The organism is Thermococcus sp., assembly GCF_026988555.1.
Taxonomy (GTDB): domain Archaea; phylum Methanobacteriota_B; class Thermococci; order Thermococcales; family Thermococcaceae; genus Thermococcus.
The window spans coordinates 1-43,431 of the sequence record NZ_JALSLB010000051.1; the positions used below are offsets into that span (position 1 = coordinate 1).

Here is a 43,431-nt window from a genome sequence, read left to right on the forward strand (position 1 = left end):
TCAGGTAGTTGTAGAGTTCTCGCGTTATCTCGGCCTTGTCTTTTATTCCGAGGGTGACGAGGACGGCGTAGAGTTCTTCCCAGTCCTCCTCCTTGAGGCCGTATTTGCTCAGGAGGTCGATTATTCCTTCAATGTGGGTCTCGCTCATTCTTCACACCTCCGTCTCGCGGTTGAAAGAAAAGAAAGGGTCACCCTCACCGCCTCCCGACGAGGTGGGTGAGGTCTTCAACGTGGAGTTTGGTGCTGACGATTGCATCAACCAGTTCGGTCGTGTCTTGGGGTGCTCTGGCGTGTATGACTGCCACGGGTTTGCCTTCTTCGTTGACTATTTCGACGCCGAGGAGGTCGCCGAGCTCGTAGATGGCACTGAAGTCGTAAATCTCGACCTCTAACACCCTTGCCACCTGGAACTTCATCACCATAGGCTTCACCTTTTTATGCAAATCCTGCAAATCATGCAGATATTGCAATTCCTGATATTTAAGGTTTTCCTCTATCAGCAGAAAAGGCTTATATATCACAATGTGCAATATGTGTCGGTGGTGGGAATGTCGAAGTTCGAGAAGATTACTGAAGATATCGAGTTCATTGCCAAGGTCGATAAGCAGGGGAGAATCCTGATCCCTCTGGACATTAGGCGAATGCTGGACATTACTGGTGGGGACACCTACGTAAAGGTGAAACTCGTCGGAATGATGAAGAAGGAGGACTGAGTTCTCATGCCAAAGTTTCGTAAGTTTGAGGAGGCTGATTGGATTGCTCGGATTGACGTTAAGGGGAGGATTATTGTACCGAGTGAGCTTAGAGACCTGTTTAAGCTCAAGCCGGGCGACTATGTGAAAGTCCGCCTCGTTGGGGTCATTGAACCCGATGAGGAATGAGGTCATTTTCTCACCTCTTCTTCGTCTCCTCCCTGAGGAGCAGGCCGATTGGCAGGCTCAGGATTGCTCCGAACAGGAAGCCGAGGAGGAACAGGACGGGATCCATCTCCGCTCACCGCCTCCCCAGCAATTCTTTCCTGATGAAGTGCTCGACCATGCCGTATGATGAGAACCGTTGAGCCTTCTCCAGTGGAAGGAGAACCACCTTCCGGCCGTCGGTGAGCTCTCGCCTCACGGCGAGGCCTTTCTCGACCCGCCAGACGAGCCATTTTACTTTAGTCTTGACTATGTAGTAGGCCGGCACGCCGAGGTAGAAGGCGAGGTCTTCGAGGAACGTGTACTGCGGCTCATCAAAGATGGCGTAGCCGTCGTCCTCGCCGAGCTGGTACCTGCTTTTAACCTCAAGGAGAGCTAAGGGAATGCCGTTCTTGAAGTCCCAGAGGATCAGGTCGATGTCGAAGAGGCCTATCCTTGTTACCCCGTGCTTCCTCTTGACCTCCTCGAGGAGGTCGGAGAATTCTTCATGAGCGTCAAAGCCGTGGAGCTGGTTGATGATGGCCGAGAGGGTTCTCCTCCTCACGCGCCGGAGCTCCTGGCTGGTTGTGATGAGGTTCCTGCGGTCGCCTTCGGTCATGATGAATCACCTTGAGAGTCGAAGATTTCTTCGTCAGGGACCTCGTCGAAATAATTTTCACTCCCTGGAGCCGAAAGTTCCTTCGACTCCTGGCTGAGCCATTTCAGAAACTCAATGATGGCGTCTCCCTTCGCTTTGCTAATTTCGAATGTCCTGTTTTCGCTCCCATAGTTCAGGTGAACTTCATATCTGTGGGTTTTTGAGTTGTAGTAAAATGAGATCCTCTCAATGTTTTTCGGATCGATTTCAAATCCGTGCCAGCCAGCAGAAACGTAAATCATCGTGCCACCTCCTTTAACTGAGCACGATTCCCTCCGGGAAGGCTCTCCTGACCAGAGCCAGGGAGCTGGCCGGCACGTGGAGGACGAGTTTTATCGTCTTGTCCTCGAGCTGGATGTTAGCGACCTCGACCGGGATCAGGGTCCTGAGCTCTTCCACTTTTTCCAGAGCCAGGCTGAGATCCTTGAGCTTCTCCAGTTTGAAGTATGAGATTAGAAGCGGCATTGGTTTCACCCCTTTATCACCGCGTCGAGGGTTTTCTGTGTCGATGGCTTCTTCATGTAAGCTCTCAGTTCGTTTCTGAGGTCTTCACCGCGGAGGACGGGGAAAAGGCTCACTTCAGCGTTTTCTATGAGTCCCTGATGGTAGGCAAAGCTTAGTTCAATGACTTTTATCCTTGTTCCGGGCTGGAGTTCGCCTTTTTCCACCCTTGTGGTGTTCCAGAGGAAGAAGGTGACGACGGCTTCCTCAAAGTTTCTGTCGAGGAGGAGGTATTCTTCATCACCGACAACAGCGTAGAATTTTTTCATTTTCCCAGCCTCCCGTAGTACCTGCGGACTGAAAAACGGGAAAAAGGAAAACTCCGCCTGACCATTAGCCTTACCCGCTCCTCGGCCTTCTCCCGCGTCTTCTCGAAGATGATGAATTCGAGGGGTTCCTCGCCGGGTGGGATTATGGTCACGCGCCAAGGTTTCATGATGGGAGGACGGCCTCGCTTGGTCATTCTCCACCCTCCTCGCTCAGGAGTTTCAGCCTGCCTTTCCAGGATCGAACCTTGCCGTCCCTGATGTAGATCCAGCCGAGGTCCTTTGCAATGGGAAGGGTGTTTATCAGCTTCTCGAACTCCTCAAGGCCGTCGATTCCCTCCTCCCACGGCTGGTTTGGGTCGTCCACCGTCCAGATTTTGATGAGGTCCTCACCGAGTTCTGTGTCAAGGTGGATGGCGGAAACGTTGTTGAGGTTGTAGAGGTTGACGGTCCCGCTCTTCGAGTCCTCAATAACGAGCCAGCTCATGCATCATCCCTCCTTTGAGATGGGGTTTGAACGAATGAAAAGTTCGATGTGGCTCTCACTCCAGTCTCTAAGCCGTCTCGCAATTTCTGGTGGATAACCAAGTTCTCTTAGCTTCCTGTAGATTTCTCTCCCCTCTTCTTTGCTCCTCATTTCCTTGTACCAGATCGTGGCCATCATCTCACCACCCTTGTTCTGTGTTTGTTCCTTATAGGGACTGAACCAGAAATCTGGAGAATTCGGGAGAATTCTTCAGGTGGCACAAGCATTGCTCCCTCGTCCAGCACCCAGTCGGCTTCTCTGAGCTTTTTCAAAGCCTCCCGCAGGGGGAGTTTGCGGAGGTCGTAGATGGACACTACCTTCATGGCGGATCACCGTACTAAGATACCATAGTGGTACTTAAATACCTATCTTCAAGAAAAAGGTAGTATTATTGTCAAAATCTATGCTTATTCAACGGTTTGGTATCAAAATGGCAAAAGGCATAAATAGAATGTTGAATCACAAAATATGGTGGTGGCTATGGCGGAAGACATTACGCGTATTGAGTTAGAACACCCTATCCCTCTCGTGGTCAAGGTTATAAGTAATGGCCGTATCAGCATACCGAGAGATATAAGGGAGTTGCTTGAGGTTGAAGAAGGCGATTATTTGGTATTGGAAATAAGAGGAGTCGTCAAGACGGTAAATCATGATGTCAAGAAAATCGTGGCGGATACGGCTAAGTCGTGATTTTCTTTTTTAGTCGGGTTTGGTTTGTTTTTTGCGTTGTTCTTCCTGCAATAATTTTTCAAATTAGGAACATTTTTAATGTCCTCTTGCGAGGTGTTTATGATGGTAGGGGTGACTATCTCCAAAAGAACAACTTCAATCGCGGTACTGAATTTTATGGAGATAATCAGGAAATTAATTGGTGCTCTTCCAGCTACTGAGTTAATTGAAGATCTAGAGGTCCTCAGGATAGATGTTGACTCTGTTAGATCTCTCTTGAGCCAGATTCAGCAGAAACTTGAGAGGATTCCTCCTGAAGAGTTATTGAACAAGTTCTTAAGTGTGGTTCCTGATACTGCGAGTGAGGAAAGTTATAATGAGACCATTGAAAAGCTTGAGAGAGTGTACAAAGAACTGTTTCCGGTGGAGATTTCAATGATGGAGAGGTTTAGGGAATCCTCCACACCAGAGGTTAAGAAGCAGGTTTGGAACGAAGTTTACAGACCTATTGCTGTTAATCTTGCAGAGAGTTTTGCCGAGGAGAGTGCCAAGCTCTGGGATTATGCGTTTGATAATGAAGGCCTATCTGATGAAGAGATTGAGAAACTTGATTTAGTTAATAGCTGGCTGTTTCTACTTACCAAGGTTTTTGCGATTTCATCTCGGATGGAAGACAGTGAGAAAGCTGTTGAGTTGTCGAGATTTGGTGTTATTCTGTATCTTAGAGGAGTTAAAATTTTCAGGGAGCCTAATTTGAATGTGAATGAAGCTAAGGAAATGCTGAAACAGGATTTTAAGCTTATAGTCAGGAAAATTACGGCAGGCGTCGAGTTGAAGCCGTTCAATAGGAAAGGCTTTTAGCCTAAAAATTTATAAAGTTCATTGGGGGTTTTCGTCATGGTAAAATCGGGTGGAGTGTCCGGACACTCCAATGTGAAGGCGGAGGAGCAGGTCGGAGCGCGGCGGCGGAAGGCCAGGAAGCGCCTTTCCCCGCGTCTGCACATCACGCTACCGCCAGAGGTCTACAGGAAGGCCAAGGAGCGCTGGGATAACGTGAGCCGAGTGGTGGCTAGCCTGCTTGAAGTGGCTTTGTCTGAGGATTTGACGGTCGAGGAGGTCGTGACGGCGGTAACGCTCCTTAGGAGCGGCGCTTTGGTGGTAAATCCTCCTGCATATGCGGGGGTTGCCGAGCCTGGTCAAAGGCGGTGGACTCAAGATCCACTCCCGCAGGGGTTCCGGGGTTCAAATCCCCGCCCCCGCACCAGAGCCCTTTGCTGGAAAGCAAAGTCGAAACTTTTTAAACCCTTCCAGCAGGGGGTAAGCCAGCCTGAGTTGTACTTGGACTCCGGCTACGACTCCTCGTCGATGATCCGTCTCATCCACGTCCCCCGGAGGAACCATGCCAGGGCCACCAGTGCTGCTATGAAGTTGCTCATACCCATTCCGAAGAAAACTCCTCTGCTCGTGAATCCGAAGAGTCTCGCAAGGGGCACTGTGATACCGAGTACCGTCACCGCCCCAACGTAGCCGAAGAGGTAGCTCAGGGGTATTCTGAGTCCCCAGAGACGCAGCATACTTAGGAACATGCTCTTCTTTGTGTGTCCGGCCGAGCTGAAGGTTCTGGTGACAACCACGAACATTCCATTGAAGAAAGGCACGGATATTAAGAAGTACTTGAGGACGTACCAGCTCTGCGCTATCACGGCAGGATCGTTTAGAAAGACCTTGAATATAGGGACGCGCAGGAGCCCGATGATCATTATCGCGGAAGATGCAATGAGAAAGTTCACCACCATGGTTCGTTCGGCTATCCTTCTGGCCCTGTCGTAGTTTTCTGCCCCGACGTTCTGGGCTATCATGGTCCCCATTGCCATGCTGACCCCCCTGGAGATGCTGGTTATGAAGTTGACTAAGCGGGTGGTTATGGTGTAGGCGGCGTAGACCACGTCTCCGTAGCCGTAGATTATCCTCGTTAATACAACGAATCCGAAGCTGTTGGCGGACTGACCAACGGCGGATGGCAGCCCAACACGGAATATCCTACCGTAAAACTCGAAGTCCGGTTTCATGGTTTCCCTGGTTAGATGTAGGCCGCCTTTTCCGCTGGTAAGTATCCTTGCCCCGATGAGGGCTCCCGTTCCATTGGAAAGCACCGTTGCTATCGCGGCACCTTCGACGCCCAGACCAAGTATGAATATGAATATCGGATCGAGGATTATGTTCATGGCCACTGTGAGCATACTTATCTTAACCGGGGTTTTTGTGTCCCCTGACGCCCTCATGAGGGCGGAGAAGGCCATGAATGCAAAGGAGAGAGGAACCCCCGCGAACACAACCCGAGCGTAGGCCCTAGCGTAAGGGTAGACGTTGGGAGTGACCCTCATAAAGTGAAGGGCCTGAGGGAGTATGGCCAGGCTTATTATAGCGGTAATGGTTGAGAAGAGGAGCATGAGAGAGTAAAGGGCACCGGCTGAACGGTTGGCCTTTTCGTACTTTCCGGCCCCGATGTACTGCCCTACAAAGGCGAAGCCAGCCGTTGCGAACCCCATCCCGAGGGCCATGAGAGTTCCAATTATTGGCCAGCTGGTGCCTGGGGCGGCCAGCGCTTCTCTGCCGAGTTTCCCAAGCCAGAACGTGTCCGTTATATTGTAAAGAACCTGGACGAGGTTGCTTACTATCAGCGGGTATGCTAAGCGGAGGAGGGTCCTCTCTATCGGTCCGTTGAGTATCTCCTCCCTCACCTGCTGAAGTTTTCCACGTTCCATGGTCACCACGGTGAGACAACTGTCGAAACGCCCTTATAAAAACTTACCCATTGTCCTCTATGATGCGGCTCATCCAGCTTCCTGTTAAGAACCACGTGAGTGCCACTATGGCTCCTATGATGTTACTGAGTCCCATTCCCAGCCACAGACCAGCGGTGTCCTTTACCAAGATTCCAAGGCCGTAGCTCAGGGGGAGCCGTATTCCCCAGAGCCTTGCTATGCTTAGGAACATGCTCTTCTTCGTGTGCCCGGAGCTCTGGAAAACGTTGTTAACTGCCGAAAATATCCCAAAGAAAGGTAAGGATGCCGCGAAGTACTTCACTACCTTGGCGCTCTCAGCCGTTATCGCGGGGTCGTTGATGAAGAAATTGAATATTGGAACGCGGAAAAGGATGAAAAATAGGGTACCCACACCAAGTATCGTGAAATTTATGAGCATCGTCCTCTCCGCTATTGCCTTGGCTCTCCCGTAGAGCTTCGCCCCCACAGTCTGGCCGACCATCGTGCCCATGGCCATGCTTATCCCGTCCGAGAAGGCGAACATAAAGTTCGTGAGCCTGTTAGTTATACTGTAGGTTGCGAAGGCGACGTCGGCGTTACCGAACTGGCCGCCAAGGGTGAAGATGATCCTGGTTAAGATTACAAATCCCAGAGCGGTTGTGGAGGAGCCAACACTGGCAGGTATCCCCACGCGGAAGATGCGCTTGTAAAACCTCAGGTCGGGTTTAAGGCTCTCCGCAGTTAGATGTATGCCCACCTTCCCTCTGAAGAGTAGGTACCCGCCCACTACCGAGCCGAGGCTGTTGGAGAGCATCGTAGCGACCGCCGCACCGGTGACACCCAGCTCCGGGAATCCGGCCCATCCGAAGATGAAGAACGGGTCGAGAACGAGGTTCAAAAGAACCGTTGCTATGTTTATCTTTACGGGCGTTTTCGTGTCGCCTATGGCCCTGAGCAGGAAGTTAAAGGCGAAGAGAGTGAATGAGAAGGGTATCCCCGCGAATATAACCCTTGTGTAGTCAAGGGCGTAGGGGTACACGTTTCCGCTCACGTTCATGAAGTTGAGAAGGTAGGGAGCCGAAACCACACCAAAGAGACCGACCCCTATGGCAAAGAGCATCATGAGGGAATAGAGCGCTCCGGCGGCTCTGTTGGCCTTTTCGTACTCCTTTGCCCCGACGTACTGGCTCACGAAGGCGAAGCCAGCCGTTGCGAACCCCATCCCGAGGGACATGAAAAACCACACCAGCGGCCAGGCCGTCCCCGGAGCAGCCAGCTGCTCCCTGCCGAGTTTCCCAAGCCAGAACGTGTCAGTGAGGTTGTAGAGCACCTGAACGAGCCTGTTGATGATCAGCGGGTAGGCTAGCACGATGAGCGTTTTCACTATAGGCCCACTGATGATCTGGTCGCGCATTTTCTCTAGCTTCATTGAGATGGCTGTCGAAACGTTGGTATAAAAGGTTTATTGTGGATAAATGAACCAACTATTCATACAATCATCTAAGGATTTGGAAGGAATTGGGGGTTAAAAACGAAGTAGAGAAAAGAAGCCGAAAGGCTTCACTCTCTGAGGGCTTTTCTGGCGGCTTCGAGCATCATTCTCTGCTCCTCGCGGTAGACGGTCTTCCTGATGAGTTCAACGGCGTCCGGGTTGGCGCTGAGGCTGTCGATACCCATCCTGACGAGCTTCCTTGCCATCTTCGGATCACTTCCGGCCTGGCCGCAGATGCTGGTCTCGACACCGTACTTCTTGCAGACTTTGATGACGTTCTCGATGAGTTTGAGAACGGCCGGGTGCTTCTCGTCGTAGAGCTTGAAGACGCGCTCGTTGTCCCTGTCTATGGCGAGGGTGTACTGGGTGAGGTCATTGGTTCCGAAGCTGATGAAGTCGAGACCCTCTTTGATGAGGTCCTCTATGATGAGGGCGCTCGCCGGGGTCTCCACCATGACGCCCCACTCAACGTCCTTGTGTGGAACGAGGCCGACCTCAAGGGCGATCTCCTTGGCCCTCCTGACCTGCTCCGGGTGGCTAACGAGCGGGAGCATGACGCCGATGTTGTCGTAGCCCTCGTCGACGAGCCTCTTGATGGCCTTGAACTCGGCCTTGAGGAGCTCCGGCTGGTCAAGACCGCGCCTGATGCCCCTCCATCCGAGCATCGGGTTCCTCTCGACCGGCTCGTCCTCTCCACCTGGAAGCTCGCGGAACTCGTTGGTTGGGGCATCGAGTGTCCTGTACCAGACGCGCCTCGGGTAGAAGGCCTCGACGACTTTTCTAATGCCCTCGACGAGCTTGTTAACGAGCTCATCCTCCCTGCCCTCCTTGATGAACTTGATTGGATGGGCACCGATTCCGAGTATCATGTGCTCGGCCCTGAGGAGTCCAACTCCGTCGGCGCCGGTGGCTGCAGCGCGCTCAGCGACCTCGGGCATCGAAACGTTGACCTTGACCTCGGTAGCCGTGATGAGCGGGGCTCCAGCGACAACGACCTGGGCCTCGGCAGCCTTCTCCTTCTCCTCCTTGACGAGGCTCTTGACGACGCCCTTGTAGACGACGCCCCTGGTACCGTCAACGGTGACGAGCATGCCGTCCTCAAGCTTCTTGGTTGCTTCTTTGGTTCCAACGACGGTCGGGATACCGAGCTCCCTGCCGACGATGGCCGCGTGGCAGGTTCTCCCACCCTCGTCGGTGATGATGGCAGAAGCCCTCTTCATGGCCGGAACCATGTCCGGGTTGGTCATGGTCGTGACGAGGATGTCACCCTCCTTGACCTTGTCGATGTCGTTAACGTCGAGGATTATAACGACCTTGCCGGCGCCAACACCAGGCGAGGCTCCGAGACCCTTGAGGATGACCTCCATCTCCTCGGTTACCTCTTCGGCCTCTTCGGTCTTGGTCTCTTTGAGGGTGGTGATTGGCCTGCTCTGGACGATGTAGAGCTTGCCGTCATCGGCGTCGTAGGCCCACTCAATGTCCTGCGGGTACTGGTAGTGTTCTTCTATCCTAGCGCCTATCTTGGCGACCTCGATGATCTGCTCGTCGGTGAGAACCTGCTTCTTAACCCACTCCGGACCGAGGAAGTCAGCAACCTTGACGAGAACGGTGCCCTTGCCGGTCTCAGGGTTGCGGACGTACATAACCTCCTTCTCCGCTATGTACTTCTCCTTTATCTTCCAGGTGCCCTTCTCGACGATGTACTCGTCGGGAGAGACGGCTCCGCTGACGACAGCCTCACCGAGGCCCCAAGCACCGTTGATCATGATCTCGTTCCTGTCGTTGGTGACTGGGTTGGCGGTGAACATGACACCGCTGGTCTTGCTGTTGACCATCTTCTGGACGACGGCGCTGAGGTAGACCTTCCTGTGGTCGAAGCCCTGTTTGGCCCTGTAGAATGTGGCCCTGGCGGTCCAGAGTGAGGCCCAGCACTTCCTGACGTTCTCAAGAAGGTCCTCGTCACCGTAGACGTCGAGGTATGTCTCCTGCTGGCCGGCGAAGGACGCCTCCGGGAGGTCCTCGGCGGTAGCTGAGGAGCGGACGGCGACGTAAACGGCGTCCTTGTTGAACCTCTGGCTGAGCCTGTGGTAAGCGTCAAGAACCTCGGTCTGTATCTCTTCCGGCATCGGCATGCTGTCGATGAGCTCCCTTATGAGGGCGGTGTTGTCAAGAAGCTCCCTGCTGTCATCGACATTGGTTCTGCTGACTATGTCCATAATCCAGTCCTGGAGCGGCTTGGGCTCCTCAGAGGCGTTTGTTAGAACCTCAGCGAGAACGCCGCTCTTGGCCTTCTCACCCATGATCTCTTCGATATCCTTCTTGCTGACCTTTACATTGTTGACAAAATACTTGTAGGCTTCCGCGGTTACACAGAATCCTGGCGGAACCGGAATCCCGGCGTTGGTGAGCTCACCAAGGTTGGCTCCCTTTCCACCAACGAGTGCCACGTCGGTCTTCTTGAGCTCTTCAAACCACCTTATAAATCTGTATTCACCCATGTGACTCCCTCCAAATGGTTACTGCGGGTGATATATTGGAGGCATGTATTTAAAATTAACTATCCAAGGCTGTTCCTTGGCGTACAAGATTGAAAAAACGTGATATAATGGACATTCGAAGATGGAGGCTCAGCTTCGTCTTTAGGACAGTCTTGTGAATATCTGAACGGTACCGTGTCCGAACTCTTTAACCTCGCGATATCTTCCGCTCTCAAGGACTCCGACGTTGGGGTCACTTTTCAGCCTTACGATGAGGTCGTACCTCCCGTTTTTTACGCGTTCTCTTACCTGCTGCCTTGGAATTATGATCTGAATTGTAGAGTGGGGGTAGTAAAGGCCTGCAATGGTGTATACCTTTTGAGATACCAGGATCCAGCTTGCTGGATAGTTCATCCGAGCATAGTCAAAAGCGGTTACGTAGGTACTTCCACGCTCGTCCCACATGTTCACCATTGCAATAGCCGAGTGAACGGTTGGAATCAACACGAGTACCAGGAGCACCATGAAAACAGCGGGCGTTAGAGTCCTTCTTTCTTTCCAGTTCACAAGGGCTCTTGTCCATTCTCCCAGTCTCCACAGGGCATGGGTTGAGAGTATTGCCATTACAGGGCTCAAAAACGTCACAAAACGGTTCTCTTTGTGGGTTACCGTTAGGATGCCTGTGAATCCAATCAGAAACCAGCTGATCAACAGCCACCCTTCCTCATTCTGCTTGAGCAGGACAATGCCAAGCAGGGTGAGAAGAAGTATAATTCCAAGGACCGAGGTGAGGGAGCTGATGTAGTCAAAGGCCGAGACTGGGGGGGCGTGGGTGACGTACTTGGTTGCCGTACTGAACGGCATTAGAGCCCCGCCGTAGTGTAGCCGGCCAAGGTAGAGCCACGGTGTCAGAACGAGGAGCGTTAAAATGGCTCCTACTCCATATTCCTTCTTCTTGGTCCATCCCCAGTACTCCGTCAGGTACAGGTAGGTGAAGATAACTGCCAGTATTGAAAGTCCGGTGTACCGGGTCAGTATCGAAACACCGGCCACCACAAAGGAGGCATATATGAGGCGTCTGTCACCTAGCCTGCGCCCCGTGTAGAGCAGATAGAGGGACAGTGTGTAAAAGAATGTAAATTCGCTGTGTACGAGTCCCCTCGTGGCCATTGAAAACGCCAGGGGATTGGCCATATAGAGGACGCTGGCACCAACGGCTTTAATCCTATCCCCCCACACGGCAAGTGCGAAGTAGTAGACCAGACCTGCGGTGAGGCCATAGAACAAGGCCGATACAAGCTTGGCGGTTGTTAGCAGGCTTGAGGGAGATAGGGGGGTAAGATGAAATACAAGATACAGTGTATAGACGTAGCCGGGAGGACGGTACATCATGTAGTAGCCTTGGTATGTGTAGTTCGTTATCCCATGGAGGAGGTTCCGGGCGATGTCAATGTAGAGGGCCCCGTCATAGGTTACATTCTTGGCGTTTATACTAACCCCGGCGGCTATGAATGCAACCACCACGAGCAAGGATGAAACAAGGATATCTGTTTTTATTCTCGCCATACTCATTCCCGTTAGTACGTCAGGATGTTTTAAACTTTTGGTATGCGGTTACATCATGAAAAATTAAGAAAACTTGAGAAGTGGATGTTCCTCCAAGAGCTTGTTTAGAATCCCAATTGCACTGTCCGGGCCATAGGCGTACGAGAGGTACTTGTACATCATCAGGACGGCCTCCAGAGGATGAACCTCTTTGTTGGGGTCAAAGGTACCTTCGATGAACTTCAGGGTGGTTTCGGCTGCTTCTGTTAAACCGGCTATTTTGTAAACGTACACCATCTCTGCGTACGTTGCCCTTGAGTATGGGTAGGCAGCCTTCTCAATCTTAAGCTTGCCGTTTTCATCCTGCTGCTCTGTGAGCCATTTGGCAGCTTTTTTAACGGCGGTGAATACCGTTTCGTTTCCGGTCAATTGATAGTACCTTGCTAGAGATGAACTTATGGCGAGGGTCGTTCCAACGTTCTCGTTCCAGCTTCCGTCTCCTCTCTGCTGCTTCAGGATATCCCCGAGAACACTGTCCCTCGTGGTTGAGTTGAGTATCCCCAGCTCATCGTATATTGGAAGGAAGAGTGCGTTGACAACGAAGATACCGTGCCTGTCCTTGGACGTCGTCATGAAGTAGTTGGCCTTCTCCCTCTCCCTAAGGAGCTCAATGGCGCGGGGTTTGCCGGCGAAGGAAATGTTGCTGAGGGGCTCCAAGGTGTACGCCGTGTAGAGGGTGTAATCGTTGGGTGGAACTCCCCATGGAAACGCCCCGTTGTTCATCTCCTTGTAGGAAAGCCACTTAAGTAACCATTCAGCCCGTTCTTTGAATTTGTCGTTGCCAGTTTCTTTGTACATTTCCTCGTAGAGGTTGACCATCCAGGCGTTGAGGTTGAAATACGCTTTGTACCTATCGTCAAAGTCGGCGTAGTTGTAGCCGGTCCAGAACTTCTCTAGGAACCCCACGAGGGGACTGTATTTCCCACTGTAGTTCACTGGCATTAGGTCGGTGGGAAGGATTGGTGGGGAGGGGATAAACTTGTAGATCTGGGCGTTCCCGTTGCAGAACTCAAGCTTGAAGTGTGTGTCGTAGGGGGCGTACTCCATGAGGCCGTACTTGATCAGTCCGTAGCTGAGTCTCCTCCTGTCGACGAACACGTAGCTCACGTTGTATTTTTTCATGAGGTAGTAGACGTACTCGCGTTGGGGAGAGCTGAACATTATCACCTGGTCGGTATACGCCCTCTGAGCTTCCCTGGCGGTAGGGGCTTTACCAAAGAATCCCTGGTAGACCTTTTTCCATATGACCACATCTTTCCGGTGGGTGTTCCCTATTAGAAGGTATCCCATGTCCCACCATACTAAGATCGTAGCGTTTTCTGGCGTGTTCTGGCTTATCCATTCGTAGGCCTCTTTGTCGCTGATCGTTGGGGCATTGACGTATTTATATGCCCCGTAAACTCCCTGAGCAAAGGGGGTGAGGAGTATAATCGCCGTTATAAGGAGCACCGCAGCCCTTCCGCCTGAAATCCTTCTTACCCACTCCGCTCCAACCCCCCTGACGTCACTGAAAGCCCTTCTGAGAAGGGTTCCCGTTGAGGGGAAGACCACATCCACCAAGTACTCCGCCGCCATCACAGCTAGGGGTATCGTGGAGTATGGATCACGGAAACGGAAGGAGATTCCCCCGGCGAGAAGGAACGCCCAGGCCCATAGGGCGAACCCTCGACGTATGGGATCCTTTTTAAGATAATACGGGGTTGCAAGCGCTCCAAACACCAGTTGTACCACGCCTATCCACTTGAAGTACCCCAAAAAACTGACTTCCGTCTTTTGTATTCTCACAAAGAAGTTCCCGACGAGGGAGTGTACGAACGGTACCTTCAGATACGCGAGGTATGTCAGCACTAGGAGGACTATTATGTAGTGCAGGTTCCTCTTCGCCCACGACCAGCTGTAGGAGGCCACTATCAGGAAGGCCGCCATCATAAAGAACACCCATCCCCTGTGGGTAAATGTGTAAACGGAAAAGACGGCGGCTAGCACTATGAAATCAATGGGGCGCTTTGACCTGAGGAAGCGTATGAGGAACAGCATGGAGAACGAGAAGAGAACGAGGCCCAGGTTCTCAGGGATGTAGAGGCTGGTTCTGTAGATGAAGTTGGGTGCGAAGGCCAGAAAAATCGTGGCGATAATGGTGCTGCTTCTCCTCCCGGTGAGTTCCCTGAAGACCAAGTAGAATCCAAAGACCGCAATGGTGCCGTAAACCGCCGGCAGTACAAAGAACACGTAGTTTGATGGGAACAACCGGTAGACCATTGCCCCGATGATATGGAACAGGGGCGGATAACTGTACGCTTTGAGCCCCAGCAGTGAGGGGAGGTCCCGTGAGATACTGCCTATCCCGTTGTGGACCAGTCTGAGGGTTATGTCTCTGTGCAGGTACTCATCGTACGTGGCGAGTAAGAGGGTTCTGTGCGGCACCAGTCTGATTAGGAACGAAACGATGAGAATCAGGGGAAGACAGATCCTGTACACGGTTTCTCTCATTCCAGGCACCCCTCAAATTTTTAAGCCTCTTTCTTAACTCTATCTGGTGGTGAAGTGAAGGGGTTAAAAATCTTTAGCCTGGCGTTCTTCTCTTACCTGTTCTTATCGGTTTACTCCAACTACTTTGACGGTGGTCTACGGGATGTTATCTATTCCCGTGGTTTTTATCCCTCAATGGTGGTTCTGGGGGTTGTCTATGCCCTTATCTTCTTCGGGTTCTTTGCCGTTGGGTACCGGGTGGGGTTGAGTCCTCCGGGATGGTTTTATGCGGCTCTGCTGTTTGTGGTCTCCTTCTCGGAGTATCCCTTCGGGCCCATCGTTGTTGTTATGGTCATTGTCGCCGTGTATTGCCTTAAGGAGCACTTCACCCGTGTTCTTGCCATTTATTCTATCTTAACTGGACTCCTAGTTCCTCTGATATTCTATACTGTTTTTGGTGTTCCCTTCTTTCACAGGGGCCTTCGCTACGAGCTTGTTGGACCATTGGTGGCATCGGCGTTTCTTGGGGCGGCAGGGTTAGTGTACACGGGGGCGTCCCTCAAGCTTAAGACGGTCGTCCTTGCTCTCCTCTCCATCATATTCATTCTTGGAACCTTCAGGTCTTTGTTGTTGCTGATATACCTCGCTTACTTTCTGGATCTCTACCTGAGGGGAGCGTTTAGAGGGGACCTCCGGGCGCCGTTGGCCGGTGGAATCTTCTTGGGGGTCCTCATACTCTGGATGAGCGGAGGTGTGGATGCCCTGCTGGTCCGTGTGGGTTTTACATTCCTCGTGTTTCATAACATCGTCCGCCTTTCCCTTCCATGGGGTATCTACCACGGGCACCTGCTCCTCAGCGGAGATCCCCGGGGAACGGTGGGGGCACTGTTCGGAACGAGTGTCCATTACACCTACTTCTTCTTTGGGCAAGCGGTGGCTGATTTTGGGGTTGTGGGTGTATTGGAGGCCTTTTTACTTGGTCTTTTCCTTAGAGATAGTGAGGATGACCCCAAAACGTTTGCGTTCGTTCTCGCCATGTTCATCTACGCCATGGACCCTGGTATAGATAACCTCATACTCTCCTTCGTATTGGGAGCCCTGTTGATTAAGAAACTGTCCTAGTGGTACAAACCGGGACTTGGTGCCCCTAGTTTGTCATGAAAGGTATCACCTGGCGTGAAGAACCCTTTGTATCTCAGTGGAGACGAAATCTTTATATCCATGGGGATGTGAGAGTATAGGTGACCATTACGCTTAGGAGGTGTTTGAATGAGTAGGAAGGCATTGAGCCTTTTGGTCGCGGTAGTAATGTTGCTTTCAGTAGTTCCAGCAGCCCTGCCTTACACTGCGGCTTCGCCGACTAATACTTCCGCGGTGGCTTCGGCTCCGACTTCAATAAACAATCATGAGGCACCAACCCTTCAGGAATTGAATCCCAACGTGGCAAAGTACATTGACATGCTTCATGGCACACTTCTCTCCTCCGGGAGGAAGGACGTTCGGCTTATCATAGCCCCTCAGACCGGATATGGTGATCAGGTTCTTAAGGCACTGAAGGCGCTGGGGGCCAAGATTGACCCGATAAGCAAACCCAAGTACGATTTCATCGTTGCTACTTTACCCACCGACAAGCTCCCGGCTCTGAAGTCCATGAGGGGACTTGCTTATGTCTGGGAGGACAAAACAGTCAAACTTCCAAAGCCGGTTAAACCGGAGAGGAACCTCAAGGCACCGATAAGCAAGATAACTACAAGCGGAGCCGGAGGATACGACCCGTTTGCCTGGGACATGTACGCCATTGATGCTCCTCAGGCTAGGGAGGAGTACAACATCTCAGGATCACACGCCCTGATTGCGATTGTTGATACCGGCGCCGACGTTGCCCAGCCGTACCTCCAGCAGACCCCGGACGGGAGGAGGAAGATCATCTACTGGATGGACGAGACCGGTGAAGGTAACGCGGACGTCAGCTACACCTTCAACTCAACCCAGGTTGTTGGGGGAACGGTGAGCCTCTCCCTAACGAACGTCACGCTTGACTGGGGACCGTACGCCACGTTGGTTATGAGGCCGTCGGAGTACACGACCATACCACAGCTCAACATCACCCTTGACTTCGGTGGTGTTAACGTCACCAACGGCACATACCACTTCGGATTCCTCCCCGAGAGGTACTTCGATATAAACTTTGACCACAACTACGACGAGATCTATTTCGTCCTCGTTACCCCAGACAGCGAGGTCTACTTCTATCCGGTTCCTCTCCAGCTCAACACTACCGACGCAAATACCCTCCACGCCATCGTTAACGGCACCTTGAACACCACCATCCTCAAGGCTATGATGACGATTCCAAGCGGTGTCAACTACACCTACGACGTCAACTTGAGCAACGCCTATCAGATAACCCCGTTCGATTCGACCGGCGACTACATCCTCCTTGGACCGGGTTCGGTTAGTAATACAACCTACGTGCAGTTCTCGGAAGGACAGGCCTCGGTCATCCAAGTGGCCAACGGCACCGTTTACAACAGCATTGTGCTCTCCAAGGTCTCGACTGATACCGTGGTCTTTGGATGGGACGGCGGTCAGCACGGCACACACGTTTCTGGAACCGCCGCAGGTTACGGTCTTCCTGGAAGCTACTTCCAGGGCCTTGAGGGAGTCGCCCCCGGTGCCCAGCTACTTGAGTTTAAGTCGCTCTCAAGCATCGGGTACGGTGCCACTTCATGGATCATTAACGGGATGATCGACGCCGCCCTTAGCGGTGCGGACGTTATAAGCATGAGTCTTGGCGGCCTCTGGAACGGATACAACGACGGTATAGAGGATCCGGAAAACTTCTACGCCAACCTTCTGACCGAGATGTTTGGAGTTGTCTTCTCCATAGCCGCGGGCAACGACGGACCAAGCACAACCACTGTGGGTGCCCCGGGGGACGCTGACCTCGTGATAACAGTCGGTGCCTTCAGAGACGGAGCCAGCTGGAGCTTCTTCCACGGTCTCAACGACGTCTACAGCGGCCCGGCGAGCTTCTCCAGCAGGGGACCGCGCCTCGATGGTATGGTCAAACCCGATGTCATGGCCCCAGGTGAGTTCGTGTTCTCGAGCCTCCCGATATGGTCCGTCGGCTACTATGGAACATGGGCATCGGACTTCTGGGACGGCACCAGTATGGCCACCCCACACGTTACCGGTGCCGTTGCACTGCTCGTGGACTACGCCAGGATCCACAACCTGACCTACGACCCGTTCATGATAAAGAGGGCCCTTGAGCTCTCGGCTGAACCAGTCAGCGGGGCAAGTCCCATAGACCAGGGATATGGACTTATAAAGATCGACAGGGCCATACAGGAGCTCATCAAGCTCAGCAAGGAGAAGAGCACCTACATCTACGCGGGCACCACATTTGGCCCGTATCAGAACCCGCTTGGAGAGAAGCAGCTCCCGCTGTTTGCGAACATACTCTTCAACGGCTGGTTCCAGCTTAACCACCACTTCCCGTACCTCTATAGGGGCATCTACCTCAGAAACGAGAGGCCGGGGACGGTTCCAATATACATCTATGGAATGGTCTACAACCGGGCCGGTGCCCTGGTTCCTGTGAACGGGACCTACGACATATCCACCAGCGTCCCCTGGCTGAAGGTCAACACCAACGAGATCACAGCCCACCTCAACAAGGCCAACTTCAGTCTCGCCGGCTTCAGATACTCCGACTTCTACAACACCACCGGGCTCGTCTACGTCACCGTTGATTACTCCCAGCTTCAGAAGCCCGGAACCTACGTCGGCTACGTATATATAGACGATCCGAGCACGGACTACATCGACGGTGCCGTTCCAGTCGTTGTGACCGTCCCGATAAACAAGAACGGGGCTGCAACCGGACACCTGAGCGACGTTGAGATGTCCGGTCAGGCCAAGCACTACTACGTTGACGTTCCAACCGGAACCAGTGAGCTCAAAGTTACCGTCAGCGTTCCGGTTGATAAGAACGGTGTGCCAATGGGCAGGGTCAGGCCGGTGATAACCACCCCACGCGGTATCGTGATGGCCTCCATCGTTCCTAACTACTACTTCGTTGGGGCTGGAAGCCCGTACATGACCTACACCTGGACGTTCTACGACCCACAGCCTGGAACCTGGGAGGTAACCGCGTACTCCAGCGTCAGCAGCTACGCCAGAACCGGATACGAGCTCTCACACTACAACATTGACGTTCAGCTCCTTGGTGTCACCGCAACACCGAGCAGGGTATACCAAGACTTCAGTGAACCTGGCAACTACACGCTCGGTGTGACCTACAGGAACACGATGGGAGACGTCGATGTGTCCTCTTTCGGATACGGTCTCGGCAACCTTGAGAACGCGAACGCTTACCAGCTCCAGATCAACCAGGATCAGTGGCAGATCGTGGACATCATAAACGCCACACCGGCACAGAAGCTCTACTACTTCAAAATCGGTATAACCGCACCTGAGAACAAGAGCGCTGACCTCGATCTCTACGTATTCTACTACACCTCATGGGATGCGCTCATGGCGGACCTGAACAGCGGAATTCTAGGGCAGAATGCCACCAAGATCTACACCGATCAGATAGGTCCGACCGCCTACGAGAGCCTTGACCTTTTCATGCCCGCTCCAGGATACTATATGGCCGTTGTTAATGGCTATAGCGTCCCGATAGCCAACATGAGCTACATATACTACAGGCAGGTTCTCAAGGACAACGGGCAGGTGATCACCGATGAGACCCCATTCACCCTGACCAACGGTGCCTCTGCCCAGGTTGGTTACACTGTAGAACTCACCGCACCGGGAACATACCTGGGTGTCGTGGGTCTCAAGGACGTTGAGAGCGGCATGGCACTTACCTACGCCCCAATGATACTGCAGGTGGGCAAACCTCAGATGTACGTTGCCCTAATGGGCACGCCGACCCTCGGAAAGCCATCGCTGATGACCCTCAAACTGCTTGACAAGGCCACCATGATGCCAATCGAGGGTGAGGCAACCGTCTACATCAACGGTCAGCAGTACATAGCGGAGAACGGCGAGGTGCAGTTCTACATCACTCCGCTCCAGAGGACTTACACATTCAACATCGATGTCGTGACGCCGAACTACCAGGACTACACCGGAACGTTCACCCTGAACGTTCAGGAACCAGCACAGAGCAGGGTTCTCTCCCCGCTTCAGACGGCCCCGTATGTTGCAGAGGGCGCCGGTTCGGTCACCACCTACGGCGCAACCGACACCATGCTGAACTTTACAGTTGATGGTCCAAGTGGCGAGACCGGCTACGTCTTCGTAACCCTGCCGACGGACACTCAGATGATAACCGTTCAGCCCAACAGCCACATACTCAACTACTACACTTTGGAATACAAGAACGCAATATACCTGATCATAGAGGTCAAGTACGCCTCGCCCGTCACCATTAACGTCGAGTATAAGACTTCCCGCTGGATAGTCAGCACCTGGAACTTCGTCTGGTATATGCTGTACTGGAGGTACGACCAGAAGTTCAACGACCTGTATCAGAAGGCCGTTAAACTCGGCGTCGATAACGAAACCCTCCAGGAGGCCCTGAAGTACAAGCAGACTGCGGACAACTACTTTGAGCAGGCCAAGAAATACATGGTGAACCCATCGAGGCAGCAGCTTAGCATCATGGCGTTGCCCTATGTCAGGAGGGCCTATCTCAACATACTTAAGGCATACAACCTCCTTGAGACTGCTGTTGAGGCGGCCCAGCAGACCGAGGGCTGATGCCCTCTACCCTTTTTCTCATTTACCTAACCCTTTTAAACCGCCCATCGTTTCCACCTCTGGTGGCGTTCATGATATACATCAAGGTTTACCGGGTTCAGGGTGAGGTTCTCCTTGCGGCATGTGACGAGGGACTCCTTGGAAAGACTCTTAGGGACGGAGAGCTCAAGCTGGAGGTTAAAGAAAGATTTTACGGCGGGAAACTAGTTGAGGTGGACGCTCTGGAGACGCTTCTGGGGGAAGCAACGATAGCCAACCTCGTCGGGGAGCAATGTGTGAAGAAGGCCATCGAACTCGGCTACGTGGACTCTGAGAGGGTGCTGTTGATTGAGGGGATCCCCCACGCCCAGATGGCGAAGATGTTTCTCTGAGGTGGGATCATGACTGAGAGGTTCTGTTACAGATGCGGGATAAGTGAGGAGGAAGGAGGGCCGTTGATAGAGGGACTCTGTCAGGTATGTTTCAGAAAGGAAAACCCCCTGCTGCTTCTTGAAGAGGAGGTAAACACTGAACTGTGTCAGAACTGTGGGAGTTACCGAAAGCACGGGACATGGGTCGATCCGGAGACCTATGAATTGGAGGCGCTCATATTCGAGGTGGCCGGCAACGCACTCATCGAGGCGATTGAGAGGTTGCTGAGGGAGAAGGTCAGGCACTACAAGATCCTGTCCATGGATGAGCTTGGGGTTATAACGGAGCTCCCCGTTGGCGAGGCCGTGGTGGCGTTTGAGCCTCTTGAGTGGCACATAGAGTACTTCCCGGCCATAGTGACTTATAAGGTTCGCCTCAAGGCCCGGATACACGAGCTCCAGAGGGAGCTTCACGACGAGGAGAAGCACGTTACCGTCTACGTTCGTCAGACGATATGTCCCCGCTGCAGCAGGTTTCTTGGGGGCTACTTTGAGGCCATTCTGCAGGTTCGTGCCGAGGGCAGGCCGCTGACGAAGGCGGAGAGAAAGGAAGTCGAGGATATTGTTGGCCAAAAGATCGACGAGATAATGCGCAAGGACAGAATGGGCTTCATACAGGACACCATCGAGAAGGAGGAGGGATTGGACTTCTACATGGGGTCAAAGGGCTCCGCCAGGAAACTCGCCCAGGCCATACGGGATCGTTTTGGGGGGACCATAAACGAAGCCTACGAGCTGGTCGGAATTGACAGACAGACCAGTAAGGAGGTCTACCGCACGAGTGTAAGAGTCAGGATTCCAAAGTTCCAGAGGGGGGACGTCGTGAGTGACAGACATGGAAAAGTTTACCTCGTGGAGTACGTGGACGGGAGGGGCATTGAGCTGAGGGACCTTGAGACCCAGGAACGCGGGAGAATGGACTGGAAGACCGCAAGGCGGGATGGCCTCCGAGAGATAGAGTACGAGACTGAGGAGGCAATGGTGACGAGCATCGGAAGGGACGAGGTACAGTTCATGGACATGAGGACCTACGAGACGTTTGAGATGGGGAAGCCCAACGTCGAGATTGAAGAGGGTGAGGTGTACGTTTTAATCCGGACCGGTTCCAGAAGGTACGTGGAAGGGAAAAAGGATGTAGAATGACACTCTAATTGCTTTTTATGCTACATCCGCCAACCTTTTAACCCCCGTTTTGGAATCATCTTGGGTGATGGATATGGCGGGGAAAACTGTGGTTATCATAGGCGGTGGGGCCGCCGGCATGAGCGCGGCTTCGCGCGTTAAGAAACTGAGACCGGAATGGGACGTCAAGGTCTTCGAGGCAACGGAATGGGTCAGCCACGCCCCCTGCGGTGTGCCTTATGTCGTCGAGGGAATCTCACCCCAGGAAAAGCTCATGCACTACCCACCGGAGGTCTTCATCAAGAAGCGCGGTATAGACCTCCACATGAAGGCTGAAGTCGTGGAGGTCGAGCAGGGAAGAGTACGCGTCATGGAAGGGGATGGGGAGCGTACCTACGAATGGGACTACCTCTTATTTGCAAACGGGGCCTCGCCTCAGGTTCCTGCCCTCGAAGGTATCGATCTCCCAGGCGTCTTCACAGCCGACCTGCCCCCGGACGCGGTTGCCATCCGAGGGTACCTGGAGAAGAACGATGTCAGGAACGTTGTCGTTATCGGAACCGGGTACATAGCCCTTGAAATGGCCGAGGCCTTCGTGGCCCAGGGTAAGAACGTCACCCTCATCGGTAGAAGTGAGCGTGTTCTGAGGAAGACGTTTGACGCCGAGGTAACCGGGATAGTCGAGTCCAAGTTGAGGAACCACCTGAACCTCCGCCTTGAGGAGCTCACCATGCACCTGGAGGGCAGGGGGCGGGTTGAGAAGGTGGTAACGGACGCCGGGGAGTACCCTGCGGATATGGTGATAGTGGCAACGGGTATAAAGCCGAACACGGAACCAGCCAGAGAGCTGGGCGTGAGGATAGGCGAGACCGGAGCGATATGGACAAACGAACGGATGGAAACGAGCGTGGAGAATGTCTACGCCGCCGGTGACGTTGCGGAAACGAGACACCTGATAACCGGCAGACGGGTATGGGTTCCATTGGCCCCTCCCGGCAACAAAATGGGCTATGTAGCTGGGTCGAACATCGCCGGAAGGATCATTCACTTCCGGGGGGTCCTGGGAACGAGTGTAACAAAGTTTCTGGATCTTGAGATTGGGAAGACCGGGCTCACCGAGGTGGAGGCCATCAGGGAGGGATACGATGTAAGGACCGCTTTCATCAAGGCAAAGACGAGGCCACACTACTACCCTGGGGCGGGGGATATTCACCTCAAGGGCGTTGTGGACAACGAGACTAACAGACTACTTGGGGTTCAGGCGGTCGGCGCCGAGGTTCTCCCGCGGATAGACACGGCCGCCGCAATGATAGGCGCGAACTTCACCACGGAGGATGTCTTCTTCACGGATCTGGCCTACGCACCCCCCTTTGCCCCTGTGTGGGACCCCCTCATAGTCCTAGCCAGGGTGCTGAAGTTCTGACTCTCCTCTTCCCTTTTGGACAAGCGCAAGCTTTAAACCGTCTTCCCACACTCCCCGGTTGGGGATGAAAATGGGAAGAGAACGGAAGGTGATAGCTGGACTGATAATCAACCCAATCGCCGGAATGGGGGGCAGGGTGGCGCTGAAAGGTACTGATGGCGTTGTTGAGGAAGCGGTAAAGAGGGGAGCGAGGCCCATCGCGGAGGACCTGACAAGGCTATTCCTTCACGAGCTCAGCCACTACGGAGAATCCCAGGGGATACGGTTCATGACGGGTCCGGATGGTTTGGGTGAGAGCGTACTGAAAGATTTTGACTTCCGTTACGATGTCATACGGCACAGGGAAGTTGGCTACCGTGAGGTCATGGGTGTTAAACTGCCGGATACGAGGGCCGAGGATACCGAGGAGCTGGCGAGAAGAATGAAGGGGGACGTGGATATCCTAGTCTTCGCGGGCGGTGATGGTACCGCGAGGGACGTTTTTAAAGCCGTTGGGGGAGAGCTTCCAATCCTGGGTATTCCGACTGGGGTGAAGATGTTCTCTGGAATCTTTGCCGCCTCACCCGAAAACGCCGCCAGGCTTCTCGTTGAGTTTCTCTTGGGAAATGCGCGGCTGGTCGAACGGGATGTCATGGACTTGGATGAGAACGCGTTCAGACACGATGAGGTGCGGCCCAGACACTACGGGAAGGTTCTTACCCCCTACACTGAACTCCTCCTCCAGGGGGCAAAGGAACCCACAAAAACGGACGAGGCGGAGGATATTGAAGCGACAATAGAGGCACTCGCGGATGAACTTGAGGACGGCGTCTACTTTCTGGGGGCCGGCTCCACAATAAAACGGCTTAAGGACATGCTTGGAATAGACGGTACACTCCTGGGTGTTGATATCGTTGAGGTGCGGAATGGAAAAGCCCGGCTCCTCGTCAGGGACGCCGCTGAGGGCGATCTCCTTCGCTTCGTGAACAAACGGCCAAAGGTGATTGTCACGGTAATCGGTGGACTGAACTTCCTATTTGGCAGGGGCAACCAGCAGTTCTCCGCTGAGGTACTCAGGAACATCCCGAAGGAGAATATTATAGTGGTCGCGGCCCCCTCCAAGGTGAGGGACGGTTTCATCAGGGTTTACACAGGGGATAGTGAGGTGGATGAGAAACTCAGGGGTTACATAAAGGTCAGGGTCAGTCCTTGGATGGAGAGGATGGTTAAGGTCGTTTAAGGGTTGAACCAGAAGCCGTTTATACTTCCTTCTCGTAGTTTAAGCGGGTGAGCCTTGTGAAGTACAGTCGTATTGCAGTCAAGCTGTTTGAACGGGAAGTAGAGGACGTTTTTTATGACCCAGTTTATTATGGACGAACTCTGAAGGTCTTTGGAATGGATGAGTGGCCCGGGAAGGCTTTGAAGTACTTTGCCGACGAGTACCGGAAGCTTGATTACGGGGTCGTCATCTTTGACACTGAAGGCGACTTCCCGGAGGAGGGTTTCGACACCGTAATTCGGGTGAGGGATGGGGGGAAGACGGGCCTTGATCCCTTAGTACTCGCGTCTCAGGGCCGTCTGGATGGCTACACCGCGGCCACCATAATCCAGACCATCTACGGTCTTGACAGAACCCTGACCGAGCGGCTCTATGCTGATTTTCTCGCAGGGAGAGTGAAGAGCGTCCCCGAAGCGGCAGAGGCGAAGGCAAAGTACTCGGAGGTCATCCAGGAGAGTTACACCCCCTTGGACAAGGCCTTTTATTCGGGAAAACCACCGGAATTTGGAAAGAAACTCCTGGTGAACCTCGGTGAAACCTACAGCGTAACGGTGGCGGGAATGGCATTTCTCATCGTGAGCGCCCTAGTCAGAAAGAGGCGCAACACCGTCATAGGCGTAAACGACGCTGCTGTTCTCGCCTACAGTAATATTGGGGGAGCCGCCATCCCTCTGATAACGAGACCGATGAGAAGACGGGTCACGGTACTCGCCACGCAGTACGCCATCGATTCAATTATGAACCTCGCCGGCCCAACACTGCTCCTCTACCACGACCCGGATACGCAGAGTGTCCTGTATGAAGCCAACGGTGTCCCCCCTGGTCCGATGAGAAAGCACGTTCACAAAGGACAGGCGGCCTTTATCTACCGCACTCCAGAGACCATAGATGTTGCGTGGGGTGAGCTGCTCCTTTAGCCCCTCACCCCTTTTACTAGCTCCTCCATGACCCCAAGGAACCTCTCGACCTCTTCAAGGCTGTTGTAAACGTGGAAGGATGCCCTGACGGTCCCGTTTATCCCAAGCTTCTTCATTACCGGCAGGGCGCAGTGGTGTCCGCTCCTCACCATAATTCCATGCTCGTCAAGTACTGCCGCAACGTCGTGGGGATGTAGCGGCGGCACGTTGAAGCTCACCACACCCGCATGCTTCTTAAGGTTCTTTGGCCCATACCATGGGACTTCAAGTTCATCGAGTCCTTCGGTTATCCTCTTTACGAGCTTGTGCTCCTGTCTTTCAATCTCCCCGAGTCCAATTCTCTCAATGTACCTTATCCCTGCGGCGAGGCCGATGGCCCCTCCTATGTTCGGTGTTCCCGCTTCGAACCTCTCCGGGGGTTCCGTCAATGTGTAACAGCAGAGTTCAACGTCATCGATGGTCCCCCCGCCTATGAGCGGTGGTTCAAAAGTATCAAAAAACTCTGCGTTGACGTAGAGCACCCCTATCCCGGTTGGTCCCATCGGCCCCTTGTGGCCGGAGAAACCCAGGAAGTCCGCGTGGAGCTTCTTCACATCAACTTCCATGTGACCGACGCTCTGGGCCGCGTCGACGACGAATATCGCCCCGGCTTCCTTCGCCATCTTGCCCAGCTCTTCCACCTCGTGGATGACCCCGAGTGCGTTGGAAACGTGCTGAACCGCGACCAGCTTCGCGCCCTTGATCTTCCCCTCGGCGTCGCTCAGATCGAGGTTGCCCTCGTCGTCCCCCGTTATGAAATCCAGTTTGAGGCCCCTCTTTTTGGCGAGTCTCTGCCAGGGGAGCAGGTCGGAGTGGTGCTCGTACGGGGTGGTGACTATTCTGTCGCCCGGTTTGAAGAGCCCCTCTAAGCCGAGGGCGACCAAGTTGAGGCTCTCACTCGTGTTCTTCGTGAAGATTATCTCCTCAAACCCGGCGTTGATGAAATCGGCCACCACCTTCCTGCTCTCCTCGTACTTGGCAGTGGCCATCTGAGAGAGCCGGTGAACCCCGCGGTGGACGTTGGCGCGGTATTTGAGGTAGTACTCGTCCATGGCTTCGATGACTGGCTTCGGCGTAAGTGAGGTTGCCGTGTTGTCGAAGTAGATGACCTCGCCCGTCAGGGGTATATCCCTCCTAACATCCTCCGGAATCTTCATAGAACCACCTCCAGCACTCCGGCACAGTAGTACACGATGCGCGCGATTTCCTGTCCCTTCTCTACCTCATCGAGGAGCTTTATTATGATCTTTCCACTGGGATAGACGCTTAACTCCCATCCCTCAACCTTGGCTATCAGCAGCATCCCGGGGATGAGCCGCTCTATGGAGTATCCCCTCTCCTTCAGGCATTCCGCGGTTTGAGTGAGGTCGATCTCTACAGGTTTCTCCCAGGAGTACGCCCCTATAACGAGGCCTTTCATCGTTGTACACGGCTTTGCGATTATCACTCCTATCACCCGGTGGAATTTGGGCAGGAAGCGTTTATATGTTTCTCAAACCGATGGTTGGAAAGTTGAGTTTAAACACGTACTGTTCTGGACAGAACTGCCCAGCACCATCCTCTGCTGCGTGGGGGGAGCGTACCAACACCTATAAAGGGAGTGAATGAAATCCTATATCAACTGGAAGATGCGGAGGTCTGAGGAATGATTGGAGACGAGAGATGGGATGGTGTTTACTCCTTTGAGGATTCCCCGTTTATCATGGAGATACTCACGGAGCTGAGGAACAGGGAGACGGGCAGCATACCCTTCCGGAAGGGTCTTGTAAAGCTTGGACGGTACATGGGATACGAATTGACGAAGCTCATGGACGTTGAGAGGGTTCGGATCGAGACCCCCCTTGAGGCCACGGAAGGCATCCTGGTTAAGGACCGGCGCAATGTCGTCATAATAACGGTTCTTCGTGCCGCAATACCTCTGATGGAGGGGTTGATAAAGGTCTTTGAGCATGCTCGGGTGGGGATAGTCTCGGCGTCGCGTGGAAAGGCTCCGGAGTTCGAGATAGAGATGAACTACATCAAGATCCCGAGGATAACACCGCAGGACACCGTCATAGTCGCTGACCCAATGATCGCCACCGGCTCAACGCTGGTCAGGGCCCTCCGGGAGCTTTCAAAGTATGGAAAACCGAAGCGTCTGATGGTCCTTGGTGTCCTTGCCGCCCCTGAGGGAATAGAGCGCCTCAAGCGCGAGTTCCCGGAGCTCAATGTGGTAGTTGCCAAAGTGGACAGGGAACTCAACGAGCACGGCTACATCCTTCCGGGTCTGGGCGATGCTGGTGACAGGGCCTTCGGGGCACCCATAAAGGCTCCGATGCCCCCAGGAACGCGTGGGGTCTGAGGTCAGCGAACCGACCTTCTCCAATTTCCCTTTTGGGATATCTTGTAACTTTTTCGGGACAGATGCCCCAGCCCCTTCCTTTGATTACCCATTTATGTCCAATTCGCTCCGGAAAAGTATAAAAGCAGAAGGGAACTAGCATTTATGCTGGGTGTACTGCATGGAAGGAGAAGCTCATACATTCAAAGTTGGCGGGGCCACCCTATCGATCCCACAGAAGGCTGACATGCGCTACCTATACATTGAGATAACCAACCGCTGCAACCTTCACTGTGAGATGTGCTTTAAGCAGTACTGGGAGGATAGGGAGGGGGACATGGAGTGGGAGCTGTTCCTTAAGATCCTTGACGACGCAGAAGAGTTTCCGGACCTGGAGATGATCTACCTTGGGGGCATAGGGGAGCCTACGGTTCATCCCAGGTTCTTAGACATGGTGACCGAGGTAAAGAAGCGTGGATTTGCACTTGGAATGAGTACGAACGGTTTTCTACTGACGAAAGAGCGGATTCGGCGGCTCGTTGAGCTTGAGACCGATTTGATCTACATCTCCCTGGACACCATACCGACCCAGACGACCCGTTTGGGTCACATAATGCCCAGTGTCGCGGTTGACAGGATAAAACTCATCCAGGAGACCAAGAGGGAGATGGGAAAGTACTTCCCCCACGTTGGGGTTGAGGTAGTTGCCAGTAAGGAGAACTACGAGCACCTCCCGGATATAGCGCGGTTCCTGGGCGAGGTAGGTATAGATAGCCTGCTGATATCCAACATCGTCCCGATTCGACGGGAACACAGCGGGACAATAGTCTACGACGGGAGCGTCGATATGGATTCCGTGGTCAAGGAACTTCAGTCGATTTACGGCGGTTTTGTACTGAGGTTGCCTGAGTTCAAGCTGAGGACGGAGAGACACTGTGATTTTGTGGAGAACAAGACGACCGTTATCCGGTGGGATGGGGAGGTCTCCCCCTGCTACAGGCTGCTTCATACATATCCTGAGGTCGTTTTCGGGCGGGAGAAAAAAGTCCTGGCCCACTCTTTTGGCAACGTGAAGGATAAAAGCCTGAAGGACATATGGACGAGCAGAGATTACGGCTGGTTCCGTTTTGTTGTTGAAAATGCGCTTTATCCCAGCTGCACCGATTGTCCTCTCAACACGTCGTGCTCCTTTGTCCACGATACTGAAGCTGACTGCTGGGGCAACACCCCAAGTTGCGCCGACTGTTTGTGGGCCCGCCGCATAGTCCTGTGTCCCGTCCCGATGAAGGGCATCAAGGGTTACTGGTAAGCGTTTTGGATTAATTTATACCTTGATGTTCATACTTTCTGCTTTCGTCAATCTTATTAGCATCAATGTACATTAATAACACGATGAATGTATGTAGGCACGAGACATGTTTGGATACTGGGGAAAGATTCTGAGGGTAAACCTCTCCACAGGAAAGATTAGCGAAGAAACCTTCGATGAAAAGTTCGCTCAGAGATGGCTCGGGACCAGGGGATTCGAGATCCACTACCTGTTTAAGGAGATCGATCCAAAGGTTGACCCGTTGAGCCCCGACAACAAGCTACTGTACACCACTGGTCCCCTGACCGGAACCACTGCCCCGACGGGCGGGAGGTACATGGTCATAACCAAGAGCCCCCTGACCGGTTATATAGCAATGGCCAACTCCGGCGGCTTCTTCGGGGCCGAGCTCAAGTTTGCGGGCTGGGACGCCGTTATAGTGGAAGGAAATGCTGACCATCCGGTTTACCTGTACATCAACGATGATCAGGTTGAGCTCAGGGACGCATCGCACCTCTGGGGCAAGCGCGTGGGAGAGACCGAGGAGACCCTGACGAAGGAGATTGGGGACAAGCACGTTCAGATAGCGTCCATCGGCCCAGCCGGTGAAAACCTCGTAAAGATCGCCGCGGTTATGAACAACGGTCACCGCGCCGCTGGAAGGGGTGGTGTAGGTGCCGTCATGGGCAGTAAAAAGCTCAAGGCCATAGTCGTGAGGGGTCATAAGCGCGTTGAGGTTGCTGACAGGAGCAAGTTCACGAGTGTTGTTAAGGAGAAGATAGAGAAGCTGAAGAAGGATCCGGTCGCGGGAGGCGGTCCTCCGAACTACGGTACCGCGGTTCTGGTCAATATCATAAACTCAAACGGTCTCTACCCGACCAGGAACTTCAAGACTGGCGTCTTTGAATACGCTGAGGAGCAGAGCGGCGAGGCGATGACCGCAAAGTACCTCGTCAGGAACAAACCGTGCTGCGCCTGTCCGATCGGCTGTGGAAGGGTCAACAGGGTAGGAACAGTTGGAGTTACAGAGGGTCCGGAGTACGAGAGCACCTGGGCGCTTGGAGCCCACCTCGGCATAAACGACCTCGCGAGCATCATCGAGGCCAACCACCTCATAGACGACCTGGGAATGGACACCATCTCCACTGGTGGAACCCTCGCCACCGCCATGGAGCTCTACGAGAAGGGCCTGCTCAAGCAGGAAGACCTCGGTGAGGATGCTCCCCCGTTCAGGTGGGGCAACACTGAGGTTCTCCACTACTACATCGAGAGGATAGCCTACAGAAAGGACTTCGGGGACAAACTGGCCGAGGGAGGTTACCGACTGGCCGAGATGTACAACGGAACCGAGTACTTCATGGGTGTCAAAAAGCAGGAACTCCCGGCCTACGACCCGAGGGGTGCCGAGGGACATGGTTTGGGCTACGCCACCGATAACCGCGGTGGAGACCATATCAAGGCCTACATGATAAGCCCGGAGATCCTTGGCTACCCGTACAAGATGGATCCGCACGACATAAGCGACGAGAAGATCAAAATGCTCATACTCTTCCAGAACCTCACCGCGATAATAGACGCCGCGGGACTGTGTGTCTTCACCACCTTTGGCCTGGGCGGGGACGACTACCGCGACATGCTCAACGCGGCCCTTGGGTGGGACTTCACCACGGAGGGGTACCTGAAGATAGGTGAACGCATCTGGAACGCGGAGAGGTTGTTCAACCTCAAGGCCGGCCTCGACCCGCTCAAGGAGGACACCCTGCCGAAGAGGCTCACGGACGAGCCGATGCCGGACGGCCCCAACAAGGGACACGTCGTCAGGCTGAAGGAGATGCTACCGCGCTACTATTCCCTTAGAGGCTGGACTGAGGAAGGAAAGATAACGGAGAACAAGATTGAGGAACTTGGCCTTGAGGAGTTCCTGTGAACTCCTCCTGTTTTGATTTATCCCGGAAGTTCCCATGTGTGAGATACGCCCTCACCGGGAATCCTCGCGGGCTTTCTCCCGCTCTATCTTTTCCTTCCAGTACGGGTCGACTTCCAGCATCTGATGTATGAACGCCTCCACGACGTCCCTGACCTTCCCATGCGCTCCCGTTATGACTTCTACCCCCGACTCCCTGAAGTAGCCAACCGCTTTTCCACCCATTCCGTAGGCTAACACGACTTTTCCCCCGTGCTCCTTTATAAAGTCAGGCAAATCTCCCGGCCCGTGCTCCTTGAAAGGAACCTCGACGACCTCCACACCTTTGATTTCGTTGTCCTCTACGTCCACAAAGACGAAGTACCTGGCCCTACCGAAGTGACCGCTCACCCTGCTCTCCAGTCCTCTATCATCCTCAGTGGGAATGGCTATTCTCATTTCCCTCACCATAACCTGTGAATAAGTTTTCAGATATAAACTTTGTGCGTATGCACGCGGTACCCACTCCTGGCCAGCAAACTTTAAAAACAGTTAGGGTTGCCTAACACATGAAAAATATCTAAAATGAAAAATGCAACAGGTGAGGTTCATGTTCAGGAAAATCCTTTTTCCAACGGATTTCAGCGAGGGCTCCTACAGGGCAGCAAAATACTTCAAAAGGGCTAACGGTATGGCGGTAGGTGAGGTGATCCTCCTCCACGTGGTGGATGAGGGAACCTTTGAGGACCTCCTCAACGGCTATTCCCTCCTCTACAGTGACGAAAACATGGAGATCGATGCCGTCAAAAGAGAGCTCCTTAAGAAGACAATGGAAAAGCTCCGGGCTAAGGTCGAGGACTGCAAGAAAATATTCAAGACTGAAAACGTGAGGCCAGTGGTTAGATTCGGTCGCCCCTGGGAGGAGATCGTTAAGGTTGCCGATGAGGAGGACGTGTCGCTCGTACTCCTCCCCAGCCATGGAAAGCTCGGCTTTTCACACGAAATCCTCGGCTCAACTACCGTTCGCGTACTGAGACAGACTAGAAGGCCCGTTCTTATTGTAAAGACTAACTGCGAATGCGGAGGTGATGAAGAATGAACTGGCTGAAATTCAAGAATCACCTGGATAAATACCTGCCCGTTTATGTCACGCTTGCCATGGTTGCGGGCTTCTACGTTGGAACACATACGAACCTTAAACCCTATCATGAGGCGCTCAAGACCCTCAACATGCTCGTCGTCATCAGCATGATATACCCGATGATGATCAACCTTCGCCTGGGGGAGCTCAGAAACAGCGCCCGCCTTGGGAAGCAACTGACTATAGCTCTCACAATGGGGCTTGTAATCTCCCCGCTCATAATGTACGGGGCAATCTGGATAACGGGCCTCCTTCATCCTGTGAACCGTATGCTTGCCCTTGGGCTCCTCTTGGCCGTCGTCGTGCCCTGCTCTTCAATGAGCATAGCGTACACCGGTTTCACAAAGGGCAACCTCGAGCTGGCGACCATAGTCGTGGCCCTGAGCTTCACGATGGCGATAGTGACGGTTCCGGCCTGGCTCAAGGTTTTCGCATCGAGCTACCACGTTTCAATCTCGATCTGGCTACTCGTTAAGACCATCCTCATAGTCGTCATAACACCCATGATACTCGGAGTTCTCACTAGGGCTTACCTCATGGGTAAACTCGGCACAGAGGGCTTCCTGCGGATAAAGCCTGCCTTTCCCGCGATCTCCCTCTTGGGCATGTACACCATAGTCTTCCTGATATTCATGGAAAAAGCCAGGCTGGTGGCCAGCAAACCAAGCATCGTTGGCGTTGCCCTTATCCCCTTGGCCCTTTACTACATAGTTGCTTTGCTCTTCATGACCATCGTGGACAGGGTCGCTGGGATCCCTTACCGGGATCACATGGCCATAACCTTTACCTCCGTTGGAAAGAATGAGGGGACCGCGATGGCGATAGCCCTGGCGGCGGGCACCGGGCTCATGGCGATAGCACCTGCGGTAACCCCAATACTCCAGATACCGTTTCTGGTTGGCTACGTTAAGGCGTGGAGAAAAATCGCGGGCTTCTGGAACTGCAGGATTTCAGATGAGAAAGAAGCCCCGGAGGCCGCCTAACCCCTTTTCCCTTTTGATCATCGACCTCTTATGATTCAGGGGTTTGAGAAGCTCTGGAAATGTTAGAAAAGAGGTCATATAAGCCTCATAGTTTTCTCCCGACCTCATAGCCTTCCCTCACTGCGCTGGCTATGTTCCTTACCGACTTGGCGTCGCCGATGATGTGGTACTCGATTCCATCTACGACGAACGGTACGTACGGTCTCATCCCAAAGGCGCCAACGATTACCTCGCACTCTATTATTTCCTTCTCCCCGGTTTCGGTGTTCTCCACTACCGCGTACCCTTCACCGGCGCTCACAAAGCGTCTGCCTGTCAGGATGGGTATCCCCTTCTCCTTAAGCTCCCTCAGTAGGTAGCCGCGCGTTATCCTCTCAACGTCTGGGAGGATGGCGGGACTGCGTTTGATTATTCTGATCCTGTTGTTGAACTGGGCGAGGTACAGGGCGGTTTCGACCCCAACGAGGCCCCCGCCACCGATCAGGACGTTCCTGTTCTTGACCTCGATATCCCCACGTAGAATCCTATCGAAGGGCGTTATCAATCCACGCTCCCCGCTGCAGGGCAGGAAGGGCCTCGCCCCCGTTGCCATGACTATTGCATCGGGATTGAACCTCAGTATATCCTCCTTGGTTGTTTCCCCTTCGTGGAGATGGACGTTGGGCATCCCGGAGAGGACGTTGCGGTAGTACTCGATGAGCCAGCCGATTTTCTCCTTCCCGGGCGGGACCATTGCCAAGGTGAGCTGGCCGCCGAAGACCTCGTAGAACAGATGAACCTCATGTCCCCTCAGGGCTGCAACCCTCGTGGCCTCAAGGCCTCCGGGACCTGCCCCGATTACCGCCACGATGCGTTTTCTCGGGGCCCTGGAGACCTCCTCCTCGTTTCCAACGTTAGCGTTGACGCCACATCTTATGGGTCCTTTCTCGTCGTGAACCGCCTTAATGCACTCACTGCATCCTATGCAGCGTCTTATTAGGTGTTCATTCCCCTCTGCAACTTTTTTCATCCAGTCGGGATCAGCTATCAGGGGTCTCCCAAGGACGACTAGATCGGCCTGGATCTCAAGAATCCTCTCCGCAACGGCAGGTTCCCTTATCATTCCCACCGCCGCCACCGGAACGGGTAGCGGCCTTATCTTCTCTGCCAGGTAAGCACGCCAAGCCTGGGGGTAGTGCATCGGTTCGAGACGTTTTTCCTTCGGTCCAAGGCCTATATCCGCCTGTATCATGTCGTAACCTGCCCTAGCCAGAGTTAGGGCCATCTCCCGTCCGGTCCTCAGGGTTATGCCCCCCTCAAGGAAGTCGTCCACGGCCAGCCTGATCGTCACCGGAAAGTCCCGACCGCACTCCTTCGCTATGCGCCTCCTCACCTCCACCGCGAACCTCGTTGGATCACCCCACTCATCATCGCGGTGGTTTGTCAGGGGGGAGAGAAACTGGTTGATGAGCAGTCCGTGAGCACCTTGAACCTCGACCATGTCAAAGCCCGCCTCCATTGCGAGTCTCGCCGAGTATGCGAATTTCTCCACCAGCTCCCCTATCTTCTCGGGCGAGAGATAGTCCACACCTATCGCCTTCCACCCCTCATGGGCAAGCTCAACCGAGAGTTTAACCCCATCATACTTGTGAACCTCGAAGGCCAGCCATTCCCAGTCCCTGAGGACGGCCTTTGAATCGATCCTTGGCTGGAACGGCATGTGCTTCCCTTCTGGGAAATCTATGGAGATGTTCTCCACTATTATCAGACCGACACCTCCTCTCGCGCGTCTCTCATAGTGTTTGATGAACCTCCCCGTCAGCCTTCCATTCTCCAGGGCAAAGTTCGTTGATATCGGCGGGAACACCGCTCTGTTCATAAGTTCAACGTTGCCTATGTTTATTGGCTCGAATAGTTTAGGATAATCTTCTTTCATTAGACCCACCAAACATAGGGGCCCCGTGTTCCTTATAAGGTTTAGTTCGATTGATGCATATTCCATATGAAAAATTTTCAATTGGATTCCCCTCCCTGCGTATCCGTAGTGAATGAACTGGAGGTAAAGGTTATTACGCACGTAGACGAACTAATGAAGGTGATGATATGACCGCTCCATTTCCCCCGATACGAAGGGAGCCCCGTGCTGAGGATATATCCTTAAAACCGGAAGATGGCAGAAAAGCGGTGGAGCTCGTTAGAGGGGCACTTCCCCTTTTTCGGGCGGGGGAGCCAATAGCTCATCCCGACCACGTTGATGTTCCGGTCTTTTACCTGGATTTTGCCATAGATATGATTCACTACGACGGAAAGACCAAGATGCCCCGCCCAAGGGGTGCCCCGCCCCACGGATCGGCGGCCGTAAACCGAAGAGAAGCGCGTGAGGTTGTTGACCGTGTACTCAAAGAGGCGAGGGTTCTTGACGCAGCAGAGTTCAGGGAACCTGAGGACTGCTGGGTCGTCCCGATTGCATGGAAAAGCTTTATAATCTTCCACGTACGTGTTTCCCGCGAAGGGGAGGAGCTCATCCCTGACTACGGTCTGACTGAGGAGGTAAGGCGCTACGGGACGTTTTAAAGATTTCATTCAGCGCGAGTGGTTCCTAACTGCTCTCTTTTTGCTTTATCTAGCCCTGGTTATACTTGATTCAAGCCTTCTCCGCAGGACTCCGAAACTCGTCGACTGGGAGAGTCTTTCGGTCATAACTGCGATTATAATGGCCTCTAAGGGTCTTGAACTGTCCGGTATCTTCTCAAAGCTCGCTCCCAGATTGATACAAGCTGCCAACCACTCGGAAAGGCGCCTAATGTTGCTCTTCATCCTGACGATCTCCCTCTCCTCCATGTTCATCATGAACGACACTGCCATGCTGGTCTTCATCCCCCTGGTAGTTGTAACCTCGGAGATTGCCCGTGTGGACACAGCAAGGGCCGTGACGTTTTCCGCCATTGCGGCCAACGTGGGCTCGGCCCTTACCCCTATAGGAAACCCCCAGAACATTATAATATGGCACGTCTATGGACTGGGGTTCATGGAGTTCGTCCGCTCGATGCTTCCCTTCGTTTCTCTCTGGCTCATCATTCTTTTTGCGTTTACCCTCACCATCAAAAACCAGGAACTCTCGATTGAGAGGATTCCATCGGTTGCGCTGGGGAAGACCCTCCTGGTGGTGTCGCTTGTCTCTCTGGTCGCAGACGTGTTCCTGGCCGAAACTGGGAGGGCCCCACTTGCTTTCTTCTTCACGTTCTTCGCCTTTTTGCTGTTGGGTAGGGAAGTGCTTTGGAGTTTTGATTGGGTGTTGGTTTTGACATTTGCACTTATATTCATCGATTTCAACGAGCTTGCTTTTCTGTTAAAGAACGCTGGCTTAATGTTCCCGGATGGGGGCGTCGGTCTCTTATTTATCTCCGCCGCCCTGAGTCAGCTATTCAGCAACGTCCCGGCAACGGTCCTCCTCTCGGCCGGTAGGCCGGAGTGGCTTTCTCTGTCTCTGGGTGTTAACGTTGGGGGAAGCGGCATCATCGTGGGTTCGCTGGCCAACCTCATAGCCATTAGGATAGCGAGGGTTGGTTTAAAGGACTTCCACCGCTATTCCATTCCCTACTTTCTCATGGCTCTGTTGGTCTCTGCCCTCCTTCTCCTGTAAAGAAGTTCTGCCTTTCAACCATCCGGATGAAGGTTTCCCATTAGTTCCCCACAAGGGTTTTAAACGGATGAACTTTAATTCATCCCGGTGTGAGAGGTTATGGAAACCATAGAGGCTTCTGGACTGGTGAAGTACTACGGTTCGCTTCTCGCTGTGGACCACGTAAGCTTCAACGTTAAACGTGGGGAAGTCTTCGGTTTTCTTGGTCCAAATGGGGCTGGAAAAACCACCACAGTCAGGATGCTCACCGGTATTTTAAGGCCGAGCGCTGGAGGGGTTCGTGTTCTGGGCTACGATATGCTCGATGAACACGAAAAGATACTGGCGAGGGAGAGGATGGGCATCGTCCCGGAGATGGCAAACCCCTACGTGGACCTGACCGCAATGGGGAACCTGAGACTTATGGGCGAGCTCTACGGGATGGAGAAGGGAGAGATAGAAAAGAGGGCTCTAGACCTCCTGAAGCTCTTCGGGCTGTATGAAAGAAGGGATAGCAAGGTGAGGGCATTTTCCAAGGGAATGAAGCAGAGACTCATACTTGCGATGGCCCTCATAGGGGACCCTGAGGTCCTATTCCTTGATGAACCAACCAGCGGCCTCGACGTGATAAGCGCCCGTATGATAAGGGATATAATCAGAGATGAGCATAGAAAGGGCAGGACGATATTTCTGACCACCCACAATATGGTCGAGGCGAATGAACTGTGTCAGAGGGTGGCCATAATCAGGAAGGGAAAACTCGCTGCTATAGACACCCCTGAGAGGCTCAAAACTCTTGGAAAAGGGCTCTCCGTGGAGATTAGCTTTGAACCGATGGTGGTTGGAAACTTGACCTTGGACACTGCCCTTGGAATAGAACGCCGGGGGGACAAGATTAGGGTATACACTGAAGATCTCGATGCAACTATCAGGGAACTCGTGAGATACGCCGAGGAAAGGGGGTTGAAGATAGTCAGTCTGAAAACGCTCTCGCCCTCTCTGGAGGATATATTCATTGAACTGGTGGGTGGTGGGGATGATTAAAACCTTCAAACGTTCGTTTGCGGTGGTCAAAAAGGACATGCTGATATTTTACCTCAAGGGCCCTGTGATAATAATGGGCCTTGTATTCCCGTTCTTTTTGTTCTTGGCATTCCTGGTAGGTCGGAATCTTACTGGAGTGCAGCTGTTCACTGGTCTGACGGCTATGACCGCGTTCTTTACCTCTACCGCGGTCGGTCCGACGATAATCCCCTGGGAGTGCAGAGGCAGAACTTTCGAGCGTCTGGTGGCCTCGCCGGTTTCACTTACCACCATACTACTCGGTGACCTTCAAGCCTTCTTCTACTTTGGCCTTGCGATAACCTTCGCCGTTGCCATTCCCTCCATGTTCTACCTGTCGATCCACCCATCCTTCGGTGTTTTCCTGCTGTCAACTATACTTGCGGTTCTTTCATTCTCCGCAATGACCGTTCTGATGTCTTCTTACCCGCCTACGGACATCCCTGCTGACGTGATGATGCTGTCGTCCCTCGTGAAGTTTTCGCTCCTCTTCATCAGCGGCATCTTCGTTCCCCTCCGCAGCCTGCCGTCCTATGGTCGGTGGGTCTCCTTGATGTCCCCCCTGACCTACTACGTTGATGCCCTCCGGCACTCCATGGGTGGGGGATACCTTCCCCTCTCACTGGACTTTATCATGCTGGCCCTCTTCGGTCTTGCTTTCTTTTTTGTGGGCTCCGCGATACACGGGAGGGTGCTTGAGAGGAGGTTCACCTGACGACCGAGTCCTCTCCCATTGGTGTTGAGGTTGTCCCGGCTTTTCAGGGATAGCCCTCCGGTCGGGAGAAGTCGTGCACAAGAAAGGTAAAGGCCAGGGAAAGATAAAGGTCACCCCTCAATCCCCCGGTTCTCTGGACATACGTAGCCTTCTGAGGATTCAACCTTTCCCTCGGTCTCCATTCCCTTCCGGATATCCTCGAGCTTTCTTCTTGTTTTTGCAACCGCGAGGGCCTCGTCCCTGTACTTCCTCAGCACACCTATGTGCGGAAAGATTATGGCGTCCCTCGGGCACATCTTGGCGCATGTATCGCAACCCACGAGGCAGTTGTAGGGTCTCGCGACTACCGGGCGCATCTTCTTGAAGTCCCATTCGTAGAAGGTCCTTCCTCCGCACGTCATCAGGCAGAGCCCGCACCCTATACACCTGTCATAGTCTATCTGTGGATACCACGGTATCTCCTTCCGGTCTATGCCGTACCACTTAACGTTTGAGAAGTCCCTGACGGTTCTTCCAAGAACATCCTTCCCTATTACGGGGCTTTCTCCACTCATATTATCACCAATTCATATGAAAAATTATTTGAATAAAAATCTTTCTTCAACACTCCCTTCAGAACCTTAAGTTGTACCCAAGAATGTCCTCCCGATGCCCGCTGCATAGTGCTAAACTACCACCTAACCGTTTGAGAAGTGGAAAAGATGAAAATAAAATTCATGCGTGAATTCTTTCCCTCGCGTACGCCCTCTCCAGCATCTTGCTCCCGGTCACCTCTACGGCGCTGTAGTAGCCGGGTACGTAGAGTGTGGGCCCGCGCATCACAACGCTCTCATCAACCCAGTTGACCTCGCTCACGGCCTTGGGTTTACCGTGCTTTACTATATCCTCCCACAGATGCTTGTTTATCATGCAACCTGGGTCATCCCCAAGAAGGTCAACGGTGTAGTGGTATGCCCTTGCCCTACACCCACCGCAGATGTTCCTGTAGGGGCAGTTCTTGCACTGCCCCGTGAAGTTGTCCCTGTCGCGCAGGAGGTTGAATATCCTGCTGTTTTCCCATATCTCCTTGAAGGTTCTCACCCTCACGTTGCCAACGGGTAGTGGTAGAAAGACGCAGGGAACCACACTTCCGTCCGGTTCTATCCCGGCGTATATCCTTCCGGCGCCGCAGCCCCCTATAAACTCGGCCAGGGTTTTGACGGAATTGTTCTCGCCGATGTAGAAGTGTGCCGGTGTAACGTTCTTGCCCCCGCTTTCCAGAAGGGTTACCCGGGCGTACTGGGGGGCGGTCGTCAGTATCTCCAGCTTCCGCTTCTTCATCTGGTGGTAGACCTCCTTCATGAAGTCCTCGCGCTCCTCCGGAGACAGATCCACCTTGACCATTTCCTCCGCTCTTCCGGTGGGCACGAGGTTGAAGAAGATGACGCGCTTCACCCCTATGTTCTCTGCCAGGTCCAGGATGTCGTCTATCTCGCCGTAGGTTTCCTTGTCCATCACGGTGGCCATTCCGTGGCTCATGTCGAGTTCTACGGCGTTTTCAAGGGTCTTTATTGCGTGCTCCCACGCTCCGGGTATTCCACGGAACTCGTCGTGTTTCTCAGGCTTCGCTGAGTCAACGCTTACCTCGACGTACTTCAGACCAAGGTCGACCGCCTTCCGAAGGTTCTCCATCTCCGCAAAGGTCCATCCGTTGGTGGCAACTGATGTGTGAATCCCCCTCGCGGCCAGCTCTTTCACTACCCTGTAGAAGTCCGGATGTATCGTGGGCTCCCCCCCGCTTATGGCCACCGCGGCAACTCCCGCTTTGTCGAGCTGGTCAACCAGCATCAGCTTCTCCTCGAGGGACAGTTCGCTTTGCAGTGGTTTGTCCGCCCGCTGGTAGCAGTGCTTGCAGCGGAAGTTGCACATGTTGGTGAAGTTCCAGACTATGAGGAAAGGTCCCGCGAGGCGCTGGGGGACGGTAACACCGTACTTTGATATTCCCTCCAGCACGACCCAGATGCCGCGTCTTATGTGCGGGTCACGTAGAAGGGCCTCCCTCACGGCATCTTCATCACCGTGCGCGAGCTTTATACCTAGTTTTAAAAGGAGTTTTATTATGTCCGCCTGAAACCTTATCATCATGGGTTCGTTCAGGCTTTCACCCGCGTAGATGCTCAGCGCCCAATAGAGCGCCGGCAGCTCCCTTCCGTTTATCTTGTACCTCCTGAGGCTTGGCCTTATGAGTGCTCTGGCGATGGGATTGCCCAAGACTAGCTTAAAGGCTTTCAAGGCCGTTGTAATCTGATTCCCACCACTAGGTTCCTCAACGACACCGGGAGCGTTCATTGCTTTTGGGAAGGGTTCTTTGATGACATCCACAACCCTTTTCTCGGGGTTGTTATCTTCATCCATTTTCATCACCTCTGATCTTTTCTAAAAAAATTTCACGTATAAAGTTTTCGTTGTATCGGTTATAGCTGATATATCAGAAATAACCGAAAATTTTAAATAATAGTTTTCCGATGTGCATACTGAAAACCCTTGGAGGTGAATGGGATGGCCTCTGCAAAAACTGGCCTCTGGACGGCCCTGTTGGGCGCCCTCTTAATATTGATAGATGGCATAGTTGTCCTTGCCACCGGCAACTTCTACGGCTGGCACTACGGTAGCGTCTCAACCGTTGGATGGGTTGAGATAATACTAAGCCTGCTCATGATGGGACTGGCCTACTACTACAAGAAGAGCCCCGCGGCGGTTGGATGGAGCATCCTCATACTGGCGTTTATAACAATGCCCTTCGATGGAGGCTTCTGGACCATCGGTGCATGGATCTCAGTTATCGGCGGCGCAATAATAGCTACAGCTAAAGAATGACTCAAAGGTCCGGTGTTTTTTTCTTTTTTTGGTTGGAGGTGATTAAATGGATGCCCGGGCAGAGACGGCCTTTGTTGCTGCAGTGGAGCATATCTTATCCCGTTGGGGTTATACCCTCAGTGAGGGCAGGGTGTATGCGGTTCTGCTTCTCAATAAAGAGCCTATGAGTATATCCGCCATAAAGGACGCAACAGGTCTTAGCAGATCAACGGTTTCTACGGCCCTGTCCAAACTTTCACGTGACTACCTTGTTGTTGCCAGGGTGGAAGGCCGGAACAAGCTGTTCTCTGCCCTGCCAGGTTTTTTTAACATATTCATGAGACAGCCCCGAGAGATGCTGGAGCGCGAGGTGAGGCCTGCCATTCGGCTTTTAAAGGACAGTGGTGCCAACGGGGAGGTTTTGGAGGAGTTCAAGAGACTTGAGTGTGCTCTTGAGGAAATTCTTCTCATGGGGTCCGATGTTACGTGTAAATCTCCCCGCTCAAAAGGAAAGACTTAAATCACGGCGTCCTTAGGGTCATGGGTTGTGCCACAGGAAATATCTAAATTTATCGAAACTTTTTAAAACGTTGGACAGTATAGTTACGTGGATAAGGTGGCGATGCGTATGGGGCTTAGGGAGATAAAGAGATTCGTTGAAACCGTTGAGAGGATGATGACGCGGTGGGGTTACACGCATACCGATGCTAAGGTCTACGCGTACCTCTTGCTATCCGAGGAACCCCTGAGCATAAACGATCTCGCTGAGCTTACGAACCTGAGCAGGTCGTCGATATCCGTGGCCCTCTCCAAGCTCACCAAGGACTACATGGTGAACGTTAGAAAAGTGGGCAAGACCAAGTTCTTCACACCCATCCCGGCGTTCTTTGAGAAGTTCCTGCACCAGCCCAAGGAGACCCTGGAGAAGGAGGCCATACCCCTGAAAGAGGTCGTTGAAAAGCTCATAGAGACAACGACCGATCCCGAGTACCGCATGAAGCTTCAGTCCGTTCTTGATGACCTCACCCAGCTTGAGTGTGCCCTCCGCCAGATAATCGAGTTTGAGAGGAACTACAGGTGTAGAGAGAACTCAAAAAAAGAATAAAGTTCAGAGCTCTGCTTCCCCAAGGAGCTCGAGGAGATCCAGTAGCCGTCTCTCCTTGACCTTTTCCATGATCTCGCCCAGCTCTTCTTCCTCCATCTTCCCATCCTTGTAGAGTGCCAGTGCCTTGACTCCATTGAAAAAGTCCCCGAGCTCTGGGAACGCCCCTGCGAACATATCCATGTTCAGGTATACCGTCTCGAAGTCATCGTCGAGGAAGAGCTGCCAGATGACGTCTATGAGGGCGTCAAAGGCCACATCGTAGTACTCGGTTTCCCTCGCATGAACCATCGCGTAGAGACATTCTTGAAGGGCCGCCTCGTAGTTATCGTCCTCCTCGAATATTTCCTCATAGGAGAGGTGTAGCTCTGAAAGTAGCCTCTTATCATCGAGAACCTTTGGCAGTAGCTCCGCCAGCATGGCCTTTGCCCTGTACGTCTCTCCCATTTCAAACGTCACGTACGCTTTGTATATGGCTACATGGAGGAGGTCTTTTTCATCTCCAAGCTCCCGGTATATCTCTTCGGCCTTCTCCATCAGTTCCTTGGCCTTTTCGAACTCCTGAAGCTCCTCGTGGATGAGGGCCATGTTATAGTACACCTTCGCGATGTTCTCTTTATTTCCCTTTTCGGCCTCTTCCTCCAGAAGTGACCGGTGAAGCTCCAGGCTCTTCTCAAGTTCTCCGATGAGGTAGTAGAGGTCCGCAAGTTCGAATTTAACTTCAAAGCTCTCCGTCTCCTCTGCCATCTTTTCAAACTCGCCTATCTTATCAATACCCAGTAGTTCATGGTAATAGTACACGACGAGCTTGTAAAGTTCCAGGTTGTTGCATTCTAGGGCAAGGTCTCCGGCCTTTTTAAGAACCTCACCGAGCTCCTCATCGCTCAGCTCGTCCATCTTGTAGTAGAGGAGGTTCGCGACCTTTCTGCAGTCCTTCTCCTCGATAGCCTTCAGTATCTCTTCCATCCCAAAACACCTCGGAACAACTACCTCCCGTGAGTATTTAACGCTTTGGTTGGTTGGATTAAAGATTAAAAGAGACGGCTGCCCGTTGCTGGTTCATCCCTTTTGGGATACCAAATATCATGCGGGAGATTTTTAAGGGTCTTCCCGGAGATGATACCATGCTTCAAGTGATTTTCCTCGGTACGGGCGGTATAATGCCCACCAGGGAGAGAAACGTTCCGGC

44 protein-coding genes and 1 tRNA gene are annotated in these 43,431 nt (G+C 53.2%); 24 read left to right on the forward strand and 21 right to left on the reverse strand.

The window, feature by feature from the left end:
• Nucleotides 1-194 precede the first annotated feature (194 nt).
• Nucleotides 195-422, reverse strand: coding sequence for a hypothetical protein (locus MVK60_RS07440; RefSeq protein ID WP_297438022.1), 228 nt, complete (start codon nucleotides 420-422; stop codon nucleotides 195-197).
• Between the two features lie 117 nt (nucleotides 423-539).
• Between MVK60_RS07440 and MVK60_RS07445 the strand changes: the two genes are divergently transcribed.
• A complete protein-coding gene (locus MVK60_RS07445) occupies nucleotides 540-713 on the forward strand; it encodes a hypothetical protein (protein ID WP_297438023.1) in 174 nt (57 codons plus the stop codon).
• Nucleotides 714-719: 6 nt separating this feature from the next.
• The gene (locus MVK60_RS07450; RefSeq protein WP_297438024.1) at nucleotides 720-881 is read left to right on the forward strand and encodes an AbrB/MazE/SpoVT family DNA-binding domain-containing protein; all 162 of its coding nucleotides are present in this window, start codon (nucleotides 720-722) and stop codon (nucleotides 879-881) included.
• A 112-nt stretch (nucleotides 882-993) separates the two neighbouring features.
• Here the strand turns inward: MVK60_RS07450 and MVK60_RS07455 are convergent, their stop codons facing one another.
• From MVK60_RS07455 to MVK60_RS07490, 8 genes are read right to left on the reverse strand one after another with little or no spacing between them, the layout of a single operon-like run.
• Complete coding sequence (locus tag MVK60_RS07455) at nucleotides 994-1,515, reverse strand: hypothetical protein (protein WP_297438025.1); 522 nt, start codon at nucleotides 1,513-1,515, stop codon at nucleotides 994-996.
• The gene (locus tag MVK60_RS07460) at nucleotides 1,512-1,796 is read right to left on the reverse strand and encodes a hypothetical protein (protein ID WP_297438026.1); all 285 of its coding nucleotides are present in this window, start codon (nucleotides 1,794-1,796) and stop codon (nucleotides 1,512-1,514) included. The genes MVK60_RS07455 and MVK60_RS07460 overlap by 4 nt, the downstream gene beginning before the upstream one ends.
• 13 nt (nucleotides 1,797-1,809) lie before the next feature.
• Nucleotides 1,810-2,019 carry a hypothetical protein gene (locus MVK60_RS07465; RefSeq protein ID WP_297438027.1) on the reverse strand — a complete coding sequence of 70 codons (210 nt, stop codon included), beginning with the start codon at nucleotides 2,017-2,019 and terminating at the stop codon, nucleotides 1,810-1,812.
• Nucleotides 2,020-2,024: 5 nt separating this feature from the next.
• Nucleotides 2,025-2,324 (reverse strand): hypothetical protein, encoded by a 300-nt coding sequence (locus tag MVK60_RS07470; RefSeq protein ID WP_297438028.1) that lies wholly within the window; start codon nucleotides 2,322-2,324, stop codon nucleotides 2,025-2,027.
• Nucleotides 2,321-2,518 (reverse strand): hypothetical protein, encoded by a 198-nt coding sequence (locus MVK60_RS07475; protein ID WP_297438029.1) that lies wholly within the window; start codon nucleotides 2,516-2,518, stop codon nucleotides 2,321-2,323. The genes MVK60_RS07470 and MVK60_RS07475 overlap by 4 nt, the downstream gene beginning before the upstream one ends.
• Nucleotides 2,515-2,808, reverse strand: a complete 294-nt coding sequence (locus MVK60_RS07480) for a hypothetical protein (protein WP_297438030.1) — start codon at nucleotides 2,806-2,808, stop codon at nucleotides 2,515-2,517. Before MVK60_RS07480 ends, MVK60_RS07475 begins: the two co-directional genes overlap by 4 nt.
• Before the next feature lie 3 nt (nucleotides 2,809-2,811).
• Nucleotides 2,812-2,985, reverse strand: coding sequence for a hypothetical protein (locus tag MVK60_RS07485; protein ID WP_297438031.1), 174 nt, complete (start codon nucleotides 2,983-2,985; stop codon nucleotides 2,812-2,814).
• Complete coding sequence (locus MVK60_RS07490) at nucleotides 2,982-3,170, reverse strand: hypothetical protein (protein ID WP_297438033.1); 189 nt, start codon at nucleotides 3,168-3,170, stop codon at nucleotides 2,982-2,984. Before MVK60_RS07490 ends, MVK60_RS07485 begins: the two co-directional genes overlap by 4 nt.
• Nucleotides 3,171-3,327: 157 nt before the next feature.
• Here MVK60_RS07490 and MVK60_RS07495 point away from each other — a divergent pair, with 157 nt between their 5' ends.
• The 3 genes from MVK60_RS07495 (at nucleotide 3,328) to MVK60_RS07505 (ending at nucleotide 4,780) form a co-directional block, all read left to right on the forward strand.
• Nucleotides 3,328-3,537 (forward strand): AbrB/MazE/SpoVT family DNA-binding domain-containing protein, encoded by a 210-nt coding sequence (locus MVK60_RS07495; RefSeq protein WP_297438078.1) that lies wholly within the window; start codon nucleotides 3,328-3,330, stop codon nucleotides 3,535-3,537.
• A gap of 102 nt (nucleotides 3,538-3,639) precedes the next feature.
• Nucleotides 3,640-4,377 carry a hypothetical protein gene (locus MVK60_RS07500; RefSeq protein ID WP_297438035.1) on the forward strand — a complete coding sequence of 246 codons (738 nt, stop codon included), beginning with the start codon at nucleotides 3,640-3,642 and terminating at the stop codon, nucleotides 4,375-4,377.
• Nucleotides 4,378-4,692: 315 nt separating this feature from the next.
• Nucleotides 4,693-4,780 (forward strand) — tRNA-Leu (locus MVK60_RS07505).
• A gap of 85 nt (nucleotides 4,781-4,865) precedes the next feature.
• On the opposite strand, the gene MVK60_RS07510 is transcribed toward MVK60_RS07505, so the two are convergent.
• The 5 genes from MVK60_RS07510 to MVK60_RS07530 all read right to left on the reverse strand — a co-directional run bounded on the left by MVK60_RS07510 (nucleotide 4,866) and on the right by MVK60_RS07530 (nucleotide 14,345).
• A complete protein-coding gene (locus MVK60_RS07510) occupies nucleotides 4,866-6,281 on the reverse strand; it encodes an MATE family efflux transporter (protein WP_297438080.1) in 1,416 nt (471 codons plus the stop codon).
• A gap of 43 nt (nucleotides 6,282-6,324) precedes the next feature.
• Nucleotides 6,325-7,710: an MATE family efflux transporter gene (locus MVK60_RS07515; RefSeq protein WP_297438037.1), complete on the reverse strand. Its 1,386-nt coding sequence runs from the start codon at nucleotides 7,708-7,710 to the stop codon at nucleotides 6,325-6,327.
• A 131-nt stretch (nucleotides 7,711-7,841) separates the two neighbouring features.
• Entirely contained in the window at nucleotides 7,842-10,271 is a 2,430-nt protein-coding gene (gene ppsA, locus MVK60_RS07520; protein WP_297438039.1) for a phosphoenolpyruvate synthase, read from the reverse strand.
• 141 nt (nucleotides 10,272-10,412) lie between these two features.
• Nucleotides 10,413-11,822 carry a glycosyltransferase family 39 protein gene (locus tag MVK60_RS07525; RefSeq protein WP_297438041.1) on the reverse strand — a complete coding sequence of 470 codons (1,410 nt, stop codon included), beginning with the start codon at nucleotides 11,820-11,822 and terminating at the stop codon, nucleotides 10,413-10,415.
• 57 nt (nucleotides 11,823-11,879) lie between these two features.
• Nucleotides 11,880-14,345: a glycosyltransferase family 39 protein gene (locus MVK60_RS07530; RefSeq protein ID WP_297438043.1), complete on the reverse strand. Its 2,466-nt coding sequence runs from the start codon at nucleotides 14,343-14,345 to the stop codon at nucleotides 11,880-11,882.
• Nucleotides 14,346-14,399: 54 nt separating this feature from the next.
• Between MVK60_RS07530 and MVK60_RS07535 the strand changes: the two genes are divergently transcribed.
• From MVK60_RS07535 to MVK60_RS07565, 7 genes are all read left to right on the forward strand, one after another.
• Complete coding sequence (locus tag MVK60_RS07535) at nucleotides 14,400-15,446, forward strand: hypothetical protein (RefSeq protein WP_297438045.1); 1,047 nt, start codon at nucleotides 14,400-14,402, stop codon at nucleotides 15,444-15,446.
• A 147-nt stretch (nucleotides 15,447-15,593) separates the two neighbouring features.
• The gene (locus MVK60_RS07540) at nucleotides 15,594-20,102 is read left to right on the forward strand and encodes a S8 family serine peptidase (protein WP_297438047.1); all 4,509 of its coding nucleotides are present in this window, start codon (nucleotides 15,594-15,596) and stop codon (nucleotides 20,100-20,102) included.
• A gap of 71 nt (nucleotides 20,103-20,173) precedes the next feature.
• On the forward strand, nucleotides 20,174-20,473 hold the full coding sequence (locus MVK60_RS07545; protein WP_297438082.1) for a DUF424 domain-containing protein: 300 nt from the start codon (nucleotides 20,174-20,176) through the stop codon (nucleotides 20,471-20,473).
• A 9-nt stretch (nucleotides 20,474-20,482) separates the two neighbouring features.
• On the forward strand, nucleotides 20,483-21,655 hold the full coding sequence (locus MVK60_RS07550; RefSeq protein ID WP_297438050.1) for a 60S ribosomal export protein NMD3: 1,173 nt from the start codon (nucleotides 20,483-20,485) through the stop codon (nucleotides 21,653-21,655).
• Nucleotides 21,656-21,728: 73 nt separating this feature from the next.
• Entirely contained in the window at nucleotides 21,729-23,057 is a 1,329-nt protein-coding gene (gene cdr, locus MVK60_RS07555) for a CoA-disulfide reductase (RefSeq protein ID WP_297438084.1), read from the forward strand.
• 88 nt (nucleotides 23,058-23,145) lie between these two features.
• Entirely contained in the window at nucleotides 23,146-24,276 is a 1,131-nt protein-coding gene (locus MVK60_RS07560; protein ID WP_297438086.1) for an ATP-NAD kinase family protein, read from the forward strand.
• A gap of 47 nt (nucleotides 24,277-24,323) precedes the next feature.
• A complete protein-coding gene (locus tag MVK60_RS07565; RefSeq protein ID WP_367270876.1) occupies nucleotides 24,324-25,232 on the forward strand; it encodes a hypothetical protein in 909 nt (302 codons plus the stop codon).
• Here the strand turns inward: MVK60_RS07565 and MVK60_RS07570 are convergent.
• A complete protein-coding gene (locus MVK60_RS07570) occupies nucleotides 25,229-26,428 on the reverse strand; it encodes a cysteine desulfurase (RefSeq protein ID WP_297438052.1) in 1,200 nt (399 codons plus the stop codon). The two genes, MVK60_RS07565 and MVK60_RS07570, sit on opposite strands and share 4 nt — an antisense overlap.
• Entirely contained in the window at nucleotides 26,425-26,718 is a 294-nt protein-coding gene (locus MVK60_RS07575; RefSeq protein ID WP_297438090.1) for a hypothetical protein, read from the reverse strand. Before MVK60_RS07575 ends, MVK60_RS07570 begins: the two co-directional genes overlap by 4 nt.
• Before the next feature lie 198 nt (nucleotides 26,719-26,916).
• Between MVK60_RS07575 and upp the strand changes: the two genes are divergently transcribed.
• From upp to MVK60_RS07590, 3 genes are all read left to right on the forward strand, one after another.
• Nucleotides 26,917-27,612, forward strand: coding sequence for a uracil phosphoribosyltransferase (upp, locus tag MVK60_RS07580; RefSeq protein ID WP_297438054.1), 696 nt, complete (start codon nucleotides 26,917-26,919; stop codon nucleotides 27,610-27,612).
• Nucleotides 27,613-27,772: 160 nt separating this feature from the next.
• Complete coding sequence (locus MVK60_RS07585) at nucleotides 27,773-28,900, forward strand: tungsten cofactor oxidoreductase radical SAM maturase (RefSeq protein WP_297438056.1); 1,128 nt, start codon at nucleotides 27,773-27,775, stop codon at nucleotides 28,898-28,900.
• A gap of 106 nt (nucleotides 28,901-29,006) precedes the next feature.
• The gene (locus MVK60_RS07590; RefSeq protein ID WP_297438058.1) at nucleotides 29,007-30,827 is read left to right on the forward strand and encodes an aldehyde ferredoxin oxidoreductase family protein; all 1,821 of its coding nucleotides are present in this window, start codon (nucleotides 29,007-29,009) and stop codon (nucleotides 30,825-30,827) included.
• A 51-nt stretch (nucleotides 30,828-30,878) separates the two neighbouring features.
• On the opposite strand, the gene MVK60_RS07595 is transcribed toward MVK60_RS07590, so the two are convergent.
• Complete coding sequence (locus MVK60_RS07595) at nucleotides 30,879-31,262, reverse strand: NifB/NifX family molybdenum-iron cluster-binding protein (protein WP_297438092.1); 384 nt, start codon at nucleotides 31,260-31,262, stop codon at nucleotides 30,879-30,881.
• 151 nt (nucleotides 31,263-31,413) lie between these two features.
• Here MVK60_RS07595 and MVK60_RS07600 point away from each other — a divergent pair, with 151 nt between their 5' ends.
• Complete coding sequence (locus MVK60_RS07600; protein ID WP_297438059.1) at nucleotides 31,414-31,902, forward strand: universal stress protein; 489 nt, start codon at nucleotides 31,414-31,416, stop codon at nucleotides 31,900-31,902.
• Nucleotides 31,899-32,927 (forward strand): arsenic resistance protein, encoded by a 1,029-nt coding sequence (locus MVK60_RS07605; protein WP_297438061.1) that lies wholly within the window; start codon nucleotides 31,899-31,901, stop codon nucleotides 32,925-32,927. The genes MVK60_RS07600 and MVK60_RS07605 overlap by 4 nt, the downstream gene beginning before the upstream one ends.
• A gap of 85 nt (nucleotides 32,928-33,012) precedes the next feature.
• Here the strand turns inward: MVK60_RS07605 and MVK60_RS07610 are convergent, their stop codons facing one another.
• A complete protein-coding gene (locus tag MVK60_RS07610; protein WP_297438094.1) occupies nucleotides 33,013-34,842 on the reverse strand; it encodes an FAD-dependent oxidoreductase in 1,830 nt (609 codons plus the stop codon).
• Between the two features lie 167 nt (nucleotides 34,843-35,009).
• On the opposite strand from MVK60_RS07610, the gene MVK60_RS07615 reads away from it, so the two are divergent.
• The 4 genes from MVK60_RS07615 (at nucleotide 35,010) to MVK60_RS07630 (ending at nucleotide 38,305) form a co-directional block, all read left to right on the forward strand.
• Entirely contained in the window at nucleotides 35,010-35,480 is a 471-nt protein-coding gene (locus MVK60_RS07615; protein WP_297438063.1) for a hypothetical protein, read from the forward strand.
• Between the two features lie 40 nt (nucleotides 35,481-35,520).
• On the forward strand, nucleotides 35,521-36,549 hold the full coding sequence (locus MVK60_RS07620; protein WP_367270877.1) for an SLC13 family permease: 1,029 nt from the start codon (nucleotides 35,521-35,523) through the stop codon (nucleotides 36,547-36,549).
• A 99-nt stretch (nucleotides 36,550-36,648) separates the two neighbouring features.
• Nucleotides 36,649-37,572 (forward strand): ATP-binding cassette domain-containing protein, encoded by a 924-nt coding sequence (locus MVK60_RS07625; protein WP_297438064.1) that lies wholly within the window; start codon nucleotides 36,649-36,651, stop codon nucleotides 37,570-37,572.
• Nucleotides 37,565-38,305, forward strand: a complete 741-nt coding sequence (locus MVK60_RS07630; protein ID WP_297438098.1) for an ABC transporter permease — start codon at nucleotides 37,565-37,567, stop codon at nucleotides 38,303-38,305. Before MVK60_RS07625 ends, MVK60_RS07630 begins: the two co-directional genes overlap by 8 nt.
• Before the next feature lie 110 nt (nucleotides 38,306-38,415).
• On the opposite strand, the gene MVK60_RS07635 is transcribed toward MVK60_RS07630, so the two are convergent.
• Together MVK60_RS07635 and MVK60_RS07640 are read right to left on the reverse strand one after the other, a co-directional pair.
• Complete coding sequence (locus MVK60_RS07635) at nucleotides 38,416-38,859, reverse strand: ferredoxin family protein (RefSeq protein WP_297438066.1); 444 nt, start codon at nucleotides 38,857-38,859, stop codon at nucleotides 38,416-38,418.
• Nucleotides 38,860-39,019: 160 nt separating this feature from the next.
• Nucleotides 39,020-40,705 carry a radical SAM protein gene (locus MVK60_RS07640; RefSeq protein WP_297438068.1) on the reverse strand — a complete coding sequence of 562 codons (1,686 nt, stop codon included), beginning with the start codon at nucleotides 40,703-40,705 and terminating at the stop codon, nucleotides 39,020-39,022.
• A 138-nt stretch (nucleotides 40,706-40,843) separates the two neighbouring features.
• Here MVK60_RS07640 and MVK60_RS07645 point away from each other — a divergent pair, with 138 nt between their 5' ends.
• The 3 genes from MVK60_RS07645 (at nucleotide 40,844) to MVK60_RS07655 (ending at nucleotide 42,245) form a co-directional block, all read left to right on the forward strand.
• A complete protein-coding gene (locus MVK60_RS07645) occupies nucleotides 40,844-41,161 on the forward strand; it encodes a hypothetical protein (protein ID WP_297438070.1) in 318 nt (105 codons plus the stop codon).
• 46 nt (nucleotides 41,162-41,207) lie between these two features.
• Nucleotides 41,208-41,660 (forward strand): GbsR/MarR family transcriptional regulator, encoded by a 453-nt coding sequence (locus tag MVK60_RS07650; protein ID WP_297438072.1) that lies wholly within the window; start codon nucleotides 41,208-41,210, stop codon nucleotides 41,658-41,660.
• Nucleotides 41,661-41,747: 87 nt separating this feature from the next.
• Entirely contained in the window at nucleotides 41,748-42,245 is a 498-nt protein-coding gene (locus MVK60_RS07655; protein ID WP_297438074.1) for a GbsR/MarR family transcriptional regulator, read from the forward strand.
• Nucleotides 42,246-42,248: 3 nt separating this feature from the next.
• On the opposite strand, the gene MVK60_RS07660 is transcribed toward MVK60_RS07655, so the two are convergent.
• Nucleotides 42,249-43,208, reverse strand: a complete 960-nt coding sequence (locus MVK60_RS07660) for a tetratricopeptide repeat protein (protein ID WP_297438076.1) — start codon at nucleotides 43,206-43,208, stop codon at nucleotides 42,249-42,251.
• Nucleotides 43,209-43,431: the final 223 nt, after the last annotated feature.

Coding starts and splice junctions, on each gene's coding strand:
- MVK60_RS07440 (WP_297438022.1), bottom strand. CDS start 422: ATGGTGATGAAGTTCCAGGTGGCAAGGGTGTTAGAGGTCGAGATTTAC.
- MVK60_RS07450 (WP_297438024.1), top strand. CDS start 720: ATGCCAAAGTTTCGTAAGTTTGAGGAGGCTGATTGGATTGCTCGGATT.
- MVK60_RS07455 (WP_297438025.1), bottom strand. CDS start 1,515: ATGACCGAAGGCGACCGCAGGAACCTCATCACAACCAGCCAGGAGCTC.
- MVK60_RS07460 (WP_297438026.1), bottom strand. CDS start 1,796: ATGATTTACGTTTCTGCTGGCTGGCACGGATTTGAAATCGATCCGAAA.
- MVK60_RS07465 (WP_297438027.1), bottom strand. CDS start 2,019: ATGCCGCTTCTAATCTCATACTTCAAACTGGAGAAGCTCAAGGATCTC.
- MVK60_RS07470 (WP_297438028.1), bottom strand. CDS start 2,324: ATGAAAAAATTCTACGCTGTTGTCGGTGATGAAGAATACCTCCTCCTC.
- MVK60_RS07475 (WP_297438029.1), bottom strand. CDS start 2,518: ATGACCAAGCGAGGCCGTCCTCCCATCATGAAACCTTGGCGCGTGACC.
- MVK60_RS07480 (WP_297438030.1), bottom strand. CDS start 2,808: ATGAGCTGGCTCGTTATTGAGGACTCGAAGAGCGGGACCGTCAACCTC.
- MVK60_RS07485 (WP_297438031.1), bottom strand. CDS start 2,985: ATGATGGCCACGATCTGGTACAAGGAAATGAGGAGCAAAGAAGAGGGG.
- MVK60_RS07490 (WP_297438033.1), bottom strand. CDS start 3,170: ATGAAGGTAGTGTCCATCTACGACCTCCGCAAACTCCCCCTGCGGGAG.
- MVK60_RS07495 (WP_297438078.1), top strand. CDS start 3,328: ATGGCGGAAGACATTACGCGTATTGAGTTAGAACACCCTATCCCTCTC.
- MVK60_RS07500 (WP_297438035.1), top strand. CDS start 3,640: ATGGTAGGGGTGACTATCTCCAAAAGAACAACTTCAATCGCGGTACTG.
- MVK60_RS07510 (WP_297438080.1), bottom strand. CDS start 6,281: ATGGAACGTGGAAAACTTCAGCAGGTGAGGGAGGAGATACTCAACGGA.
- MVK60_RS07515 (WP_297438037.1), bottom strand. CDS start 7,710: ATGAAGCTAGAGAAAATGCGCGACCAGATCATCAGTGGGCCTATAGTG.
- ppsA (WP_297438039.1), bottom strand. CDS start 10,271: ATGGGTGAATACAGATTTATAAGGTGGTTTGAAGAGCTCAAGAAGACC.
- MVK60_RS07525 (WP_297438041.1), bottom strand. CDS start 11,822: ATGAGTATGGCGAGAATAAAAACAGATATCCTTGTTTCATCCTTGCTC.
- MVK60_RS07530 (WP_297438043.1), bottom strand. CDS start 14,345: ATGAGAGAAACCGTGTACAGGATCTGTCTTCCCCTGATTCTCATCGTT.
- MVK60_RS07540 (WP_297438047.1), top strand. CDS start 15,594: ATGAGTAGGAAGGCATTGAGCCTTTTGGTCGCGGTAGTAATGTTGCTT.
- MVK60_RS07545 (WP_297438082.1), top strand. CDS start 20,174: ATGATATACATCAAGGTTTACCGGGTTCAGGGTGAGGTTCTCCTTGCG.
- MVK60_RS07550 (WP_297438050.1), top strand. CDS start 20,483: ATGACTGAGAGGTTCTGTTACAGATGCGGGATAAGTGAGGAGGAAGGA.
- cdr (WP_297438084.1), top strand. CDS start 21,729: ATGGCGGGGAAAACTGTGGTTATCATAGGCGGTGGGGCCGCCGGCATG.
- MVK60_RS07570 (WP_297438052.1), bottom strand. CDS start 26,428: ATGAAGATTCCGGAGGATGTTAGGAGGGATATACCCCTGACGGGCGAG.
- upp (WP_297438054.1), top strand. CDS start 26,917: ATGATTGGAGACGAGAGATGGGATGGTGTTTACTCCTTTGAGGATTCC.
- MVK60_RS07585 (WP_297438056.1), top strand. CDS start 27,773: ATGGAAGGAGAAGCTCATACATTCAAAGTTGGCGGGGCCACCCTATCG.
- MVK60_RS07590 (WP_297438058.1), top strand. CDS start 29,007: ATGTTTGGATACTGGGGAAAGATTCTGAGGGTAAACCTCTCCACAGGA.
- MVK60_RS07595 (WP_297438092.1), bottom strand. CDS start 31,262: ATGAGAATAGCCATTCCCACTGAGGATGATAGAGGACTGGAGAGCAGG.
- MVK60_RS07600 (WP_297438059.1), top strand. CDS start 31,414: ATGTTCAGGAAAATCCTTTTTCCAACGGATTTCAGCGAGGGCTCCTAC.
- MVK60_RS07605 (WP_297438061.1), top strand. CDS start 31,899: ATGAACTGGCTGAAATTCAAGAATCACCTGGATAAATACCTGCCCGTT.
- MVK60_RS07610 (WP_297438094.1), bottom strand. CDS start 34,842: ATGAAAGAAGATTATCCTAAACTATTCGAGCCAATAAACATAGGCAAC.
- MVK60_RS07615 (WP_297438063.1), top strand. CDS start 35,010: ATGACCGCTCCATTTCCCCCGATACGAAGGGAGCCCCGTGCTGAGGAT.
- MVK60_RS07625 (WP_297438064.1), top strand. CDS start 36,649: ATGGAAACCATAGAGGCTTCTGGACTGGTGAAGTACTACGGTTCGCTT.
- MVK60_RS07630 (WP_297438098.1), top strand. CDS start 37,565: ATGATTAAAACCTTCAAACGTTCGTTTGCGGTGGTCAAAAAGGACATG.
- MVK60_RS07635 (WP_297438066.1), bottom strand. CDS start 38,859: ATGAGTGGAGAAAGCCCCGTAATAGGGAAGGATGTTCTTGGAAGAACC.
- MVK60_RS07640 (WP_297438068.1), bottom strand. CDS start 40,705: ATGAAAATGGATGAAGATAACAACCCCGAGAAAAGGGTTGTGGATGTC.
- MVK60_RS07645 (WP_297438070.1), top strand. CDS start 40,844: ATGGCCTCTGCAAAAACTGGCCTCTGGACGGCCCTGTTGGGCGCCCTC.
- MVK60_RS07650 (WP_297438072.1), top strand. CDS start 41,208: ATGGATGCCCGGGCAGAGACGGCCTTTGTTGCTGCAGTGGAGCATATC.
- MVK60_RS07660 (WP_297438076.1), bottom strand. CDS start 43,208: ATGGAAGAGATACTGAAGGCTATCGAGGAGAAGGACTGCAGAAAGGTC.